Raw genomic sequence first — 57,671 nt, 5'->3', positions numbered from 1 at the left:
AACTTTTAATTTAGCTAAACAATTAGCTAACTCTCGTAATTTTATATCAGACCTTTACTGTCTATGATGATATTTAATACATATTCTTCAATGTTATTAAAATAATCTCAATCCCGATAAGGACTTTCTTATTTAAAAATAGTAACACTAAATAGCTTTTGAAATCATAAATTAAAGAAATAGGTTTTATTGATTTTATTTCTTTTATAACTCTTTTTTGATGGATTTTTTAGCTAAGAGAATTCAAATTTCATAATATAATAACTACTAAAAAGTAATTATATGATGAATTAAAAAATTAATAATAGATTAAACTAATTAGAAAATTATTTTACATGATAGTTTGTAGTAAATATTTATACCAATTAGTTTAAAAAATCCATAAAAATATATACCTTTATATTTATTGTTAGTAATAATAGCTTAAAATTATTTCATTATTAAGTAAAAAAAAATTTAGATAATAAAATAAATATGCTTTATTTTTTATTCATAAATTATATTATTTTTGAGATTATTGCTTATACTTCTATTTGATTTTAGGAATTTTTAGTATTTTTGATAGTAAAAAATCAATTAAAAAAATTAAATAATTGATTTTTAAGCATTTATGAATTTAAAACGATTAATACTACTAACAGTGATAATAATATGAATGACAATATCCAAAAAAATAAAGAACTTACTCTAGAAGAAATTCATAATTTTCGCGGAAAATATCCAAAACAGCTAATATATCTATTTTTGATTGAAATGTGGGAACGTTTCTGCTTCTATGGTATGAGAGGAGTTCTTACAATTTTTATGGTGGGTCAATTAGGAGTTACTGATAAAGATTCTAACCTTAAATATGGAGCGATACAAGCATTTATTTACGCTTTTACTTTTATTGGGGGGATTTTGGCAGATAAAATATTAGGATTTAAAAAATCTCTTTTCATTGGAGGTTTAACCATGGTTTTAGGTAATTTAATTATCGCTTATTCTCCACATGATTTTTTTTATTTTGGAATAACATTATCAATAATTGGAACAGGATTTTTTAAGCCTAACATTTCCACTATGGTTGGAGATTTATACAGTGAAAAAGATCCACGAAGAGATGCAGGATTTGGATTGTTTTATTCAGGTATAAATTTAGGAGCCTTATTTGGTGGTGTTTTATGTGTTTATTTGGGAAAATATCATTCCTGGAATTTATGCTTTTTAGCCGCAGCTATAGTAATGCTAATAGGTATTTTAATCTTCTTAGCAACCAAAAAATATTTAGGACCTATTGGTGACTCACCATTGATAGATATGAAACCTTCAACCAGGAGAACACGTGAGATGTTTGTGTACTTAGGAGTATTATTATGCATACCTGTTATTTATGCCATGATACATAATACTCGATACACGGATTATTTTATGTATACCATTGGTCCGTTGGCAATAGCTTTGTTTATTATAGAACTTATTAAAATAAAAAGCGCACAAATAAGAAAAAAACTTGTTGCTGCGATGATTTTAATTATTTTTTCAATACTATTTTTTGCATTTTTTGAACAAAGTGGAGGAGCTTTGGCCATTTTTGCCGAAGGAAACCTAAGTCATAAATTACTGTTTTTTAATATTGATCCCAATATTGTAAATAATAGCTCCAATGCTTTATTTGTAATAATCTTAAGTCCTTTATTTGGATTATTATGGCTATGGTTGGCAAAAATAAAATTAGAGCCCAATACGGTAATAAAATTTGGATTGGGATTTTTATTTCTTTCCGGCTCTTTTTATATTTTATATAGTACAAGATATTTTGCCGATTCCAACGGAATGACATCTTTAAATATCTTTACAATAGCCTATTTGGTTATGACGTTCGCAGAACTTTGTTTATCTCCGGTAGGCTTATCTATAGTTACCAAATTATCTCCCAAAAATTTGTCAGGAATGATGATGGGAATGTGGTTCTTAGCCAGTTCTTATGCACAATATGTAGCAGGTCTTTTAGGGGCAGAAATGTCTTCTCCGGATGAAAATGCATCTTTAGTAACTAAATTATATTCATATACTACAGGATTCGGACAATTGGCCAATTATGCATTAATTACAGGTATTGCTTTAATTCTATTTTCTCCTTTGATAAGGAAATTAATGCAAGAAGTTAAATAATAATAAGTAAAACTAAGTATAAATTATATTATGACAGAAACTCAAGTTAAAAAAGGGCATCCTAAAGGGTTATACCTACTGTTTTTAACAGAAATGTGGGAACGATTTTCGTATTATGGGATGAGAGGAATTTTAATACTATATCTTACAAAATCTTATTTAGAAGGAGGTTTAGGTATAGATGCTCAAACAGCCAGCTTAATATATGGTTTCTTTACAGGGTTTGTTTATTTTACTCCATTAATTGGAGGTTGGTTGGCGGATAAATATTTAGGACAAAGACATTCCATTACAATAGGGGGAATTATAATGATGTGTGGGCAACTGGCATTATTTTCATTAAATACCCAAAGTGGACTGTATGTGGGGTTATTCCTTCTAATTATAGGAAATGGATTTTTTAAACCCAATATATCAACTTTGGTAGGTGGTTTATATGCAGATGGCGATCCTAAAAGAGACTCAGCATTCTCTATTTTTTATATGGGCATAAATTTAGGAGCATTGATTGCTCCCATTATTGTGGGAATATTGACCGATGATATTTTCTCTACAAGAGATGCCGCAGGAAAAATAATATCATATGGGTATAAATATGGTTTCCTCGCCGCTGCAGTCGGAATGTTTTTTGGGCAAATTACCTATAATACGTTGGCGAAAAAATATTTAGGAGATCTAGGGTTAAAACCTCAAGGAAAAGTCACCAAAAACGATACAAATAGTGATGTTGATCCAAACGTTCCACTAACTAAAAATGAAAAACAAAGAGTTGCTGTTATATTTATTTATTTCTTTTTTGCCATTTTCTTTTTTGCAGGATTTGAGCAAGCCGGTTCATCTTTATCATTGTATACAGATAAATTTATTGACAGAAATGTAAATTTGCCTTTTATTGGAGAATACAATATACCCACTTCATTATTCCAATCGGTAAATCCATTTTTTATAGTAGTTTTAGCTCCGATCTTTGCGTATTTTTGGAATAGTAAATTAGGACAAAAACTAACGACTCCGTTAAAAATGGGATTAGGAATGATAATTTTAGGGGTTGGATTTTTCTTTATGTTAGGAGCAGTTGCGGAACGAGGGGGCGATATAGCCGATGTTACCATTAAAGCGAGTATATGGTGGTTAATTTTAACGTATCTTGTTCATACCATAGGGGAATTATGTTTATCGCCTGTCGGACTTTCCGTAGTAACAAAATTGGCACCTCCTAAATTAGCTTCTCTATTAATGGGAGTATGGTTAATGGCATCCTTTATTGCGAATATAGTAGGAGGCTTTTTAGCTTCTACAGTCGAAACCTTAGGAGCAGGTAAAATATTTTTATATATTTCATTATTTGTAATCATTTGTGGAGTATTAATGATCGCATTAAATAAAGTACTAGTAAAAATGATGCATGGAGTAAGATAAGATTAAAAATAATTAAAAAGTTATATCGCTAAAGCATATTCTTTATTTAAATTAGTATAAATGAATATGCTTTAGTTTTTTATGGAATGTTTATTAAAACATTACATATAATTCATATAAAAATAATTTCATGAAAATAAAATGAATGTACCTATACAAACTTTTCAATTACCGGGATTACAAACAGATCAAGTTCTTCATATAAAAAGAGAAGATCTGATTCATCCCGTCATTTCAGGAAATAAATTTTGGAAATTAAAATATAATATTCAAAAAGCTAAAGAATTAGGAAAGAAAATATTGGTAACTTTTGGCGGAGCAATGTCTAACCATATTGTAGCCTGTGCGGCAGCAGCTAATGAGAATGGTTTCCAATCTATAGGTATAATTCGAGGAGAAGAAATTGTTGATAAATGGAAAGATAATTTAACATTAACAGAAGCTTCCGCTTATGACATGGAATTTATTTTTGTACCCAGGCATGAATATAGATTAAAAGAACAGTCGAGTTATATACAAAATATACTTAATACCATTCCTAATCATTATTTAGTACCTGAGGGCGGAACAAATTCATTGGCTGTAAAAGGAGCAGCAGAAATACTATCAGAAAAAACCTCTTCTTATGACATAATTACTTCTGCAATGGGTACCGGAGGAACTGTTTCGGGATTATCTGTAGGAGCACTTCCTCACCAACAAGTAATCGGATTTCCGGTATTAAAAAACGCTCATTTTTTAGTTAAAGAATTATTAAAACATACTAACAAAGAAAATTTTATAGTAAATTTGGAGTACCACTTTGGAGGATACGCTAAAATTACGAATGAATTAATCGATTTTATTAACGAATTTTATTATCTCAATCATATTCCCCTTGATCCCATATATACAGGAAAAATGATGTTCGGATTAAGAGACATGATAAAAAAGGGGCAAATCCATAAGGACAAAAAAATTTTAGCAATACACACAGGAGGTTTACAAGGGATTAAAGAAATGAATAAGTACTTAAAGAAGAAAAATAAACCTATAATTGTAACATGAAAAAATTTGGAATATTTCTAATAGCGATAGTTTTAGGAAATTTCATTCTGGCTCAAGAATCTGTAAAAAAAGATGAATTATACATTCAAACCTATGCTAAAATTGCGGTAGAAGAAATGGAAATGTATCAAATTCCTGCAAGTATTACCTTAGCACAAGGAATTTTAGAAACAGGTAACGGGCAGAGTATTTTAGCACAGGTAGGAAATAATCATTTTGGCATTAAATGTAAAAATGATTGGACCGGAGGGAGAATGTATCATGATGATGATGCCAGAGGAGAATGTTTTAGAAAATATACCTCTGCAAAAGAATCTTACAGAGACCATTCTTTATTTTTAGCAGAAAGACCCTATTATAAAAAACTGTTTCAATTAGATAGAAAAGATTATAAAGCATGGGCACATGGTTTAAGAAAAGCAGGGTATGCTACTAATCCTAAGTACGCATATATGTTAATCAATTTAATTGAAAGATATAAATTATACCAGTTTGATTCTTTAACCTCTGATAATGTAGATAAAAAGTTAGCAGAGTTATATCCGGATACATATAAATCCAATAATAGTATTGAAAAGGTAGATGAATCATCAATTTTGTTGGCAGATGCTAATACAAAAACAGTAAAAATTGATATTCCCAAAAAAACAACTCCGGTTAAAGTAACGGCTAAAAAAGTAGAAAATGTAAAGAAAATTGCTGTCGTTAAGACCAATAATTTTGAATTCCCCAGCTCTAGAATTAGAATTCATCCCAATGGGAAAGTAAGATATATTATATTAAGGAAAGGAGATACGTTGGAAGATATTTCAAAAGCCTATCACATCTCATTAAATCAATTAAAATCTTATAATGATTTACTCTTTCAAGATAGTTTAGTAATTAACCAAAAAATCTTTTTAGATCCAAAAAAGAAAAAAGGAATCAACAAAGAACATATTGTAAAGGAAGGTGAGAAGATGTACGATATAGCCCAAGAAAATGGTATTTCCTTAATTGAATTATACAAAAGAAATTTAATGTTTCCGGGAGATGAGCCTAAACAAGGAGATAGAATTTTACTAAAAGGGAGAAAAAGTTAAAATAGGGTTGTTAGATGTTATTTAAAAGAAGTAAGGCTTTATTTCAAGAGGCACAACAATATATACCCGGAGGGGTAAATTCGCCCGTTAGAGCATTTAAATCTGTCGGAGGAGTTCCGGTTTTTATGAAATCGGCAAAAGGTGCATATCTTACAGATGAAGACGGAAACACATATATAGATTATATAAACTCTTGGGGTCCCATGATTCTAGGTCATAATCATCCCCAAGTAGTAGAAGCAGTAAAAGAGCAAATGCAAAATGGGTTTTCATTTGGAACTCCTACGGAATTAGAAACAGAAATTGCTAAATTGATTACCTCTTCTGTTCCTTCTATTGATAAAATAAGAATGGTTAATTCAGGTACAGAAGCCTGTATGTCTGCGATTCGATTAGCAAGAGGTTTTACATCAAAAAATAAATTTATTAAGTTTGAAGGGTGCTATCATGGACATTCCGACTCCTTTCTTATAAAAGCCGGAAGTGGTGCTGTTACCTTTAGAAATCCTAATAGTCCGGGGGTAACGGAAGGAACGGCAAAGGATACTTTGTTGGCTAAATATAACGATATCGAATCTGTAAAATCTGTTTTCGAAAAGAATAAGGGCGAAATTGCAGCAGTTATACTAGAACCTATAGCAGGTAATATGGGATGTATATCTCCTAAAGGAGATTTTCTTGTTAAGTTAAAGCAACTATGTGAAGAAAATCAGTCATTACTGATTTTTGACGAAGTCATGACAGGTTTTCGAGCAAAGATGGGTGGAGCTCAAGAGTTTTTTAACATTCAGGCAGATATAGTAACTTATGGTAAAATTATTGGAGGTGGAATGCCCGTCGGAGCATTTGCCGCTCGAAAGGAAATAATGGATTGTTTATCTCCGGTTGGTAAGGTTTATCAAGCGGGAACTTTATCCGGAAATCCAATTGCTATGAGGGCCGGATATACAACCTTATCCATACTGAAAGATGATTTAGATATTTTCCATAGAATTACACAAACTACAAAAATCCTATCCGATGAATTAAGAACTATTTTTAAAAACGCCGGTATACCCGTGTGTATTAATCAATGTTCATCGATGATGACCGTATTTTTTGGTATATCAGAAGTTTCAAACTTTGATGATGCAACAAAAGCTGATCATGAAATGTTTAATAAATATTTTCATTATCTACTTAACCACGGAATATATTTGCCGCCCTCAGGTTATGAAACATGGTTTATTTCTGATTGTATTAAAGAAATTGAAATTGAAAAAACATTAGATTATACAAAAAAATTTATATCCTCTCTTTGATTGGAAGATAATAAATTACTTAGTTTAGTATAGTATATTTTCTTTTTATATAGAAGAAATAGCAAATTAAAATTCGAAACTTTCAAGTAGCTCTAATTCAGTTTTAAAAGGCAAGACTCGGGTTCCAAACTTATGAAATAATAATTGAGCAAATCGATCGGAATGGTTTTTATAATAGTCTTCTAAATCTTTTTTGTTAGCGGTATAATATTGGAGGGAATAGGTACATCCTGATTCATCCGGATGAGAAATAACTTTTGAAAATATAACCTTAGTGAATATTTGAATTTCATACATTTCAGGGATTAAAGTATTTTTAACCCAATCGATCCATTCCTTTTCTAAAGGATATTCAACGTGAAAACTTTCTGAATATATAATCATTTCATTAAAATATTAATTAATAGCATAATCCACTGAGTACCCGAACATACCCTTTTCTTTAATCATATCGGCAACTTCATTGGGCATATTAATTTCCCAACCGTTTTTACCAGAAGCAATCTGAGTAAGAATTTGCTTTCCATAAATTCTGAGATAGGATTCATTATAATCTTTAATATCTACAATCCTCTTATTTTTTTTAAAATATTTGTATAAATCTTTAAGGCTTTCATTAACTTTTAAATTTTCAGAATTGAGAAATTCTCCTGTTTCTTGATCAACATATGGATAAAGATAAATTCGCATATGCTGCTTAAACAGCTTTCCAAAAGCTTCCATAATACCACCGCTTAAGTGGTTATAATATCCTTCTTTAAAAATGTCCAATAAATTATTAACACCCATTGAAATACCGATTCGTTCCGTAGTAAATCTGCTGAAATAATCTACTAAACGATAATATTCGGAAAAATTAGAAATTAAAACAGTATATCCTAATTTTCCTAAAACATCCGCCCGATCTAGAAAATCTTGTTCATTGATCTCACCGGAAGCAAGCAGGTTAGATAAAGTAATCTCAAATAGTACCTTAGTATTTTCTTTAGTAACCTTTTTTTCATTCATAAACATTTTCAAACCTTGATTACACATATCAATGTTTACATGGGTAACCGGACGGAAACTTCCTCTTAATGCGAAAATATTTTTATTATATAATTCATCCGCGGGAAGAACATTTTTTCCGTTTGGCTCAAAAACAGCTGCATCTGCCATTCCGTTTTTAACTAATTGTAAGCTCATTAAACGATTGTCCACAGCAGCATAATCCGGTCCGCTGAAATTAATCATATCAATTTCAATCTGATCAGTACTTAGTTCATCATAAAGAGATGAAATTATTTTTTTTGGATTATCGCTGTAAAAAAAAGAACCATAAATTAAATTTACTCCTAAAATACCTAAGGTTTCCTGTTGTAATTTAGTGTCGTTTTCATGGAAACGAACATGTAAAATAATTTCATTATACGGTTCTAATTCATGTAATTGAAATCGGATTCCAACCCAACCATGCCCTTTAAAAGTTTTATTAAAATTGATGGTAGTAACCGTGTTGGCATATGAAAAAAATTTTCTGCCTGAACAATTGCTTCTATCGATTCGTTTCTCAATTAATTCAATTTCATGGTCAAGCATTTTATGCAATCGTGCTTGAGAAACATATCTATTATCCGGTTCTTTTCCATAAATAGAATCACTTACCTCTTTATCATAGGCAGAAATTGCTTTGGCAATAGTTTTAGAAGCTGCGCCCGCTCTAAAAAAATAGCGTACGGTTTCCTGACCTGCTCCTATTTCAGAAAAAGTCCCATAAATATCTTTATTTAAATTAATCTGAAGAGCTTTTTGCCTAGGGGTTAGTACTTGTTTATGAGAGAGCATATTTTCAACTTTTGTTCGTAAATTTACAAAAATTATGGTACTACAAAAAAGTAATATAACATTCTTAGGGACAGGAACTTCTCAAGGAATTCCGGTTATAGGTTCAAATGATCCGGTATGTAAGTCTCAAGATGAAAAAGATAAAAGATTACGAACTTCTGCATTGGTTCAATATAAAGGTTTGGATTTATTAATTGACTGCGGTCCTGATTTCAGACAGCAAATGTTGCGAGAAAATAAATCCAATGTAGATGCCGTATTAATAACGCATGAACACACAGACCATATTGGAGGATTAGATGATTTGCGTCCCATCAATTTTTTAAAAGGACAAGATATTCCTATTTTTGGAAAGGAAAGGGTATTAGAAGATATAAAAAGAAGATTTTCTTATGCTTTTGCAGAAGTAAAATATCCGGGTGCTCCCGGTTTTGAATTACATTCAGTGAATGGTGATATCTCTTTTCAAAATGTTTCTATTCAACCCATACATATTTTACACGGTAAGTTGCCCATTTTAGGATATAAAATAGGGGGATTATCATATATCACTGATGCTTCCTCTATTTCTGAAGAAGAAATAGAAAAAATTAAATTTTCAGAAGTATTAGTTATCAATGCTTTAAGAAAGGAAGCTCATGCTTCCCATTTTACTTTGTTTGAGGCATTGGAAATCATTGAGAAAGTTAAACCTAAAAAGGCTTATTTAACACACATCAGCTATCAACTAGGGTTTCATGAAGAGGTAGAAAAAACATTGCCTAATCATGTTTTTTTAGCTTATGACGGATTGAAAGTTGAATTTTAATAAGAATGCATATTTTTTTACTAAAAATCATATTTTATAATAAATAAAAGGCATTATTTAGATATATTTTAATTTATAAATTTAATTAAATGTATATTCCTCAATTTTGTACTTTTGCAATACTTACAATTATAATATTAAATGAACAATAGATCAGTATATGTAGCGGCTACATGTCCTTATAGCGGAAAATCTTTGATTAGCTTGGGGATATTGCAAATGGTAATGAGAAGAACACCGAATATTGGTTATTTTCGTCCTATTATTGATGATTTAGATGATGGGATAAAAGACAACCATATTGAAACTATGATTTCTTATTTTAATCTTAATCAGAGTTATGAAGATGCATACGCTTTTACTAAAAGTGAAATTATTGATCTTCAAAATAGTGGCAGATTAAATGAGGCATACGATAGTATTATTCAAAAGTATAAAGCATTAGAAGATAGATTTGACTTTGTACTAATCGATGGTACTGATATATCAGCAGGTAGTACTTCGTTAGAATATGATTTGAATGTTATCATTGCTAAATCATTAAATATTCCGGTCGTTCTTGTTGTAAAAGATTCATTTAAAAATTCGCACGATTTAGCTAAAAATATAAGTCTGGAATTAAACAATTTTTTAAAGAAGGATAATAAAGTTATTGCGGTAATTGTTAATAAATGTGATAAAGATATAGAAGAAGTTATTACTAAAAGTAAGAAACGCATTGGTGATTCCGTTTTATTATCTATAATTCCTAACGATAAACCTTTAAGCTTTCCTACACTAAAAGAAGTGGCTGATGTTTTAGGAGCTAAAGTACTTCATGGAAGTGAAAATTTAAATCGATCCATCACTAAGTTTATGATTGGAGGAATGTTACTATCTCAATTCATTAACTATGTTGAAGAAGATTGCGTTGTAATACTTCCCGGTGATCGATCCGATTTAATCGTTGGAACTTTACTTTCCAACTTATCTAATTTTAAAAGAATTTCAGGAATAATACTAACTGCCGGAATAGGTCCTGATGCTTCAATCATGAAAATGATTGACGGATCGAGTGTAAACATGCCTATTATGCTTGTTGATATGGGAACATTTGAAGCAGCAACAGCTATTGACAATATAAAATCAACAATTTATCCTGAAAACACGGCAAAAATTAAACGTAATATTGACCTGTTTGAACAATATGTGGATGTGCCGGAGCTTGATAAGAGAATTTCTTCATTTAAAATTGAAGGAATTACCCCTAGAATGTTCCAGTATAATTTGTTGAAAGAAGCTAAAGCAGCCCACAAACATATAGTTTTACCGGAAGGTGGAGATGAGAGAATTTTACGCGCCGCTTCCATGTTAGCGGATGATGAAATTGTAAAGATCACAATTTTAGGTAAACCGGATGAAATTATACAAAAAGTTAACCAACTGGGACTAAGTTGGAATACGGATCTGATTTCTGTTTTAGATAATACAGAAAACGATAAGTTAAATGATTATGTTGATACCTTATATGAACTTAGAAAAGATAAGGGTATGGAACATGCTCAGGCTAAAGATTTAATGTTGGATGCCTCCTATTTTGGGACAATGATGGTGTATAAAGGAGATGCAGATGGAATGGTGTCGGGAGCTCAAAATACTACGGCTCACACGATACGTCCGGCTTTACAATTTGTTAAAACAAAACCGGGAATTAAAACCGTTTCTTCCGTATTTTTCATGCTCTTACAAGATAGGGTACTAGTTTACGGTGATTGTGCTATTGTTCCTAATCCTACTTACGAACAGTTGGCAGATATAGCAATTTCTGCTGCAGGAACAGCAAAAGAATTTGGAATTGAGCCGAAAATAGCCATGCTTTCTTATTCATCCGGATATTCAGGAGCGGGAGTAGATGTGGATAAAGTTAGAAAAGCAACAGAGCTGGTAAAATCTTTGCGTCCTGACTTATTAATTGAAGGACCGATTCAATATGATGCGGCGGTGGTTCCAAGTGTTGGTAGCAGTAAAATGCCGGGGTCTTTAGTTGCAGGAAAGGCAAATGTATTGATTTTCCCGGATTTAAATACCGGTAATAATACATATAAAGCGGTGCAAAGGGAATCCGGAGGATTAGCGCTGGGACCTGTACTTCAAGGATTGAGAAAACCAATCAATGACTTAAGTAGAGGCGCAAAAATAGAAGATATTTACAATACGGTTGTTATTACAGCTATACAAGCAGCCAACGACAATTAAAAAAATAGTATTTAAAGAAGTAAAAAAACTCTATCATTGATTACGATTGATAGAGTTTTTTATTTTCCAAAAATATCCAAAAAGCTAAACGTTTGATCGAGCCTGATTCCTTTTTCTGTTTTTTTAACTGTACACAGTTCATGAACGGTATCATGTTCAAAAAAGAAAAAATAATTTTGAGATTCGGCAAGATTTAAAATTTGTTCCTTTTCGGGTATAGTGAGTAGGGGGCGGGTGTCATATCCGGCAATATAAGGAATTGGAATATGTCCGGTAGTAGGTAACAAATCAGCAGCATAGATTATTGTTTTTCCCTCATAAATTATTACGGGTAACATTTGTTTATCTGTATGTCCATTAACAAAATATATATCAAAGCCTAAAGGTGAATCTTTAAGAAAATTATCTTTAGGAATGGATATAAATTGTAATTGACCACTTTCTTTAATGGGAAGAATGTTTTCTTTTAAAAAAGAAGCTTTTTCTCTTAAATTAGGTTGGACGGCCCAATTCCAATGATCTTCATTGCTCCAATAAATAGCATTTTTGAATGTTGGTTTATAACCCGATTTGCTTTTATTCCATTTAATGGCTCCCCCGCAATGATCTAAATGTAAATGAGTAAGAAAAACATCAGTAATATCATCACAGGTAAAGCCATATCGTGCTAAGGATTTTTCTAAAGAAAAATCGCCCCATAAATAATAATATCCAAAAAATTTTTTATTTTGTTTGTTTCCAATACCCGTATCAATTAATATTAGTCTTTTGCCATCTTCAATAAGAAGACATCTCATAGCTAAATCGACCAAATTATTAGAATCTGCAGGATGTGTTTTTTGCCAGATAGATTTAGGTACAATGCCGAACATAGCGCCTCCATCGAGTTTAAAATTTCCGGTTTCAATCGGATATAATTTCATAAAGTATTGTATTTGATACTTTAAATATAAAGTTTATTTATCAATTAACGTTAAAATAAGTAAAGGTAAGATGGATAATAAAAATGGTCATCATGATTCCGCATATAATTATATTAACTCCCATACAAAGAAAATAACTTAGCAAAGCACCCAAAGAGGCTTTTAAAGCCCCTCTTTTATTCATAAAATCATAAATCAATTCTCCAACAAAGGCTCCTAAAAAAGGTCCGTACAGAAAACCATAGGGTACGATAAAACCTATTAATGTTCCAATAGTAGCTCCGATAGCACCGTATTTGGAACCTCCGAATTTTTTTACTGTTAGAATGGGCATAAAATAGTTAATGACCATTCCTAGTATGGTTAAAATCGCACAAAAAGAAATCCACCACCAACTTAGATTTTCGCCAAGAGGGCATAACTTATAAACTAATAAACCTATAAATGCTATAGGTGTTCCCGGTAATGCAGGTAAAACAGAGCCTATAATTCCAATAAGTATGAGAATAAATATTAAAATTATCCAAATTAAGTCAGGCATAAAATATGATACATTAAAAGTAACTATAAAGATACTTAATAAATTATAAACTTTTCTCTTTATCTCTAATAAATTGATATAAACTTAGCGGATTAATGAATGAGGCAACTACATTAAGGCAAAAAAACCAAAATACAATAATCGATCAGTTGGATCGCTATATTTCGAATCATTTTCCCGATGAAGTGGTTTTAATTACTCAAATTGCAAGTAAAGTTTTAATAATACTGGTTATTTTTTTGATTTTAGATTTTTTACAGCGTAAAGTATTATTAAAAATCGTATTGAAAATTGTTCCCAATACAAAAAATATATGGATGAATACTTTTATTGAGAAAAATGTATTTACCAGTTTCTTTCGTCTCTTACCTTTGGGAATATGTTATTTATTAGTGCCTGTTATTTTTTACCCTCATCCTCAGAGTTTCCATATTTTAGATTTAGCATTCAGTATATTTTTAATAACGTTTATTGCTAAATTTCTAATTAGTGTTATCAATTCTTATGCTCAAGTAAAAAATAGAGACAGAAGCTATGTTACCGTTGGATTAAATACGTTTTTGGAACTTCTTAAAATGTTAATAATAGTATTATCCAGCTTTATAATTATCTCAATTGTATTTGATTTAACAAGCTCTAATATTTTTACCTTTATAGGGGCTACCATGGCTGTAATAATTCTGGTATTCAAAGATCCTATATTAGGATTTGTGGCAGGAATTAATATTTCAAACTCCAAACAATTAAAATCGGGCGACTACATTTCTATCTCCAAATATAATTTAGAAGGAAACATTGTGGACATTAATTTAATTACCACTAAAATTTTAAATAAAGACAAAACCGTATCTACCATCCCCACTTATGATTTGATATCCACAGAAGTTAGAAACTATGACCCTATGAAAACTTCACATACTCGAAGAATAAAAAGGTCAATTGTTTTCAATAGCCAATCCATTGAGTTTTTAGGAAAAAAAGAGTTTGAAGAGCTGAAAAATAGTAGCCTTCTCAAAGAATATTTTACCACTATTACATTGGATGAAGGCATAAATCATACGAATATGGGAATATTTAGAAAGTATGTACAAGTTTATCTTAAAAAAAACTTGCGCATATCTCAAATGGATATAATTTTGATACGGCTGTTAGATCCGACGATTTATGGAATTCCTTTAGAGATTTATTGTTTTACCGATACTTCGGATTTGAATGAATATGAAGAAATTCAAGCAGAGGTCTTTGAGCATATCATTTCCATTTCATCTTTTTTTGGACTTAAAACTGTTTCGGTAATTCCTTCTTAATTTTTAGAAATATATTTTTCAAGTTCTTTACAACCTTTTTTAGTGGCAATTGAACGTATTAATAACTCTATAAAATATTTTTTCACCATTTTATCATTTACGTTAACTTCTGAAAGTTTATCATCAATAGCTATAATCTTTTCAATCAGGTAAAAATATTCTACCGTTAATTTTTTATTGATTTTAGATCTGTATAATCCATCCTCAATACCTAAAATAATATTTGTTTTAATTAACGTTTTTAAGGAATCGTTTTGTAAAGAAATCATTTCGGTATATATATCCGGATAAAAACTCTTTAGTTGAAATAAGGTTTGGTTTTCTTTAAAAAAAATAAAATGGCTGCTGTCTTCAAGAATAATAAATTTTTGTTGAATGATATTCGGGCAATTTTTAATTTTATTTTCAAGTTCTTGAATAGCAGCGGTGATGCATTTACTGAATGTGTTTTTTATTAAATCTTCTTTGCTGGAAAAATGTTCATAGATAGTTTTTTTGGACATGCATAAATCTTTACTGATCATGTCCATGGTGACCACTTTAACTCCTATTTGAGTAAACAGCTCAATTGATTTATTAATAATTTGATCTTTAATTACATCCATAATGTTAATGCTATTCAAACAAATATAATAAAAATAGAGTAAAATAATTACTATTTTACTCTACTATTTATTGTAATTATCAAGTAATTACAAAAGTATTTTAGAATTTAATCATGTATGAATTTGATCCAAATAATCTAACTTAACATCTTATGAGTATGTAGGATTATTTATCGTTAACTTATCAATTAAAAATTGTAGGTAACACCGAAATTCCAAGTTCTTCCGTTTCCAAAATAGACCTGATTAGCGGTATCAATTCCTTTAAATTTCACGTTTTCTGCTCCTTTATCGCCGGATTTTATATTGGTTTTAGAATAGGTCATAAATACATCATTTAATGCATTGTTGACATTGGCTCTAAAACGTAATGAGGCTTTGTCGAAATATAAAGTATATGAAGCTCCCATATCTAACGTAAAATAATCGGGTAGCTCAATTAAATCGATTTTTGTATTTGGAGCCGCCCGGGTTACATCAAAATCCGAATATAATTTTTCATATCGGTTTAAATCAGCATCAAAAGTGAAATTTTTAAACGCTTTATACACTAAACCAACTCCATAACTGAATTGGGGAGCGTTTGAAGTTTTTACATCATCCAATAAAATATCCTTTTCACTTAAGATATTGGACAAATTATTGGAATCGTACGTTGTAGAATGCGCATTACCATTATATTTCCAATTGCCTAAAGATAAATGCCCTTTAAAATGTAATTTTCTGATAGGCTTGGCAAGAAATTCAACTTCAATTCCCTGATGGAGTTCATCGATGCCTGATCGATTTTCTATTTGATTGATGCTTTCGTTTGAAATAGTTTCTACTCTGTTATTCCAACTGGTTCTGTATAAATTTATACTTAAATCCAAAAAGTTATAGTGAAGTTCATATCCGATTTCAAAGCCAATGATTTCTTCATTATCAGCCAGCGGATTCACATCATTTTTCCAATTTAAAAATAAATTATTCTGAAAAGGCTGTCTGGAATAATATCCGGCATTACCGAAAATATTGTGATTTTCATTAATTTTAAAATTAACTCCACCTTTGATATTGTAACCAGTATTATTTAGCGTTTTAGATTTTTGATGGTTGGGTGTGTAATTAAATCGATCTTTTCTTGAATTATATTGTTCGGAAATTACTCCTTGTATAAAGGCGCTCATAAATGGATTAACATATTCAAATTGTCCGAATGCTCCAATATATTGAATGGTTTCATCGTAATCAAAACTCAGTCTTTGACCCCTACTTACATTTCTAAATAAGGAACTCCAAGGATTAATATTATAGTTTTTAGTTGCAGTATGGGTACCGTTTACATTGGTTGAGATATTGTCGGTTATTCCGGATAATCCTAAAAAGTTATTGGCTTGTTGAAAATGAGTACCCGTATAAGCTCTCCCATCAATTCCGACATTAAATTCAAAATGTTTTTTAAATTTATGATTAAAGTTGGATACCAGCCCGTACCATTGATGATTGTTTACCGAAGATCGTATGATGAAATTATCACTACCTGTTCCTATTCCATCGGTATTATGTGTAGAATTATAATCGAAAATTGCATCCCAACTGATGGTTCCATTTTCCTGATTTCTGCTTCCGGATATGGTGTTGGGACTTTGAGGAGTCGAAATGTTTTGAGTTTCAATGTATTTAGAGCCATATCCTCCGGTTCCTCCACCTCTTCCTAAAGAGCCGTAGAACACGGTAGACAAAGTACTTTTTTCATTGATTTTCCAGTCCCAATTTAAATTGGCTACTGATTTATGATAGTAATTGGTTCGTAATAAAAGTTCTTTTCCGTGTAACCATCCTTGATTTACATTATATCGGTAACCATATCTTTTAAAATCAGATATTTTTGTATAATAATTTTGATCATGATTTTGAGGTGCTCCAAAAATTATAAAATTGAAATTATGCTTTTCATTGGGTTGAAAGCCAATTGATAAAAAGTAATTTTGACCATACCCTTTAGTTCCTCTATTGTACCCGTCGCCTCTCCACGTTGAGGTTGAAAAAGATACTCCCCATTTTCCCTGTAAACCGCTGTTGTATTCATAGGTAGTTCTCCAAAAACCGTCATTGCCCGTTAAAAATCGAGCCGTTGAGCCGGCTTTTTTTTCGGTGGCTTTAGTTACAATATTTATGGTGCCGCCAACGGAAGATATAGCAAGTTTAGAAGACCCAAGACCTCTTTGTACTTGGATGGTGTTGGCAATGTCTATTAATCCGGTCCAATTAGTCCAATACACACTTCCGCTTTCCATACCATTAACAGGCTGACCATTTATCAAAACAGCAGTATTGGATTGATTAAATCCTCTTGTAATCATTTTTGAATCCCCATATCCGGTGGCATCATTAACATAAATGGAAGGTGCATTTTTCATAAGTGCAGGAAATTCCTGATTTCCTCCTTTGTCCCTGATTTCTTGTTTTTTAATAATAGAGACAGCAATAGGGGTTTCTCTTTCTTTTACAACATCAATAACTCCTTTTCCAATGACTACAACATCGTCAATTTCTTTTTCTGAAATTTGAGTTGAATCCGGAGATATGTTTTGTGCAAAACCAATAGCCGTAGGAGCCATAATGCTTAAAAAGCAAAATAGATCTAATGCTTTATACTTTAGATTCATAAATATTAATTTAATTAGTTTGTTTTTGTATTCTTTTACAGTAGTAAATATAATAGTATTAAATAAAATACTAAAATCTATATTGAAAAAAAATGTAATAAAATGCAGAATTTTATATACTTTCAACTTTAAATTTTTTATTTTTAGCTAAATAAACTTCTATGAATTTTTCAAAAAATCCTTATGTATATTATTTTTTGGCTTTGATAATGGGGATTTTTTTATGTGATCTCATTTTCATTCCGATTCCTTATATATTAATTTTATTGGGGTTACTTATAGTGCTCTTAGGGTTTATTGTAAATAAAGCTGATTACAAAGGCATATTTTCAATTTTAACTTTAGTAAGCTGGAGTTTACTTGGAATGGTTGTGGTTGAATTAAATAACAGTTTATTAGATGATCATTATATAAATTATAAGGAAAATGGAAAATCTCAAGTACTAACAGTTATATTAAAAGAGCAAAACAATTCAACTAAAAATTTTCGAAAATATACTGCAGAGGTTACAAGAATTATATATAAAAACAAACAGTTTGCAACCAACGGATCTATTATGCTCTTTGTTGATAAACAAAAATATAATTCGGTTTTAACTCTAGGCAATGAATATATTTTGAAGCTTACAATTACTGATCCGACAGGAGCTTTGAATCCCCATCAATTTGATTATTCGAATTATCTAAAAAGAAATTATATTTTGCAGACGAGCAGAGTAGATGTGATTATTTCAGAATCGCCGCATGCATCACTAATTTATTCGATTAAAAATTTTAATCAGTATTTAGTTAAAAAAATTGAAAGTTCAACATTAGGAGAAGAATCAAAAGAATTTTTAAAAGCATATTTATTGGGTGATCGGTCGGAAATGAAAAAAGAATCTATTGATGTTTATTCTAAATCCGGAATTATGCATTTAATAGCCATATCAGGAATGCATATTGCTCTGTTATTTGGTATTATTTTCAACCTATTAACCCTAATGATGAAAAGTGGAAACAGAAAAACTATCATTATCATTTCATTACTATTTGTATGGTTTTTTGGCTGTTTGGTCGGACTTACCTCTTCTGTTTTTCGATCATGCTTAATGATAACGATTTATTATTGTTTTGAATTGTTGAAACGTACCGGTTCTATCTATCACAGTATGGCCTTATCTGCTTTTATTATTCTTTTATGCGATCCGAATGAAATATATTCCGTGGGTTTTCAATTAAGTTATATAGCCGTATTTTTTATTGTCTGGTTGTCCCCCATCTTGATTTATCATATGAAAAGTAAGAATAAAAAAATTAATAAATGGATCGTAAATCCATTAGCGGTTACTTTAGCAGCACAGATAGGAACGCTTCCTTTTGTATTATTTTATTTTCATCAATTTTCATTGTTATCGATTCCTATCAATATTTTGATAATACCTTATACATTTATAATTACTTATTCATCAATAGTAGAGTTATTTTTGGTTTTCTTACCGTGGGAGTATCAGGAATATTTTTCATCTATTTATGATTTTTTAGTTAAGATTTTGGTGGATTCTACTTACTATATATCTTCGGTTGAACCACTAATGCTAAAAAATATTCCATTGAGTTTATGGGAATTGTTTTTTACCTCATTTTCTTTGATTTTTTTAAAAAATTATCTTTCAGGATTAAAATTGAACCATCTAATTCCGCCTTTATTATGCATAATTCTCTTTCAGTTGAGTATTTTATATAATGATTATCATTTATCCGGAAAGAAAAATTTTATAGTATTCAATCATAAAAATTCTTTACTGGGATTCAGGGATGGCAAGAAATTGCTAGTCGTAGGAGATTCAACTGAAAATTGGGAACTAGTAAAGCGATATATTATAGATCCTTACAGCATAGGAGAAAGAATCAATGAGATACAAATAAGACCTTATAAGGAAGATAAAATTTATAAATGGGAAGGTAAAAAAATTCAAATATTAAATAAATCTTCAAAAAATTGTAAGGATTCCGTTGATTATCTGATTGTAAATAATCCATTAATTGAATGTGAAATAGTTTCAGACGGTACAAATATAATTACAGGAAACAATAATAAGCATAGGCGTTACAACAATAATTCTTCAAAATGTTGGTATACGTCAAGGCAAGGAGCTTTTATTAGTTGTCTTTGACTAAATTTTGGTCTAATTGAGATTTTACATTTTTTATAGTATTCAAAAACTCTTCGGGCTGCATAAATCCTGAAATTACTGAAACTGTTTCTCCTCTATCATTTATTAATACCATAGAAGGATATCTTAAATTACCCCCTAATGCATAATAAGCCCAAGATTGTATTCCGGCTTGTCCGTTTGTAATGTAATCGAACGTATTTCCTTTAAAAGTTATGGATTCTTTAGATTCTGCATTAAATTTAACCGGGATAAAATTCTCATTAATATAAGAGGCTACTTCTTGATTTTGGAATGTATACTTATCTAAAAATTTACAAGGACCGCACCAGTCAGTAAAAATATCAACAAATAATAACCTATTATCTCCATGCACTTGAAGACTGTCACCTTCTGATAAATTTTTCCACTGGATTAATTTTTTATCTTGAGCAGATAAGTTTATAATCGATAAGGCAAAAAATAAAATAAACAGATTTTTCATATTAAATCTTTAATACAAAAATATATATTTAAATAGAATCAGTCAACTAAAATAAATGTTTTATCCGAGGTTTTCACAAAAGCATATAGTTAGAATTTAAAGCTGATGCCTGTTAAAAAATTAAATCCGGCTTGAGGATAATAAAAAGGAGTATTATCATAATAATATCCGTTGTTTTCATATTTAGTATTGAAAATATTATTTAAGGCAAGTTTCAAATTAAAAGATTTCATTGAAAAAAGTGATGGAGAAAATTCAAATATCATGTCAGAAATAAAATAACTGCCCAATTTTCCATTTTTAGGCTCTTCGTTGGTAAGATATTGACTGCTAACGTATTGGTTCATCCATTTGCAATTTAAATTTTTTATAGGCTTCCATTCTGCTATAACATTTCCAATATAAGCGGGAGAGAAAGCGATCGTAGTATTTCCTAGTTTTTTTATATCTGAATCAGTTTCCTTTTTAAAATTTATATTTTTATTAATGCTTAAGGTTGAATTAGCAGAAAGTGAAAATTGAGATGAAAATTGATAGGCTGCCGAAAGTTCAATTCCGGTTCGATAACTTTTACCGCTGTTTTCTCGTATAAAACTTCCTACATCATTTATTTTACCGCTTAATACTAATTGGTTAATATAATACATTCCGTACCAGTTTGCAGAATATGAAAATTCACGGAAATTTTGTTGGATTCCAAACTCCACATTATGAAGAAGTTCTGCTTTTACATTTTTGTTTTCCAATATGTCGTTTCGGCTGGGTTCTCGTTGAGCTAATCCATAGGTGACATAGATAGAACCTTTATCAATTTTATACGATGTTCCGATTTTGGGATTAATAAAATTATAGTTTTTATCAAATTTTATAGGTCCACCATTCTTATAAACACTTTCTCCACCCGGGAGGTCATGACCTTTATATTGTATGGATCGATATTGAATATCTCCAAATAAGTCCAAGTTGGGTGTTAGAGTTACTATTGCTTTAAAAAAGCCTGAAAACTCGTCTTTATTGGCTTTATTTCTGTAATATTCATGATCTTTCAGACCATTTGAAAAATATTGAGCCCAAATAACATTTCCGTAATGATATCCTTTATATGTATTTGCACCCATTCCAATTTCAAGATTCCAATTATTAATCGTTCCGGTTACACGATTTAATATTCCGTAAAAATTATTATCCAGCCATTGTCTTCGAATCAAATCTGAACGCGAAATGGTTTCATTGCCTATAATAAGATTCTTTAATTTATAATTGGATAATTTGGAATCTTGTTTATACTCTTCATAATATCCTTTACCACGAGTATAAAAAAGCGTGGAATTTAATACCCAAGAATTAGTAAACCTTTGTTTAAAATATAAATGATAATGATCTTGATTATAATTATCGGTTTCATTACTATAATATCGGATAATATTTCCATCTTGATCATAAATGGCTCCGCATGAATTAAAAGTTCTTCTTTTCTTCATCATTTCTTCATTAACACCATTCCAAGCTTGATAGGTTTTTTCTTGTCCGCCAAATGTCATTAACCCGATAGATGTCTTATTTTTTTCGTACAGACCATGGACATAATAAGAGAAAAGATCAGAAAACGCACGGTCTATATATCCATCAGACTTTATAAGAGATACTTTGGCATCTAAAGTAAGTGCGTCATTAAAAAATTTACCCGTCCCCAATCCAAAGGTGTGCTTATGTGTTTTAAACGAACCTACAGATTGATCTGATTGAAAATATGGTGTTTTGGACGGTGTTTGAGTTTTAGCATTAATACTAGCACCGAAAGATCCCGTTCCTTCCGTTGACGTACCTACACCCCTTTGTATGGTAAGGTTAGATAATGAAGAGGCAATATCAGGCATATTTACCCAAAAAGGACCTTGAGATTCTGCATTGTTGATAGGGACTCCATTTAAAGTAACATTTATTCGTGTCTGGTCACTGCCTCTTATTCTTAAACCGGTATAACCCACCCCCGCTCCGGCATCTGAAGTAGAAACTATCGAAAGATTATTTTTTAACAAGTAGGGGATATCTTGACCTAAATTTTTGCCTTCAAGTTGTTTTGAGGTAATACGTTCTTTAGTTATGGGAGCATTGCCTGAAACAATAATTTCTTTCAATTCAATTAAAGAATCTTTCTTAATCTGTCCTTGTAGGCTTAAACTAAAAAGAGCGATAACTAATAAATAAAACCAATCCCTTTTTTTCATAATAAATAAATTTCAGGGATATGTTACAGGACTAAAAAAAATAAGATTTCAATAATTTGAAATCTTTATCTAAGATTTCCCTTGACAACATTACTTGTCCAGGTTCTTAGGGTATAATCTCAGCCGTTATATACAGCACCCCTTCGTAGTGTTAAAATTAATTTTTATACAGAAGCTTTAGCTAGGCTAGTATCATTTTGAGCTTCTTCATGTATTTTTTGAATATCTATATCAGAATCTAAAATTCTTTTACCTGTTCTAAATTTCGCGCTCCAATAAGCAGTATCCAGAGAAGAAATAGTAACCCCTTTGGATGAAGACGCGTGAATAAAAAATATTTCCCCGGTTGGACTTACGCTTTCAACAATACCTACATGAGAAATTCTGCTTTTAGGAGTATGAGCAAAGAAAATAAGGTCTCCTTTTTTTAGATTATGTTTAGAAACGAAAGTTCCTCTATGGGATTGTTCAATTGATGTTCGAGGCAAAGAAATGTTTAATGCAGCAAACACATGCTGAACAAAAGAAGAGCAATCTATACCTCTTCTTGTTGTTCCTCCGTATTTATAAGGAGTTCCTAAATAAGTTCTGGCTTCACTTAGCAAATTATAAGCTCTAGTTGAAAATCTGCTTTCGGCATAGATATTGCTGTTTTCTAGTAAAGCAGCATCTTTTCTTAATGTTGTAGAATAATTTTCATCACTAACCGATGCCGTACTGTAAAGTTTAACAGTTTTAGGATGATAAACCAGCATTTCGTTAGTGGTAGGATATTTATAGGTATCGTTATTACTTGCTACGTAATTAGATACACACGAGGTAGCAGAAGTTGAAATTACTATAATTACAGAGAGTATTTTTATTAAAGACTTCATATATTCAAAGATGATACAACTAATTTATGTTGATCAAAAATAAGAATCATATAGATATTTATACGATCAATTTAACTTTTTTTATATATATTTAACACAATGTTTAGAATATGTTAAATAAAAGTTAATGAAATAGGTGCAATAAAAAACAGATATTTTCAAGATAAATATCTGTTTTTTTATATGGTATAAATTTATATTTTTAAAAAATGTTATCTAAATGTCATCGAATTCAACGTTAGTATAATTTGATATATTTGCTGAATTTGCATTGTCTTTATTTTCTTCGGATTGAAGATGAAAATCGTCTCTATGTCTTTCGGAAATAACTTTTTCTCCGGTTTCTTTAATAATGAAAGCGGTAGTTTCTTCAAAGATGTCTTTGAAATTTTTAAAATCTTCTTTATATAAATAGATTTTAAATTTCTTGAAACCTAAAGCGCCTTCTTCGGAAATATTCTTTTTGCTCTCAGTAATTGTTAAATAATAATCACCTGCTTTAGTTTCTCTTACATCGAAAAAATAAGTTCTTTTTCCTGCTCTTAATACTTTAGAGAAAATTTCATTTTCTTTCTTCTCTACATTTTCAAAATCATTCATCATATATGTGTTTTGTTTTTTATTGCCTTAAATAATATCTTTTAAGGGATAATAAAATTTAATTTTTTTTGTTTAAACAGAGCAAAAATATAAAAAATACTCTTAATATTACAATTGTTTTTATGATAGTTTTTGCGTAATTTGTTTTTTATATAATTCAGAATAAAAACCTTGATTTAAAATAAGATCTGCATGAGTTCCTATCTCATTTATTTGCCCTTGATCCAGTACAATGATTTTATCTGAATGTTTAGCGGATGAAACGCGGTGAGTAATAATTACTGTTGTTTTAATATCAATGTCATTTTCAATATTAGATAATATTTTTTCTTCTGTTTCAGTATCGACAGCGGATAAACTGTCATCAAATAAAAATATGGTAGGATCTTTAATCAATGCTCTTGAAATCGATATACGCTGTTTTTGACCTCCCGATAGGGTTACCCCTCGTTCACCTACTTCCGTTTGATATTTATCTTTAAATTCGATAATATTGGAATGAATTTCTGCTTTTTTAGCATATTTTTCAACTTGTTCCAATGTCGCATTTTCAACCCCGTAAGAAATGTTATTGAAAATGGTATCCGAAAAAAGAAAACTTTCCTGAGGTACATATCCGATTTTATCTCGTATTACATTTAAATTATGTTGGGATAAAGGTTCATCATCAATATAAATTGCTCCTGAATCCGGCTCAATAAGACGTTCCAATAACAGAGCAATAGTTGTTTTTCCCGATCCGGTCTTTCCCATAAACACAATCGTTTCTCCGGGTTGTATTTCAAAAGATACACGGTTAAGAGCTTGTATTCCTGTATTCGGATAGGTGTAAGAAACATTTTCAAATCTGATTTTACCTTTTATAGGATATACATTAAAGTTGGTATTTTTAACCTCCTCTTTAACGTTCAAGAAATCATTAATTCTTTCCATGGAGGCTTCAGCTCTTCGGACCATAGATATAACCCATCCTAAAGCTGTAAATGGCCAAATTAAAACATTAAGGTAAAGAAAAAAATCTGTAATAGTCCCGACGTTTATTTTACCATCTATATATCTTTGGCCTCCAATATAGAGTATAAATAAGTTGCTTAATCCGATGATTAAAACCATTAAAGGAGAAAAAATGGCCTCTGTGGTTGAAAGCGAAAGCGATTCATTTCTATATTGATTGGATTGATTTATATATTTTGATATGATATAGTCTTCTTTAGTGAACGATTTGATAACTCTTATCCCGGAAAAAGAGTCTTGAACAAATGAAGAAAGTTCCGATTGTTTGCCTTGTACAATTTTAGTTTTCTTATTAATAATAGTACTTTGGTTGTATATAAAATAAGAAAGGAAGGGTAAGGGAAGGATTGCATAAAAGGTCATCACCGGATCAGAAGCCAGCATATACCCGAGAATCAGTATAAGCATTATAAATAAGTTGGCACTATACATAATTCCTGGGCCTAAATATTGACGGACATTTACCACATCTTCGCTGATGCGATTCATGAGGTCTCCTATTTTAGATTTTTTATAAAAACTGAAAGAAAGTGTTTGATAATGTTTATATATATTATTTTTAAGTTCAAATTCGATTCTTCTGGAAGCAACGATTATGGTTTGCCTCATATAAAACTTCATGATTCCGGAAGTGATTGGAGCCAGCACAATAATTCCTCCATAAAGAAGAAGCTGCTTCATTAATTGCTTTTTATCTAGCGAATCTGAATGGGTAAGAGATTGAGCAATAATGTTAATGGCCTTTCCAATAAATTTTACAGGATAAATAGTTAAAAAATTGGAAAGTATTATAAATACAACTCCATACAGAAGGAGTTTTTTGTGTTTTAAAAAATATGGATTTAAAGTTTTTAAGGCACTCATAAAAGCAAAGTTACAAAACTTGTAGTTTTTATTTCGTATAAACTAAAAAAGTGTATCTGATTGGATTCATTCGGATACACTTTTTCATCTATGGTATAGATTGCGATTTATCTTTTTTTATGTTTAATCAAATATTCTGCAATTTGAACAGCATTTAAAGCAGCACCTTTACGTATTTGATCACTTACACTCCAGAAAGCAATACCTTTAGGATTGGTAAGGTCTTTCCTGATTCTTCCTACAAAAACTTCATCTCTTCCTGATAAGAATAAAGGCATAGGATATTTTTTTTCTGAAGGATTATCTTCAACAATTATCCCATTAAAATTTTCAAAAGCGTTTCTAACTTGTTCAACGGTTAATTCGTCCTCAGTTTCCACCCATATGCTTTCAGAATGTGCTCGCATAACAGGAACACGAACGCAGGTTGCAGATACCTGTATATCGGAATGCATAATTTTACGAGTTTCATTATACATTTTCATTTCTTCTTTAGTATATCCATTTTCTGTAAACACATCAATATGGGGGATTAAATTAAAAGCCAATTGATGAGCAAATTTTTCAACTAGAACCTCCTTTCCGGCAGTTGATTGTTTTGCTTGTTCAATCAATTCTTTCATTGCAGAAGCTCCCGCTCCGGATGCTGATTGATATGAAGAAACATGCACCCTTTTTATATGTGATAATTGTTCAATTGGTTTTAAAGATACCACCATTTGAATGGTTGTACAATTTGGATTTGCAATAATATTTTTTGGAGTATTCAATGCATCTTCCGCATTTACTTCCGGTACTACTAAGGGTACATCATCATCCATTCTAAACGCAGATGAATTATCAATCATGATCGCACCATATTTAGTGATGGTTTCCGCAAAATTCAACGAAGTACCTCCTCCTGCAGAAACTAAAGCAATATCTACCCCTTTAAAATCGTCATTATGTTGAAGTTCCTTGACTGTATATTCCTTGTCCTTGAATTTATAAACTTGTCCTGCACTTCTCTTGGATCCGAAAAGTACTAATTCAGTTAAAGGAAAATTTCTTTGGTCTAAAACTTTGAGAAGCTCTTGCCCAACAGCTCCGCTTACTCCAACAATTGCAATTTTCATAAATATATACTTTAATGATTTTTAATTATTTATCTTTTAGGGTAATAAACTGTTCCAAAATGCTCTAGGTATCATTCCAAGTACTAAAGCAAGTGAGACGACAGACATAAGAAGTGTCCAAACTGAAATTTTAGGTGCTTTTTTAATTTTTGCATTTACAATTGTAATTAAAACTCCAACCAAAACCATAGAGAAAGGATGTTCTATATAATTTCTTCGTATTGCAGCAATTCCCATAATATCTTTCATACCGGCATTTTGAAAGATAGGAGAGCTGAAAAATAATAGTATTCCAAGGAGTATCTGTGTATGTGTGAATATCAAAGTTATAAGAGAAATTCTTTTCACCTGACCACTGACAGGTCTTTCCTGTAAATAATAAATAAACGATACAACAGTAAGTAATAATACAAAAACGAGGGTAATCATACCTACATAATGGTGTATGTTTTTAAAAAGGATATACATAAATTTGATTCTATTTCATTTTAATATGTAACAAAAATAGTAAACCTATAGAAATATAAGGGTATTTTAATCATTTTTATTCAAATTTTAAATACCGTATAACTAGATAAAAATTATAATCTGTTGGCTCTAATTTCTCCGTAGCCTATAAGTGCGTCATAAGTACCACCAAAAGGAGTATAATATAACAAACCTTGATATAGGTTTTCTGTTTGCCAAAATGAACCGGGAATTTCTGAAATGCTAAAATGGTTGTTTTTTTTGTCAACGGTTGCAATAGTGTAATTATAATACCCTTGTTTTAATAGCATTGTTTTTACGTATAAACCTTGATTTTCATCGTAAATCATCCGATTAGAATCGGAAAGTTCATAATTATTGAATAATCCTACAACATACAAATCTTTATTTTCTAAAGGCTGTTTAAGTTCCAAAGAAAATGTTACCGGAGTATAATCGCCTTCTGTTCGTGCATCCCTTTCCTGGTTAAGATCAAATCTCCTGAAATAATAAGCACCGTTGACATCAGGATTATAGGCATAGTCAAGCGGATACGGAGCAATGGAATATAAATAGGTAAGATAAAGTGGGTTATTTTCTTCCGATTTAAAAACTCCGTAACCCGGGATGGAAATATTTTTGGTATCGAATGTATAAAATTCATTACCTCCTTCAAAAGCATTGGTAAGTTGTCCGAACGTGAAAGAATTACCGTTTACAAACTGTGGTTCTATATTAAAGATCGCAGTTTGCCAATTGTTATTTTGAAGTAAACATAAAGAAAGTTGTCGGGTGGAGATTGAATTTATTCCCGAAACGACAGCTTGTGCTTTTACTCGCTGTGTTATGTTCGGGTTTTTAGATGTAGAATACCTCTCATATCCGACATTAATATGAGCAAAATCGTCGTAAAACGCAATTCTCTTACTGAATAAAGGTTTGTGGTTATTAGTAAAAACAGTTAGGAGATAATTTCCGGATACCTTAGGTTGCATGTCTTTATTTGGGAATTCTAAGGTATAATGAGTGTAATTTTGTCTCGTATTAAAGGAAGGTTGATAATCGTATATTTGAGGTAAGGTATATCCGTCGATATATTCTGATTCAAAAAGATGATCTTCATTCCAATTTCTATCGTAATGCTTAATAGTATAGTAAATTTTTTCGTAGCCTCTATCTAACAGGTCAAAAGTAAGCACAAACATACCTTTGTTCATGGAGATAAAAGGAGTTTCATCATTCGTATCGGGATTGAATAATTGTATACCATTGACGGATGAGCTATATACTTTTTCTAAAGCCTGCTGAGAAAAACATAGCTGAGAAAGTAAGCAGAAGAAGAGAATCTTTTTAAGCATTTTTAGTTTTTTTTAAGTTATGTATACTACAGAAATTTTACAGAGCCTTGTAAATTAGACATTTGTCGCATGATCCATAGTTTTCTTTTTTGAATGAACTTTCCATTAATTTTTTTTCCATATTCACGAGGATTGGGTAAAAGAGCAGCTAAAGTTGCAGCCTCGCTTTTTGTGAGCTGAGAAGCCGATTTGTGAAAATAATGTTGAGAAGCGGCTTCAATCCCATAAATTCCATTACCGAATTCTATTACATTTAAATAGACTTCCAATATTCTTTTTTTACCCCAAATCCACTCAATGAGGCAAGTGAAATATACTTCCAGACCCTTTCTAACATAATTTCTACCCTCCCATAAAAAAACATTTTTTGCGGTTTGTTGTGAAATGGTGCTTCCTCCTCTTTTGGGAGATCCTTGTTTTTCAATTATTTTTTGAATCTCTTTAAAATCAAATCCGCCGTGTTTAAAATAATTTTGATCTTCACTGGAAATTACCGCAAGTTTTATGGAATTATTCATACGTTCTATCGGAATCCATTTTTTTTCAATGCTTGAGCCATTCACAAAAAATCTTTTTAACATAAGTTCTGTGTATGGAACAGGCAACCATTTGTATACAAAAACCATTACAATAGAAAGTACCAATAAACCAATAAAAATCCATTTAATCCATCTAAAAATCTTCATTAAAATTTGATTGATTAAAAACGGATAAATTACCAACCTTTAACAGCTCCTCCCTTAAATTCTCGATCGGTAGTTTCTGCAACTTCATCCGATTGATAAGCTTTAACAAATGTTTTTACATTTTTAGCATCTTTATTATCTTCTCTTGAAACGATTATATTCATATAAGGGGAATCTTTGTCTTCAACAAAAAGACCATCTTTTAATGTAAAACCGTCTTTGGCTGCAAATGTATTATTAATAATGGCAACAGCTACTTTATCATCATTTAGAATTTCAGTTAAAATAGCAGGATCCATATCGACTATCTTTAAATTTTTAGGATTTTCAATTATATCAGAAGCGCTGGAAATAAGGCTTTTAGGGTCTTTTAATTTGATTAATCCTTCTTTTTGAAGAAGCAATAATGCTCTTCCTCTGTTAGTGGCATCATTTGGAATTCCTATCGTACTGCCGGGTTGTAATTGATCAAGCGATTTTATTTTTTTAGAATATCCGGCCAATGGATAAATAAAAGTATTACCTACTATGGCAAGTTTATATCCTCTTTGTTTGATGATATTATTCAAAAATGGTTTATGTTGAATAATATTAATATCAATATCCCCATCATTAAGTGCTGTATTCGGTAAAATATAATCATTGAATTCTACCAATTCAACATCTAGCCCGTATTTTTCTTTAGCAACTTTTTGAGCGGTTTGAGCAACCACAAACTCCGGCCCCGATTCAACTCCAACCTTAATATAATTAGGATTATTTGCCCGGTCATTCTTGCAAGAACTTAGAAAAAAAACAGAAGCAAGTAAGGTAAATACTATTAGTTTTCTCATTATCATATTATTTTAGACTTTTTTTAATTTTTAACGATGATCCACTTTTTTTGAAAGATAATCTCCGACAAATTGGATCGCAAAAACAAGTAAAACTAATAATAATAAAACAAAATTCATAATTTCCATATTCTTATTTACGTATCCTTCTTGATATCCAATTTTTCCCAATCCTCCGGCTCCAACAGTTCCTCCCATAGCCGAATAACCGACTAAAGTAATTAAAGAAATGGTTGCGCAATTAATTAATGAAGGCAAAGCTTCCGGTAACAATACTTTTTTAATAATTTGAAAAGGAGTTGCTCCCATAGCTTTCGAAGCTTCAACTAAACCATTCGGTACTTCCAACAGGCTGTTTTCAACCATTCTGGCGATAAACGGGGCAATTCCCAAACTTAGAGGAACTAAAGCTGCAGGTACTCCTATGGAAGTTCCTACAATCATCCGCGTAAAAGGAATCATCCAAACAATTAAAATAATAAAAGGAATGGCGCGGAATATATTTACTAGGGTAGAGACCGTTTGATTGAAAACAAGACTTTCTTTAAATTGGCCTTTGCGGGTAATAAATAGAAGGATTCCGACAGGCAATCCTATCAAATAACCGAAAAAGCCGGAGACAAAAGTCATGACTATGGTTTCCCAAGTTCCTTTTGCTAAGAGATCAATAATTGAATTAGACATATCCTAATAAAGTTACTTTAATGTTTTTACTTTTTAAATACTCAATGGCAGCCATTTCTTTAGAAATCGTACCGATAATTTCCGTTAGCATGACCCCGAATTTAACGCCCCCCGCATAATCCATTTGAGCACTTATAATATTGTTGTTAATATCAAATAATCTGGAAATTTCGGATAATACCGGTTCATCTACCGTATTACCAGATATCTGTAGTTTTAGTAAAGGATGTTTTCCTTCTTCCGGCATATGGGTAATGCGTTTTTGATAATCTACCGGTATCTCTAAATGTAAGGATGAAGATATAAAACGCTGAGCTAATTCCGTTTTAGGATTTGAAAAAATTTCAGAAACACTTCCTTGCTCAATTAGTTTTCCACCGTTCATGACAGCTATATCATCACAAATTTGTTTTACCACATCCATTTCATGGGTAATCAATAAAATAGTGATTCCCAACTCTTTATTTAAATCTTTGAGTAGAGATAAAATGGAGCGAGTAGTGGAGGGGTCTAAAGCACTGGTTGCTTCATCGGATAATAAAACTTTAGGGTTGTTGGCCAACGTTCTGGCAATAGCAACTCTCTGTTTTTGTCCTCCGGAAAGGTTCGTCGGATAACTGTCTAATTTATCCGTAAGTCCTACCAGTTCAACCAATTCATAAACTCTATTTTTTATTTTAGTCTTGGGAGTATGATTTAATTCCAAGGGAAAAGCAATGTTATCAAATACAGTTCGGGAGGAAAGCAGATTGAAATGCTGAAAAATCATTCCTATATTTCTACGGGCAGAGGTTAATTTGGAAGGAGATAATTCCATCAAATTTTGACCATCAATCCAAACCTCTCCGGAATTAGGTCTTTCCAGTAAATTAACACATCTTATCAGTGTGCTTTTTCCTGCACCGGATTCACCAATAACACCAACTATTTTTCCTTCGGAAACCGACAGAGAAATATTGGAAAGGGCTATGTTTTTTTTGCCTTTATGTTCGAATGTTTTAGTAATATTTTTTAACTCAATCATTTAATTGATTAAATTTTTTAAGTCTTTATACGATTAGGATTTGTGCAAAGGTACAAATAGTATATAGAAACTCATATTAAATTACAACATTTACTGCATGGAGAACATTTTAAATCATCCGAACCATTATAAGTTTATAATAAATTAGTTTTTTGGGAGGTGTAAATTCTATAAAATGAAATAGTATATAATTAAACCAAGTAAGAACTCTTGAAAATAAATTTATTAATAAAATAAACTAAAAAACTTGCATATTAATTGTGTGCAATTTAATTTTACTCAATCTAAAAACAATATGGAAAGTTTACAATTAAAAGATCAATTATGTTTTCCCATCTATGCGTTGTCCCGATTGATTACAACGCTTTATAGGCCACATTTAGAAAAATTAGGGGTAACTTATCCTCAGTATTTAGTGATGTTAGTTTTATGGGAAAATGAAGAAATGTGCGTGAGAGATATAGGAGAAATGTTGTGGCTAGATAGTGGAACCTTAACTCCACTGCTTAAAAGAATGGAGGAAAACGGACTTATAAAGAGATGTCGGTCTACTAGAGATGAAAGACATATGTTGATTCATCTTTCAGATCAAGGGAGGAAAATGAAAGATGAAGCATGGATAATTCCTCATACCCTTAAGGCAGAATTGGAAATGGAGCAAAATGAATTATCAGAACTTCAGAAAGAATTTTATAAGTTATTATCTATTGTTACGACAAAATGTAAGAATAAATGCAAGAATAAATCAGAATCAAAATAATATTATTTAAAATTAATTATATGGAATTAATAGACTCACTTAAATGGAGGTATGCAACAAAAAAATTCGATGCCTCAAAAAAAGTTGAACAATCGTTGGTAGATCAAATCATTGAAGCAGCTTGGTTAGCTCCCACTTCTTCCGGATTACAACCGTTTAAGGTTATAGAAATTACTAATCAGAAATTAAAGCAAAAGATGGTTTCCTTGTCTAAGGACCAAAAACAAGTGGAAGATTGTTCACATATTTTAGTTTTTGCTGCTTGGGATAATTATACAGAAGAAAGAATCGATACCATTTACGGACATATAACAAGAGAACGCAATCAGCCATCTGATGCTTATCAAAGCTATACGGATCGTATTAAAGGAGTATATCTGAATTCAGCCGCTGAAAATAATTTTGAGCATGCAGCACGTCAAGCGTACATAGCTTTTGGTTTATCGATTGCTGCTGCTGCAGAATTAAAAGTTGATACTACTCCGATGGAGGGATTCGATAATCAAGCTATAGATGAACTTTTACAATTACGCGAACTTGGTTTAAGAAGTGTTGTCATGCTTCCTTTGGGTTACCGAGATGAAGAGAATGACTGGTTAGTTAATTATCCAAAAGTTAGACACCCTAAAAAAGATTTTTTAATTAAAATAGTTTAGAGAAAAACTTAGTTTACACAAAATTTTAATCATTAAAAACAATAAGAGGCTTTATTATTAAAGTTCTCTTATTTTTTTAGATGAGTATGAGAATTTAAAAATTATAGTTAAGCAGTTAAAAAGTAATAAAATAGCCATTGGAAACTAATTAGGGGTAAGAGGGTATGCCCGGAGGATAAGTTATACCTATTGTTTCCGAGGTATACCTTCGTTGTTACTAAGTATAGAATGTATAGGAACTTAACGGATATACGATTTACGATATATGTATATAATCCTTAAAAAATTAATCGAAACATTAAGTAAAACGTCTCTGTTTATAGATATAAAAAAGTTTTAAGGTGTTTAGAATGTAAAATATATGTTAGACAAATAAAAAAATAAAGATTTAAAAAATTTATTTCAATCAAGACAAATTTTTATCTTTATTATCTGAAAAAACTAATATATTATGATTTCTAAAATACATATCCCTAAAAGGACCTTGCCTTATATTTTCGGCTCAGATCATGAGGCGTTAACACTAAATCTGGTTAATGAGGCGATGGATACAGATTTAAATTATATTGAAAATAAAAATTCATTCGGTTCAAAAAAAGAGCCTAAGTACATTTCAAATTTTTGGGGAGAAAATATTCAATCGGTATCCGCTATTGTAGGAAATAACGGTGCGGGTAAATCCACTTTGCTAAAAGCCATAAGAGATGGTAACTGCCAATTTATAGGAACGGATGGTAAAAAAATACCCCATAATTCCAAATTAATATTTTATTATAATTCAATTCTTGGATATGATGATACTCCGAATACCAGCTCACCCCTCCAAAATGTTCTAACACTTTCAAAATATTCAATATTAAAAAAAGATAGTGAGTATGCTGACCCGGAATTTTCAAGGTTCTTGAAAATTCATAATAATGCAATGTTAGAAAGAATTTTTAGGTTAATTAAAAACAAAAAAGTATATACTAAATTATTAGAACTGGGACTGCCTACGATAAATAATATAAAAATAAAATTAAATCATTCCAATAAAGATTATTATAATATACCGGATACATTTAAGCCTTTTTTTCAATATTTTAAAGACGATAGAGAAAGAAAACGAAAAGAAGAAGAAAGAATATTTGAGAGAAAATATAATTCAATTAATAGTGAAAAAGAGTTTTATAAAAAAAAGCTTTATTATGTAAGAAAGTCATTTGAAAAACATTTATTAAAAGAAAATATTATAAAGGCTGTAATAAAGAGAATACATTTAATTTTTGAGGAAACGGGTAACATATACATACGTGAAGGTTTTATAAGAGGAGGTAAAACCGTGGAATATTTAAAAACTAAAAAAATTTATGGTCTTAAAGATGCTTTTTTTTGGTATTTAGATAATGCCTATATCAAAGTTAATAATATAGAATTTCAATTACCTGTACAAGAAATAAAAAAATTAATTGATGTTTTGTTATCAACATTTGAAAAATCAAATGAATTTGATATTCGTCACGATTACTATTTCAACGCTAGTAATTTAAATACATTAGAAATTATAGATGCATATCAGGATTTTACAAAAGAATTTAAAAAACATTTTAAAGTTACTGATGAGCCTTTATTTAATTTTTCTACAGATAGAGAGTTAAGCAGTGGTGAAAAATTGATGTATGAACAATTTTCAATTTTCAATGAACAAGTTTCTCGTATTGAAAAAAAGAGGGACAAATTGAATAATACAGATGAATATTTAATTTTACTGGATGAAGCTGATGTATGCTTTCACCCTTTGTGGAAGAAGAAATACATTAACATGCTTTTAGAAGTTCTACCATTAATTTTTGTTAATAAAAAGCTTCAAATCATTTTCACCACCCATGACCCTCTAACTCTTTCAGATATACCTCATCAAAATATTCTTTTTTTGGGAAAAGGTGAAAATTATACAAAAGTATTAACAAACAAAAGAAAAACTTTTGGCGCTAATATTTCAAATTTATTGGCAGATTCTTTTTTTTTAGAAGATGGATTAGTGGGAGATTTTGCTAAAAAGAAAATTGAAGAAGTGATCCATGTTTTGAATAAGATGATTGAAAATAAAAACAATAATCAACACATTGACATTTCAGAAGAAGAACAACTAAGGATTAGAAATTTAATCAGTATGGTTGACGAACATATAATCCAAAGTAAGCTCATTAAAATGTATAATGAGGTTTTTGGGCCATCCATAGAAAATGAAATACAAGAATTGGAAGAAAGACTAAATTATCTTAAAAATCTTAAAAACAAAACTCATGATTAGTATACGAGAATGTATTTCAGAATCTGATTTGTTAACTGCCAGAGATCAACACATTGCATTTATTTCTGAAGAAGTTAAAAAAAGAGTGGATTTTTATAAAAATTTATTTGAAACGATACATTTAATCCATCAAGGAAAAATAAAAGACGATGATATTGAGAATAATATAAAAAAAATTAAGTTGCATCATTCACAATATGATTCTTTTATTAAAGTAATCTTTAAAGACAATAAAAGTGTTGATAAAAAATATAAAAAATTAAAAAATAAATCCTTATTCCGTGAAGAACTTAAAGATTTCAAAAAGGTTTTAAAGATACTTAATGATTTACATACTAATTGTCGTCGAATTTTAGGTTTGGATTTAAGTTCAAATGAAGAAGACATCGTTCTATATAAAGATTATGAAGAAAAATATAGGAATTATAAAATCTTGCTAAATAAGATTTTTGATTATGAAAACTGGTTTCAGAAAATTACACCGGAAAAAGAATGGGGATCCTATCAATTGACAAAAAAACTAGGAATACAAGTATGTTGCTATTGCAATCGCCAATATACATTTACCTTATCTAAAGGGGTAAAAAAAATAACCAGGCCCGAACTTGATCATTTCTTGCCCAAAAGTAAACATCCTTTATTAGCACTAAATTTTTTTAATTTGATTCCTTCATGCAGTGTTTGCAATAGAGACTGTAAAGGAACTGTTGATTTTTCTTATGAAAAATATTTGTCACCCTATGAATCCAATCCTAAGCACCAATTAATAAAATATGATTACAAACCGGAAACCTATTTGGGTGCTATTGGCAAAACTGATGAAATAAAGGTTTTCACTAAGATAAATGAGGAAAATGAAGATCAACGTTTACAAGAAAAAGTAAAGGGAAATATCAAAGTTTTTGAATATAATAAAATAGCAAATGAACACAGAGATATTGTACAAGAGATTATAAAGAAAAGATTTTTATTTAATGATAAATATATAGAAACTTTACAGCAAGCATTTCCCGATATTCATCTGACCTTAGAAGAGGCCTATCAATTAGCTTACGGCAACTTTTATGATGAAAAAGAATTTACTAAAAGACCCTTAGCAAAATTAACCAAAGATATTGCTGTTGCAACGGGTGTCATAAAAAATAAAATTAGCTAATTTTTACAAAAATTCGATAAAAATCAGAGAGATCGAAAAGATAGTAAAAACCAGGCGGTAAAGCTAGGGGGTGCTAAAAAGGTTTAGGTAAAAGTTAAAGAAATCAAATAGGTATATTATATAAAAAAATCACAACTGTTTATAAATAAACAAGTTGCGATTTACATGTACCCAGGGCGGGAATCGAACCCGCACGATATTGCTACCACTGGATTTTGAGTCCAGCGCGTCTACCAATTCCGCCACCTGGGCATGTTTTTCAGGTGTGCAAATATACTTAAATATTCTTTTTCGCCAAAATTTATGTTTTTATTTCATTCATTCTTCCTTATATTCGTAAAAAAAGATTATGAAAATATTAATTATAAACGGTCCTAATTTAAACCTGCTTGGACAAAGAGAAACAGATATTTACGGTCATTATTCTTTTGAAGATTATTTTAAACATTTGCAAAAAAAATTTATTGATGTGGAATTAGAATACTATCAAACCAACCATGAGGGCTCGATTATTGATAAGATTCATGAAAAAGGTTTTAAATGTGAAGGTATTGTAATTAATCCGGGAGCATATACTCATTATTCCTATGCAATACACGATGCTATAAAATCAGTAACCGCACCGGCTATTGAAGTTCATATTTCCGATATTGAAAAAAGAGAAGAATTTAGAAAAATTTCAGTCATTAAAGATGCTTGTGTACATCAGATTAAAGGCAAAGGATTACCCGGTTATGAAGAAGCTATTGAATATTTAATAAAAATGAAACAACCTTAACTAGCGAGTATAAATAATAAGAAATTGATAGTATAAATGAATGAAAAAATAAGTGGAAAAGTAATACATCAGATATTGTTTTTGATTATAATAATATCTCTTTTTATCCTTATTATAAGTCAGTTGGCTATATTTCTTCCCAGCTTTTTAGGAGCAATTACATTATATGCCTTATCCAAAGATTTTTTCTTATATCTGACAGAAAAAAAGGGATTGAAAAAATGGATATCAATTAGTATAGTTTTTCTTCTTGCCTTATTGATCATTTCGATTCCGGTTTATTTTATTATTGAATTGACCTATTCTCAGGTACATACGGCTATAACTTATTTTGATAAAATAAATAATTCCCTGGTCAGTATTGTAAATGATTTACAAACAAAATACGGACTAAATATACTTAGCAAAGACAATATCATTCAAGCGACCACCTGGGTAGGCAGGGTCGTGCCTAAAATATTAAATTCAACGGTAAATTCTGTAGTTGTTTTTTTCTTTTCCTTTGTTTTATTCTATTTTATGATTATGAATATCAGGAAAATTGAAAGCACCTTTTTAAAATGGTCTCCTTTAAAAAAACAAAATACCGAAAGGCTAGGGCAAAGGTTGAAAAAAATGATCCAATCCAATGCCATCGGCATCCCATTAGTTGCTGTTGTTCAAGGAATGGTAGGAGCTGTCGGCTATGCCATTGTAGGATTGGATAATTTATGGTTTTGGTTTGCGGTTACAACATTTACATCCATGTTGCCTATTGTAGGTTCTGCATTGGCCTATGTTCCGGTTGCCATTTTATTGTTCACCTCCGGAGAAACCTGGCAATCTATATTTATTTTATTGTACGGCATTATAATTATTGGAACATCGGACAATATCGTGAGATTTACATTACTTAAAAAACTGGACGATGTTCATCCGTTAATTACCATCTTTGGGGTAATATTAGGAATGAATATTTTTGGATTTATCGGATTAATTTTCGGTCCTATATTATTATCCGGCTTTTTCCTGCTTTTAGATGTTTACAATAACGAATTTAGCGATAATCCTTAAGAAAATGTAGTTCTACTATTGGAATGAATTTTGTTTTTTTACCATGAATAAATTCAATAAACTGTTTCAGTCGGCAGGTAGTATAGGTTTGGGATTACTCATACTATCTTGCATTTCTAAAGACAGATTAGAAGTAACAAAAAAAGAAACAAAAATGAAGGTAACAAAATCAGAAGAAGAGTGGAAAAAGCAGCTTTCTCCCGAAGAATATTACATTTTGAGAGAAAAAGGAACAGAGGCTCCTTACAGTGGAAAATTCAATATGCATTTTGAAAAAGGAGTGTATACATGTAAAGCTTGTGGTGCGGTTCTGTTTGATAGTGATTCAAAATTTGATTCGCATTGCGGATGGCCCAGCTTTGATCATGAAATAGCCAAAGGCCGAATTATCGAAAAATTAGATACTTCTCATGGAATGACCCGAATGGAAATCCTTTGTGCTAATTGCGGGAGTCATTTAGGACATGTGTTCAATGATGGCCCTACAAAAACCGGATTGAGATATTGTGTTAATTCTGCTTCACTGGATTTTGTAAAAGAATAATACATTGTTTACTAATTGTAAGAATTAACATTATGGCCAAAATCCTAAGAATTTATCCGGAAAATCCTTCAGAAAAAGCAATTAATGAAATAGTTGAGGTGTTAAAAAAGGGAGGAATAATTGTTTATCCTACCGATACGGTTTATGGATTGGGTTGTGATATCTTTAATCACAAAGCCATGGAAAAGCTTTCCAGAATTAAAAATGTTAAACTGGAAAAAACAAACTTTTCCTTTGTTTGTAATGATTTAAGAAATTTATCTCAGTACACTAAGCCCATTGAAACGAATCTATTTAAACTTCTGAAAAGAACTTTGCCGGGGCCTTTTACTTATATTCTTGCGGCTTCCAATACGCTGCCCTCTTATTATAAGAATAAAAAAACAGTAGGAATTAGAATTCCCGATCATAATATTCCAAGAATTATCGTTGAAAAATTAGGCAATCCCATAGCATCCACTTCAACGCATGATGATGACGAGATTTTAGAATATATTACAGATCCCGAATTAATAGCCGAGAAATATGATAAATTAGTAGATATTGTTATTGATAGCGGTGCGGGAGGTTATACTCCTTCTACGGTTGTTGATTTAACTTCCGGGAGTCCGGAAATACTCCGCCGGGGAAAAGGAGATTTAGATCTGTATATTTAATCTCTATTTACATTTACCATTTCTGATCGAAAAAATTAGTTTATATAAAAAGTAAAAAAGAACCGAATATAATTATTCGGTTCTTTTCTTATAAAATTTGAAAATTTTCTTTTTTAATAGGATATTAATTTAAACAATTCATGTAGAATAAGATGTATTAATAATTAAATAATTCATCAATAGACAATTCATGAACAGTTCCTAATTTTTTAACCGAATTCCAATTAAGATTTTCCTTTTTTCCAATTAAAGATACATTATAGGTTTTTCCCTTGATTTCACGATTAAAAAAATCTTTAAGATCCTTAAGTTGCAATGTTTGTATTTGAGAATACATATCTTTTCTTAAATCGTAATCAATTCCTCTTTTTTTGGCGGAAAGATAGGACCAATAAATTGCTGATTTAGTGATACGGTCTGAAGCAATTTGTTTCAAAGCACTTTTTTTAGCATTTTCAAATTGTTTAGTAATTTCAGGCATATTGTTCATTAAATCTTTCATTGCGTCAACAGCTTGTGGTAATTTATTGGATTGAGTTCCAATATAGGAAGAAACATAATCGTATTTATCCTTATCAGAGGCGATGGTATAACTGGCATAAGCAGAATAAGCTAATGATTTACTTTCACGAATTTCTTGAAAAACAATGGAAGATAGACCTCTGCCGAAATACTCACCAAATACTTTTGCATAAGGCATTTTAGCTATATCAAATTTATTTCCTCTTGATTGGAAAAGTATTTCGGCTTGTACCATATCGTAAGGAGCAAAAAACAAGCTGCCGTCAGAAGCAAGTTCCTTATAAGTTATAGGGGAATTATACTCTTTTCCGCTTCCGAAATTATGATATTTTTGAACCGCTTTTTTAATAACAGATTCATTCGGTCCATAGTAAAATATTTCATGTTTGTAATCGAATAAACTTTTACATATCTTAACTAAGTCCGCAGGTTTTTTGTTTAATAAATCCGCTTCAGAAATAGCATTTCTTAACCTGTTATTTTCTCCATAACGGGCATACAAAGCTAAAGCATTCAGTATTGCCTGTTTATTTAATTTAGAATTTTTTCTGGCTTTAAGTATAGTTTGTACATATTTTTGATATGTTTCTGAATCAGGATTAGCATTTTGCAAAAAATGTTCAAATAATTCTATACCTTTTGGAATATTTTTTTCTAAACCTTGCAGGTTTAGGAATATTTGTTCATTTTGAACCTGAATAGAATAACTGATTCCTATTTTATAGAACTCTTTTTCAAGATTGGATTTTGTATACTTATCAGTGCCCAGAAGGGAAAGATAATTTAAGGCCAGATCCAATTCTTCATTGTTATCTGATCCAAAGTCAAATATGTAATATAGATTTCCTAATTCGTTATTTGAATTTTTAATATAAGAAAGAGGAATATTTTTTACATGATCAAAAGTTATTAATTTTTTATAGTCTATAAATTGAGGTTGAATTTCTTTTTCGGGAAGTTGCGAGAATTTTTTATAAAAATCTGATTGTTCCGTACGATTTAAAGTTATAGGAGTTATTCCCGGATTTTCAACGCGGACCAGTTTATCATTGGTTCCTTTTTCTTTATAAACCACAACATAATTATCCTTATAAAATTCATTGGCAAATTTTACAATACTCTCTTTATTCATTTTATCCAACTCATTAAATTCATCTAAAATTTGTTGCCAAGATAAATTTTGGATAAAAGCATTATACATTTGAGTTGCTACCCCGTTGGCTGTGTCCCAGCTGCTGATGCGTTGCGTTTTTAAATCGTTGACAATAGCTTTAATCAACCAATCATCAAAATTTCCTTTTTTTATGATTTCTAACTGATCTAGTAAAAGTTTTTGTACTTGTTCCAAAGATTGTCCTTCTCTTGGAGCTCCATATAAGGAATGAAGACCATAGTCTTTAAAAATAGATATATACGATCCTGCCCCTTGAGCTAATTGTTTTTGATTGATATTTATATCGATTAACCCCGCACCGGAATTATTCAAAATCATATTAACCATTTTAACGTAAAGAGCCTCTTTGCTTCCGGCTCCACTACACCTGAAAGCTAATTGGATTCTTTCTGAAGATGGACTTTTTACTACTCTTTTAACAACAGAGGTCAACGGCTGTTCAATGGGTTTTTTCAAAACGGGCAATTCTTTATATTTGAAACTGCCGAAATAGGTATCGACTAATTGTATGGTTTCATCAAAATTTAAGTCGCCCACCAATACAATTGCCATATTATTTGGAACATAATAAGTCTCATAATATTCATGAATTGCTTTCATGGATGGATTTTTCAAATGCTCGGATGTTCCTATAGTGGTTTGTTGTCCATAAGGATGGGTAGGAAATAGAGCATCCATTAATTCATAATTAACTAAACGCATATCGTTATCTTGAGCGCGATTAAATTCTTCATAAACAGCTTCCAATTCTGTGTGAAAGAGACGTAAAACTAATTCGGAAAATCGTTCTTTTTCAACAAATAACCATCTTTCTAATTCGTTGGATGGAATGTTGTTTTTATAAACCGTTTCATCTAGCCAAGTATGCGCATTGGTTCCGGTAGCGCCCAATTCTGAAATTAATTTGTCGTATTCGTTAGCAATGGCGTATTTAGATGCTTCTTGGGATACTTCATCTATTTTTTTATAAATTTCCTTTTTCTTTTTTGGATTTTTTTCGGCTTTATGTTGTTCGTATAAATCTGAAATACGGTTTAATAATATAGATTCTTTGTCCCAATCAGAAGTTCCGAGTTTATTGGTTCCCTTAAACATCATATGCTCTAGATAATGAGCAAGACCGGTATTCTCGGACGGATCATTAGCAGATCCGGTACGTACCGGAATGTATGTTTGAATTCTTGGTTCATCATTATTTCGGGATAAATATACTTTTAAACCATTTTTCAGTGTATAAATTCTTGAATTGGAGGGATCGTTCGTTACCGTTTCATAAGTATATCCCTTTGAATCTGTTACTGTTTTAGTTTTATAGATTTGTGCGTTCGTGGTCATTATAAAAAATGTTAATACAAGTAATAAAAATATTTTTTTCATATTATTATTAGGTTTAAAGGTGTGAAAATACAAAAGATTTTTGTTAGATTTTATTTTTTCGGAATATAAAATATAAGTATATATATCCAATTAAAGCAGAACATAGGGAGGAAAATAGAATCATAATTTTAGCATGAGTTATATAGTCGGCATGTATAGCCGGATTAAAAGCCAGTAAGGTAATAAAAATAGACATAGTAAATCCAATTCCACCTAAAAAACCGATTCCTATCATTTGCTTCCAATCTGTTTCCGAAGGAAGCCTACAAAATTTCAAAGCACAAGCCAGATAAGTAAATAAAATAATTCCTAAAGGTTTTCCAACGATTAAGCCAAAAAATATTCCAAGAGTGTACGATTGAGAGAAAAGCTCTTGAATATTTAATTGAATAGATAAGGCTGTGTTGGCAAGTGCAAAAAGAGGAAGTATTATAAAATTGACAGGTAATTGGAGTATAGATAGTAATTTCATGGCTTGACCATGGGGATTACCTCCTTCAAAGGGTATGGCAAATGCCAGTAGTATACCCGCAAGAGTTGCATGTACACCGGAATTAAGTAAGCAATACCAAATTCCTATACCGCCGATTATATATAAATATAAATGATTGATCTTTAGTTTTTTAAAAAGTAATAGTATCGTCCATATGAATAAGGCAAAAAATAAAAAGATCCAAGAAAGTTTTTTAGTGTAAAAAAAGGCTATAACTAAAATAGCCCCTAAATCGTCAATTACAGCTAAGGCAGTAAGAAAAACACGGAGAGACAAGGGAATTTTTTTTCCTAATAAACTCAATACCCCCAAAGCAAATGCTATATCGGTTGCCATAGGAATTCCGGCTCCTGAAATGGTATCTTTTCCGAAATTTAAATATGCATATATTCCTGCAGGAATAATCATTCCGCCTATAGCTCCCAAAACAGGTAAAAGGGCTTGCGAACGATTGGAAAGTTTTCCAATATGTATTTCACGGATAAGTTCCAATCCCACCATTAAAAAAAATATACTCATTAACCCATCATTTATTAGCTCAGATACAGTTAATGGATTCCCCTGGGTGCTAAAAAGATATTCATTTCCTAATTTGAAAGATACCGATGTTTCCCAAAAATTATGATAAAAAGTGTGAAAAGTTGAATTTGACAATATTATGGAAAGGATCGTACACAAGATAAGAAGTATCCCGACGGACTTCTCATTATTCATAAAATCTTTAATCGTTTTTCGCATTATACTCATTTATTGCTAATTACTGTATTGAATTATTAAGATTTGAATTATTGAGGATAATATATATAGCTAAAATATAATTTTTAAATTTATGTTCACTTATAAATCAAACGGTATACTATTAATTATTTAATTATAAAAATTGAAAAAAGATAAAACGAACCTTTTCATGGGAATTAACGCTCTATATGTCCAATATATGTCGCAATCTAATGGTATAAGTATTTTAACTACATTTGCATCATATCAGTATAATAAAAAGTAAAATCTAAATGCAATCAGTTTTAAGAACATTATTCGGTTATTTAGCCAGACCACAATTATATCCGGAATTAGTAAGAAAAATTTATAAAAATATTTTCGACAGAGGGAGCGCGGTTCAAGGAAAAAAAGAATCCGAAATATGGTGTGCAGAAAGAGCAATCAGTCAGCATGATGCAATTTACCAGATTACAAAAAATGAATACTCTTTATATAAAGATTTTGCAGGACAAATGAAGGAGTCCAAAAAAATTGAGGCGGCTTGTCCGGTTAAAATGGGCGGAGCTGGAGCACTAGATCTTATCTACGCATTATGTGAATATACTCAGGCTAAAAATGTTATAGAAACCGGAGTAGCTTACGGATGGAGTTCTCTGGCGGCTCTACTGTCTTTACAAAAAAGAGGTGGAAATTTGTATAGTTCAGATATGCCTTATTTGGACAGGAATAATGATAAATTTGTTGGATGTGTAGTTCCTGATAATCTTAGAAACTATTGGAAATTATTTAGACAAGCAGATAAAGAATCCCTGCCTAAAATATTCAAAGAACAACAGACTTTTGAGATAGCTCATTATGACAGTGATAAAAGTTATAAAGGTAGAATGTGGGCCTATCCTTTACTATGGGAAAGAATAGAAAAAAACGGCTTTTTTATCAGTGATGATATCGGAGATAATTCCGCTTTTATGGATTGGGTAAATCAAAATCATTTACAAACGATAATTGTTGAATTTGAAGGAAAATATGTGGGAATTGTAAAAAAGGTATAGAAAAATAATTTCTTTATTAAAAAATGGTTATTTAAAATTTTACGGATTACTTTAAGTGTATTTTAATTTTTAATAATATAAATCGTATTATTTTTAGTCATGCAGACATATGAAGAAATTTTAGAGTGGTTGTATACCCAAGTTTCAAATTATCAAAATGTCGGGAATTCTGCATATAAGCCCGGATTTGAAAATATATTAAAACTGAGTGAGATTTTAGGAAATCCTCACAGAAAATTTAAATCTATACATATTGCGGGAACTAATGGAAAAGGAAGTGTTTCTAATATGACCGCCTCCATTTTAAAAGAAGCCGGGTATAAAGTGGGATTATTTACTTCTCCTCATCTTAAAAATTTCACTGAACGGATAAGGGTTGACGGAAAAGAATGCCCCGCAGAGTTTGTATATAATTTTTTAATTACTATTAGAGATCATTTTACTAAGGATTTTAATCCTTCCTTCTTTGAATTAACAACCGCTATGGCTTTTAGCTATTTTGCTAAAGAAAAAGTTGATATAGCTGTAATAGAGGTTGGAATAGGCGGAAGGTTGGATTCAACAAATATCATTACTCCCGAAGTATGTGCAATAACCAGTATATCGATGGATCATGTGGATTTATTGGGAGATACACTTGAAAAAATAGCCACAGAAAAAGCGGGGATTATTAAACCCGGAATTCCTGTAGTTATTGGAGAAGATAAGGAAGAAGTTAAAAAATTACTAGTACATATTGCTCAAGAGCGTAATGCCGAATATATAGATGCGACAAAAAATAAGGTAAACTATCCATCAGATTTAAAAGGTATATATCAAGAAAAAAATAAAAAAACGGTAGTAAGTATCATCGATGTTTTAAATGATAAAGGATTTACAATATCTGTTGATCAGGTTAAAAAGGGCCTTTTGCATGTAAAAGATTCAATGAACTTTAGAGGAAGATGGGAGATTTTGCAATGGGAAAATCCAATAATTATCTGCGATACAGCCCATAATGAGGATGGCTTTAAACAATTGGCCGAACAATTTAAACGGGTAACCTATAAAAAACTGAGAATTGTAATCGGCTTTGTAAAAGGTAAAGATTTAGATAAAATATTTCCACTGTTGCCGATTGATGCCATCTATTATTTTGTAAAACCGGCTATTCAAAGAGGGCTACATCCCAATGAATATACCGAAAAAATAGATTTATACTTCAAAAATTATCAAAAATTCGATAGTGTTGCAAAAGGATTTGATGCCGCTAAAACCCAGTCTGACAAAGAAGATTTGATTTTTATAGGAGGAAGTAATTTTGTAGTAGCAGAAATTTTTTAAAAAAATATTTGCAAGTATAAAAAATGAGCGTATATTTGCAATCCAATTACGGAACAAAGTAATAAAGAAAAGCTCTTAAATATCTTTGTTTTAAAGGGGCGATTAGCTCAGCTGGTTCAGAGCACCTGCCTTACAAGCAGGGGGTCGCAGGTTCGAATCCTGCATCGCCCACAACAAGAAAAACCTTGATTTTTTTCAGTTAAGGTTTTTTTGTTGGTACAGACCCATGGTGTAACGGTAGCACACCGGTTTTTGGTACCGTTTGTCGGGGTTCGAATCCCTGTGGGTCTACAACAAATTAAATGAAAAAGTATATTTGTAGGATTGTAAAAAATAATTACATTTGCACCGCAAATAGATAATGAAAAGAAAGAATTAAAATGGCAAATCATAAGTCAGCAATAAAAAGAATAAGACAGAATCACGTAAGAAGATTACGTAATAAGTATTATCATAAATCAGCTCGTACAGCTATTAAAGAATTAAGAGCTGAAACAGATAAAACTGTAGCGGTAGGTAAATTACCGGCTGTTTTTTCTCAGATTGATAAGTTAGCAAAAAGAAATATTATTCATAAGAATAAAGCATCTAACTTGAAATCTAAATTAAACAAGCACGTTAACGCATTAGCGTAAATAAAAATAATAGTAGGCCCGTTCGTCTATCGGTTAGGACTTCAGATTTTCATTCTGGCAAGAGGGGTTCGACTCCCCTACGGGCTACTAATCTAAGGCTTAAGTTACTTTTGGTAATTTAAGCCTTTTTTTATGTAAATTAATTGTCATTTCAGAAAGTAAGAAAAAATTATGAATAAATTAATTGTAAAATTTTATAATGTTTATTTGCTATTTGATTTAATGACCTCTTATAATTCTCCAATGCTCAAATCTATTTAATATAGAGACCTTTTGTTATTTAAAAGGTTTAGAATAACAATAAATGAAGCAAAATATCATTTTTTAATATTATATAGTTATTGGTAAAATCAATTGTATTATAATAGCACCCCACTTTCAATAGCTAATTCTAATTCTTTTATACTAAGATCCTTTAATTCTTTTTCATAAATTAATCGTTGATAAAGAAAGATATTTACGATTTTATTAAATATACTTTTTAATATATCTAAAGCAGAATAGGTTTCAGGATAAAACCTTTCGTTAAATTTAAATTCATTGCTAATCGTTACATTAAATTCTTTCGTAAAATATGTAAGAAAATCATTTGCATCATGTCCAATTAATCCAAAATCTTCATATAATTTCATTTCAGGTTTAAATTGTATTCTATTCTCCCATTGGGATAATAAAACTTTCTCTAAAAATAATTGTAATTTATGATCAACCATGTTTATTAAATTTATGATACCTCTAATTTTAACTACATCATTAATAAAATGATTATTTTTATTCAAAGACACAGAATGTCATTTGAAATTCGTAACTAGTTGTTTTCGTGTCTAATCCAATCAATACCATAGTCAATTCATATCAATCACTAAGAAAGTACACAGATCAATGCAGTACTTATAAATTTCAACTATGATAAGGAGGTGAATTAAATGGTTATAAGATAGGACTTTCGTTTTTTACTAAGTAATTGTTGGAGACACCTAATTAGACAATATTAGGTTATTCAAAAGTATGTGATCTAATGTAGTATGATAAAGTTTTTATATTTTGTAAATGTATAAAAAGATATAGTAAATTGCAAATATATATCGAATAAAAATACAAGTATATTAATACAACTCATAACAACATAAAAATTGGTATATAATATAGTTTTTTTAATATGCGAAAACTTGCCATTTTTTATTAAAAATACGTATATAAAAGCTTTTAATTTGAATAGTTTGTTGATGAAATTTTTATTAAAAATTAAAACTCATAAGGAATAAAAGAATAAAATAAAAGTCCTGATTTCAATTGAAATCAGGACCATATGTTTAGTTAAATATTTGAGAAAAGCTATTCGAAGAGAATAACTTACTATGAAAAGAACTTTTTTTAATATTTTTATTTTAAGCTAGCTTAAAAAATATAATTTTGTTAATTTCATAAGAAGTTAACACATATTAGAGATTTTTAACCTTTAAAACGTGTAAATTGGAATCTAATTCATAGAGTCTGGGTACTCCTGTAGCTAATTCAAATTTTATAATTTCGTCGGGAGTCATTTTTTCTAAATACATAACTAAAGCACGTAAACTATTTCCATGTGCAGCTATGATTATATTTTTTCCATCCTTAATTTTTGGAACTATCTCACTTTCAAAATAAGGAATTACTCTTTCTGCAGTATCTTTAAGGCTCTCTCCATTAGGTGGAGCAACATCGTAACTTCTTCGCCAAATATGAACTTGTTCATCACCAAATTTCTTAGCTGTTTCAGCCTTATTTAAACCCTGTAGATCTCCATACATTCTTTCATTTAATGCCTTATCAAATTTCGTGGGTACATTTTTTATTCCGGCTTCATTCAACGCGATTTGTAATGTTTCTTGAGCTCTTTTCAAAGCAGATGAATAGGCATAATCAAAATGTAAACCTTTAAGCTGATCGCCGGCTTTTTTAGCCTCTTCTTTTCCTTTGTCGGATAATTCTACATCAACCCAACCGGTAAATTTATTTTCCAGATTCCAAACACTCTGACCGTGTCTCAGTAATACTAAAATTGCCATGATTACAAAATATTTATATTAACTATATTATCTTGAAATAATTGTGCCAATATAAAAATAATGACTATTAATTTACCCATAAATCTGATTAAAGTTAAGAAGTAATGAAATAAGTGTTTAAGAAAATGTTAATTTTGAAATTATTTCAAAAAACGGAAAGAGTTAGTAATGAGAAAAAGTAGTTTACTTGTATCAATTCTAATTGGGATTTTTACTATGGCACAAAAACAAAATTTGACTCCTGAATTACTTTGGAGTTTAGGTAGGGTATCTATAGACGCTGTAAATGATACCGGAGACATTATTTATGGAGTTCAATATTATAATGTTGATGAAAACAGCAGTACCAGAGATTTATATCATCTAAATCTAGATGGGCAAATTATCAGACTTAATGAAAGTAAAGACAAGGAAAAAGCGTTGTCTTTTCATTCACAAAATGAATTTATATATTCGGTGGGAGATGATATTTATTCTTATAATCTAAAAACTAAGAAAACAGAAAAAATAAATAAAGAAAACGAAATTCATTCCGGGTTACTTTATGCGAATAATTCCAACCATTTTGCCATATCAAAATCGGTGAAATTAGAAAAAGTTTTAGGCACAGATATATATCCAACAATGGAAAAATCAGATGTGAAAGTGTATGATCATTTAATGTATAGACATTGGGATACCTGGAAAGACGGAAAATTTAAACATATATTCATTGGTAGTACAAACGGAAGTTTGGTGGATATCAATAAGGATGAAAAATATAATTCCGAAGGTTATTCATTTTCTCCGGATAGTAAATATTTAGTTTACCAATCCAAAAAACTTTTCGGAACTCAAGATGCAATTTCAACCAACACGAATATATACCTTTATGATATATTTTCACAACAAACGCAAAATTTAACTGTTGAAAATAAAGGATATGATACTAACCCTAAGTTTAGTCCACAAGGTGGAGTGTTGGCGTGGTTGTCAATGAAAACAGACGGATATGAGGCAGATAAGAATGATCTGAAAATTTATGATTTGGCTACTCAAAAAACAATAAATTTAACTTCAACTTGGGATAATACGGTAATCGACTATGTTTGGGCTAAAAATGGAAAGAAAATTTATTTTTTGGCCGGTATCAATGCTACTAAACAATTTTTTGAGTTAGATATCAAAACAAAAAAAATTAGACAAATTACTAACGGTCAGCATGATTATATTAGTATACGTATCACCGGAGATTATTTGGTTGGAGAGCGTCAAGACATGAATCATGCGTCTGAAATTTATAAAGTAAATATTAAAACCGGAGTAGAAACTAAGTTAACTTCAGTAAATGATGAACTCTATCAAAAGATAAAAAGTTGTATAGTTGAAGAAAGGTGGATTAATACCACCGACGAAAAAAAAATGTTGGTTTGGGTAATATTTCCTCCTGATTTTGATAAAAATAAAAAATACCCTACTTTATTATACTGTCAGGGAGGGCCTCAAAGTACGGTATCTCAATTTTACAGTTTCCGTTGGAACTTTCAGATTATGGCATCCAATGGTTATATTGTTGTAGCCCCCAATCGAAGAGGATTGCCTTCTTTCGGCGTGAAATGGAACGAAGAGATATCAGGTGACTGGGGAGGACAACCTATGAAAGACTATTTATCTGCTATTGATGAAGTTTCAAAAGAACCCTATGTGGACAAAAATCGTTTAGGTGCTGTAGGAGCCAGTTATGGCGGTTATTCGGTTTATTATTTAGCAGGTATTCATAAGAAAAGATTTAAAACTTTTATTTCACATTGTGGGGTATTTGACTTAGAATCCATGTATGGATCAACCGAAGAAATATTCTTTCCCAATTATGATATTGGAGGATCTTATTGGGAAAATCCTCAACCCAAAGCTTACAAAGAATTTAATCCTATTAAATTAGTTTCTAATTGGGATACTCCTATATTGATTATTCACGGGGGAAGAGATTATCGAGTTCCTTATACTCAAGGGCTGGAAGCTTTTCAAGCAGCGCAATTGAAGGGTATAAAAAGTCGACTTTTGTATTTTCCGGAAGAAAGCCATTGGGTTCAACAACCCCAAAATGGTATAATCTGGCAAAAAGAATTTTTTAAATGGTTAAACGAGACACTTTAGTTTTTAATAATTTATTCAATATAATAATATTTTATTACACCTATTACAAAAGTTAAATTATATAAATAATGGTCTAAAAAAAGGTTGGAAGATTTTTTCAACCTTTTTTTATAAGTATAAAAAAACTTTTTATCAAGCATGGTTTAAAAAATAAAAAAAAATCAAAATTATTTTCAATTTATGGTAAAATTTTATTCCATTAAAAATGTGATTGTTACGAGTATTTTTTAAGATATATAAATTTAAATGTGTCAAATAAATTAATTAACACAACATAATAAATGCATTTATTTATTACATTTGAATATAATTTTTAAACAAATCACTATGAGAATTTTTTTATTTTTATTATTATTTATATTTAATTGTCTGCCGGCATGGTCTAAACAAATAGATCAGGAGGAAGCAAAACAAATTGCTGAAAATTTTATAAATAATCAATTTACCAACCTAAAGAGAAGTCAAGGATTCCAATTACAATTAGTTTATACGGCAGAGAATAATGAAGTCAATAAATTTAAGAAAAATCATTCCGAAAAGTATTATTATGTTTATAATATTGGAGCAAATCAAGGCTTTATAATCATTTCAGCTGACGATGTAAATTATCCGATCATAGGATATTCCAATTCCGGATATTATGATGCAGCAAATCTTCCGGAAAATTTCCAATCTTGGATGAAAACCGTAGAATTGGGTATGCAACAAGCTTTTGATAATTCAACCAAACCTACCAAAGATATTCAAAAGGAATGGGAATTGTATAGAAATTCAAAAAAAAGTATCCAAACCAGACTTACCGCACTAGAACCGCTTATTAAAACAAAATGGAATCAAGATAAGCCTTATAATAGTCAAATTCCTTATGAAGTTCTTACCGGTTGTGTAGCAACGGCTACAGCACAGATTATGAAATATCATCAATACCCTAAAAAAGGAATTGATGTCATTCCGGCCTATCAGACCAAAGATCCAAGTAACAATGCAATCTATAATATTCCCCAGATAAATTTACAACAATACGTATATGATTGGTCGAATATGTTAGATGAATATAATAATTCACCTACTCCTAATTATACCAATGAACAAGCAAAGGCTGTAGGGCTCTTAATGTATCATATTGGAGCAAGTGTAAAAATGAAGTATGGAGTAAATGAAAGTGGGGCTATTAGCAAAGATGCGCTTGAATCATTGTTTACGTACTTTGATTATGATAAAAGCCTAGATTTAGTCGCAAGAGGAAATTATTATGCTAATCTAAATATAATTATAAGTGATGAAGAATGGGAGGAGATAATAAAAAAAGAATTAAATGAAGGAAGACCCGTTTATTATTCAGGAAGTACGGACAAAAATTCAGGACATGCATTTGTTTGTGATGGGTACGATTCCAACGGACTCTTACATTTTAATTTTGGATGGGGAGGGTATCAAGACGGGTATTACAATTCAAATGCCCCATTAGAATATAAATATGATCAAGGGATAGGTATAAATATAAAACCAAATGAAGGAGGTCAAGGAATAGCTAGATATTTTGTAAAAGAATTATCAATTCCTAAAAATAAAGTATCAAAGAATGAGTTCTTTGAAGTGAAGTATAAAATAGCCAACATTGGATTACATAAATCAAATTTTGATGATATATATATAGCTTTATTTGATTTTAATGAAAATAAAATGAAATCAATTATAGGAAATTATGGTGAAAAATATTTTTCAATTGGAACAGATATTTCTGCCGGAAAATACCGATTGACATTAGTACAAAAAAGAGGAGATGAATATGTTGTTATAAAATCAGATAATAGTATTGGGGATAATAATATAATTGAAGTTAAAGAATTTACAAATTCACATAATATAAATTTATACGATAAGACTCCATTGTCTGCAAATGCCAACATAGTCAGTCCTAAAGATCCTCTGCAAGTTAAATTTTCAATCATTAGTCTATATAAACCTTTTAATGGAATGGTCGCTTTAGCTTTGACTGATGATTTAGACAAATTGCAATATATAATTGGAAAAATGTCTACTAAATTAGATATAGGCAATTATAAATATAATATATCAATTTCAGGTTACATACCGGATGATATTGCTAATGGAGCATATCGAATCAGGATTTTTGCACGTGAAAATGATGGTCAAGAATGGCAATTGTTGGATGGGGCAGCCGTTAATTATCTTCCTCTAACCGTTGTAAATGGAAAGCTGGGAATAGAAGAACTGAAAAATGAAACAAATGAATTTGTGATCTATCCTAATCCGGTTAAAAATATCTTATATATCAAATCTGACTCGGAACAACAAATTAAATCCATTTCAATTTATGATTTTTCAGGTAAAGAAGTATTGCAAAGCAATATAGATCCTTCTAACGGGGTAGATGTGAGTTCATTAAGTTCAGGGGCTTACATAATAAAAATTAAAACGTCTAAAGAAATAAAGAAATATAAATTTATTAAAATATAAATTTTACTTAAATTATCAGTAAAACATATAAAATTTAAAAAAGGGTGAAGAATTTTCTTCACCCTTTTTTTATGGTTTAAAAAAATTATATTTTATAAAATAAAATTGATTAAAAATATGACATATTGTTGTCTAATTACTTAGTATGTTAATATAATATATATATTTTTTAAAAATAATAAAATAAATAATTATTTATTTTATTAAATTTGAGGATAACTGAAAAATTTTATTATGAGAAAACTTTTATTATCTATCTTACTATTATTTATATTTAGTAATTTATATTTATGGTCTAAGCAAATAGATCAAGAGGAAGCAAAACATATTGCAGAAAATTTTGTTAATAACCAATTTTCTAACCTAAAAAAAAGTCAAAGATTCCAATTACAATTAGTTTATACGGCAGAGAATGAAATAAATAACTTAAAGAAAAATCATTCTCAAAAATATTACTATGTTTACAACATTGGAGTAAAGCAAGGCTTTATAATCATTTCAGCAGACGATATAAATTATCCGATCATAGGATATTCCAATTCCGGATATTACGATGCAGCCAATCTTCCGGAAAATTTCCAATCTTGGATGAAAACCGTAGAATTGGGTATGCAACAAGCTTTTGATAATTCAATCAAACCTACCAAAGAAATTGAAAAGGAATGGGAATTGTATAGAAATTCAAATAAGGGCATAAATACCAGGATTACCCCGCTCCAGCCTTTACTTAAAACAAAATGGAATCAAGATGAGCCTTATAATAGTCAAATACCTTATAAAGTTTATACCGGTTGTGTAGCAACGGCTACAGCACAGATTATGAAATTTCATCAACATCCCAACAAAGGAACTGGTTTCATTCCGGCCTATCAGACCAAAGATCCAAGTAACAATGCAATCTATAATATTCCCCAGATAGATTTAAATCAATACGAGTATGATTGGGCAAATATGTTAAATGAATATTATAATTCACCTACTCCCAATTATACTAATGAACAAGCAAAGGCTGTAGGACTCTTAATGTATCATATAGGAGCAAGTGCTCAAATGAAATATGGAGTAAAAGCAAGCGGGACTTCTAGCCGGAAAGCACTAAAAGCGTTGTATACTTATTATGATTATGACAAAAGTGTAGATTATATAATTCGAGGCCAATATTATTTAGGTGATTTTAATGAAATACCTATCAGTGATGAAGAATGGAATTCTATCATAATAAAAGAATTAAATGAAGGTAGACCTATTTATTATTCAGGAAGTACGGAAAATAGATCGGGGCATGCATTTGTTTGTGATGGATACGATTCCAACGAACTCTTACATTTTAATTTTGGATGGGGAGGATATCAAGACGGATATTACAATTCAAATGCCCCATTACAATATAAATATGGTCAAAGTATAGGTATTAATATAAAACCCAATGAAGGAGGCGAAAAAGTCAATAGATATTTTGTAAATAAGCTTACGATTTCTAAAAATAAAGTATATAAAGATGAATGTTTTGTAGAAAAACATGATTTATACAACATAAGTATAGAAGATACGATTATATATAAAGATCAATACATGGCTTTATATGATCTTAATAATACAATGGTAGCTCTACTTAATGAAAGTAATCATCCTTCTAATTTTAACAATAATTATTACACGCTAAACAGTACTATTAAAGCGGGGAAGTATCGTTTAAAAGTAGTGGAAAAGAAAGGAGAAACGTATATTCCTGTTAAAACGGCTCAAAATGTAGATGATACAAGTATAATTGAATTACTGGATGGTGTTAAATCGCATAATCTTAATTTATTAAATAATAAAGTTCTTACGGCTAACATAAGGCAAGCTAAACCTAAAGATTACCTGCAAGCAGAATTTTCATTTGGAAATAATCGATGTAAACCTTTTAATGGAACGATAGCTTTAGCTTTGACTAATGAGGAGGATAAATTGATCTATATACTTGGAAAAGATTTAATAAATAATTTAAGAGAGGGTTATTTCTATGGATCATATATAATTTCAGGTTACATACCGGATGATATAGCTAATGGAGCGTATCGAATCAGGGTTTTTGCACGTGAAAATGATGGGCAAGAATGGCAATACTTGGAAGGAGCAGCCGTTAATTATCTTCCCCTAACTATTGTAAATGGCAAACTGGGAATAGAAGATTTAAAGAATGAAAAAAATGAATTTGTAATCTATCCTAATCCGGTTAAAAATATTTTATATATTAAATCTGATTCAGAACAACAAAATAAATCCATTTCAATTTTTGATTTATCAGGTAAAGAAGTATTGCGTGGCAATATAGATTCTTCTAATGGGGTAAATGTGAGTTCATTAAGTTCGGGAGCTTACATTATAAATATTCAAATGTCTAAAGAAATAATGAAATATAAGTTTATTAAAAAATAACTTTTACTTAAATTATCAGTAAAACATATAAAATTAAAAAAAGGGTGGAGAGTTTTCTTCGCCCTTTTTTGTAAAAAGATTAATAAGAACATGAATATTTAAAAAAAATAAAAAATTGATAATTATAATTTTGTGTATTAATTTTAAAGTTATAAAATATTTAATTTAATTTTTATAATGAGGTAATAATTATTTAATTTATTATATTTGAATATAATTAAAAAATTTTATTATGAGAAAACTTATATCTTTTTTACTACTATTTACATTAGGTAATCTACTGCTTTGGTCTAAACAAATAGATCAGATAGAAGCAAAACATGTTGCCGAAAATTTTTTAAACAATAATGTTTACATCATGAAAAAGAATTCTAAATTGGAAATTAATTTAGTTTATACAAGCTTAAATAATGATGTTAAAAATAAGAAAGGTTTAACAGACAAGTATTACTATGTATATAACATAGGAAATAATCAAGGCTTTATAATTATTTCTGCAGACGACATTAATTATCCCATTATCGGGTATTCAAAAACCGGATCTTATGATGTAAACCATCTTCCGGAGAATTTCAAATCTTGGATGAAATCTATAGAAATGGGTATGCAACAAGCGTTTAATAAGTCAACGGAAGCAGCAAAAGAAATAAAATTGAAATGGGAAGAATACAGAAGTGGCAAAAAAACTTTTAAAATCAATAAATCTACGGAATTACAACCTCTCATCAAAACCAATTGGAATCAAGATGCGCCTTATAATAACCTAATTCCTTATGAAGTTTATACCGGTTGTGTAGCAACAGCTACGGCTCAGATCATGAAATTTCACCAACATCCTAAATCAGGAATAGGTAAAATTCCTGCTTATCAAACCACAGATTCTTACAATAAACAGGTATATAATATTCCTGAAATTGACCTTTCAAAATATACCTACCAATGGGCAAATATGCTAAATAATTATGACATTTCTTATACCAACCAACAAGCAAATGCTGTTGCACTTTTAATGTATCATGTGGGAGCAAGTGCTAAAATGCAGTATGGTATTATGGAAAGTGGAGCATATGCTGAAGATGCATTAAAAGCTTTATACACCTATTTTGA

46 protein-coding genes, 4 tRNA genes and 1 riboswitch (1 of these 51 cut by a window edge) are annotated in these 57,671 nt (G+C 30.4%); of the genes, 27 read left to right on the top strand and 23 right to left on the bottom strand.

Annotation, left to right across the window (positions count from 1 at the left end; translation table 11 throughout):
* Positions 1-651: 651 nt before the first annotated feature.
* From G8C43_RS06245 to hemL, 5 genes are all read left to right on the top strand, one after another.
* Complete coding sequence (locus G8C43_RS06245) at positions 652-2,154, top strand: peptide MFS transporter (protein ID WP_185152349.1); 1,503 nt, start codon at positions 652-654, stop codon at positions 2,152-2,154.
* A 30-nt stretch (positions 2,155-2,184) separates the two neighbouring features.
* A complete protein-coding gene (locus tag G8C43_RS06240) occupies positions 2,185-3,573 on the top strand; it encodes a peptide MFS transporter (protein ID WP_160564768.1) in 1,389 nt (462 codons plus the stop codon).
* Positions 3,574-3,714: 141 nt separating this feature from the next.
* A complete protein-coding gene (locus G8C43_RS06235) occupies positions 3,715-4,620 on the top strand; it encodes a 1-aminocyclopropane-1-carboxylate deaminase/D-cysteine desulfhydrase (protein WP_166004851.1) in 906 nt (301 codons plus the stop codon).
* Positions 4,617-5,702 carry a glucosaminidase domain-containing protein gene (locus G8C43_RS06230; protein WP_166004849.1) on the top strand — a complete coding sequence of 362 codons (1,086 nt, stop codon included), beginning with the start codon at positions 4,617-4,619 and terminating at the stop codon, positions 5,700-5,702. The genes G8C43_RS06235 and G8C43_RS06230 overlap by 4 nt, the downstream gene beginning before the upstream one ends.
* 14 nt (positions 5,703-5,716) lie before the next feature.
* On the top strand, positions 5,717-7,003 hold the full coding sequence (gene hemL, locus G8C43_RS06225; protein WP_166004847.1) for a glutamate-1-semialdehyde 2,1-aminomutase: 1,287 nt from the start codon (positions 5,717-5,719) through the stop codon (positions 7,001-7,003).
* Positions 7,004-7,069: 66 nt separating this feature from the next.
* Here the strand turns inward: hemL and G8C43_RS06220 are convergent, their stop codons facing one another.
* Together G8C43_RS06220 and G8C43_RS06215 are read right to left on the bottom strand one after the other, a co-directional pair.
* The gene (locus G8C43_RS06220; RefSeq protein WP_166004845.1) at positions 7,070-7,387 is read right to left on the bottom strand and encodes a DUF4286 family protein; all 318 of its coding nucleotides are present in this window, start codon (positions 7,385-7,387) and stop codon (positions 7,070-7,072) included.
* A gap of 12 nt (positions 7,388-7,399) precedes the next feature.
* On the bottom strand, positions 7,400-8,827 hold the full coding sequence (locus G8C43_RS06215; protein WP_166004843.1) for a TonB-dependent receptor: 1,428 nt from the start codon (positions 8,825-8,827) through the stop codon (positions 7,400-7,402).
* A gap of 34 nt (positions 8,828-8,861) precedes the next feature.
* On the opposite strand from G8C43_RS06215, the gene G8C43_RS06210 reads away from it, so the two are divergent.
* On the top strand, positions 8,862-9,635 hold the full coding sequence (locus G8C43_RS06210) for an MBL fold metallo-hydrolase (protein WP_160564756.1): 774 nt from the start codon (positions 8,862-8,864) through the stop codon (positions 9,633-9,635).
* A gap of 141 nt (positions 9,636-9,776) precedes the next feature.
* Entirely contained in the window at positions 9,777-11,870 is a 2,094-nt protein-coding gene (gene pta, locus G8C43_RS06205) for a phosphate acetyltransferase (protein ID WP_105296874.1), read from the top strand.
* A gap of 59 nt (positions 11,871-11,929) precedes the next feature.
* Here pta and G8C43_RS06200 read toward each other — a convergent pair whose 3' ends face one another.
* Both G8C43_RS06200 and G8C43_RS06195 read right to left on the bottom strand, forming a co-directional pair.
* A complete protein-coding gene (locus G8C43_RS06200; protein WP_166004841.1) occupies positions 11,930-12,793 on the bottom strand; it encodes an MBL fold metallo-hydrolase in 864 nt (287 codons plus the stop codon).
* A gap of 40 nt (positions 12,794-12,833) precedes the next feature.
* Positions 12,834-13,334: a DUF456 domain-containing protein gene (locus tag G8C43_RS06195; RefSeq protein WP_166004839.1), complete on the bottom strand. Its 501-nt coding sequence runs from the start codon at positions 13,332-13,334 to the stop codon at positions 12,834-12,836.
* A gap of 95 nt (positions 13,335-13,429) precedes the next feature.
* Between G8C43_RS06195 and G8C43_RS06190 the strand changes: the two genes are divergently transcribed.
* Positions 13,430-14,641 (top strand): mechanosensitive ion channel family protein, encoded by a 1,212-nt coding sequence (locus G8C43_RS06190; RefSeq protein ID WP_166004837.1) that lies wholly within the window; start codon positions 13,430-13,432, stop codon positions 14,639-14,641.
* Here the strand turns inward: G8C43_RS06190 and G8C43_RS06185 are convergent.
* Both G8C43_RS06185 and G8C43_RS06180 read right to left on the bottom strand, forming a co-directional pair.
* On the bottom strand, positions 14,638-15,246 hold the full coding sequence (locus G8C43_RS06185; RefSeq protein ID WP_166004835.1) for a TetR/AcrR family transcriptional regulator: 609 nt from the start codon (positions 15,244-15,246) through the stop codon (positions 14,638-14,640). The two genes, G8C43_RS06190 and G8C43_RS06185, sit on opposite strands and share 4 nt — an antisense overlap.
* A 188-nt stretch (positions 15,247-15,434) precedes the next feature.
* Complete coding sequence (locus G8C43_RS06180) at positions 15,435-17,897, bottom strand: TonB-dependent receptor (protein ID WP_166004833.1); 2,463 nt, start codon at positions 17,895-17,897, stop codon at positions 15,435-15,437.
* A gap of 161 nt (positions 17,898-18,058) precedes the next feature.
* On the opposite strand from G8C43_RS06180, the gene G8C43_RS06175 reads away from it, so the two are divergent.
* Complete coding sequence (locus G8C43_RS06175; protein WP_166004831.1) at positions 18,059-20,053, top strand: ComEC/Rec2 family competence protein; 1,995 nt, start codon at positions 18,059-18,061, stop codon at positions 20,051-20,053.
* Here the strand turns inward: G8C43_RS06175 and G8C43_RS06170 are convergent.
* From G8C43_RS06170 to metN, 12 genes are all read right to left on the bottom strand, one after another.
* Positions 20,040-20,537, bottom strand: a complete 498-nt coding sequence (locus G8C43_RS06170) for a thioredoxin family protein (RefSeq protein ID WP_166004829.1) — start codon at positions 20,535-20,537, stop codon at positions 20,040-20,042. The two genes, G8C43_RS06175 and G8C43_RS06170, sit on opposite strands and share 14 nt — an antisense overlap.
* Positions 20,538-20,626: 89 nt before the next feature.
* Entirely contained in the window at positions 20,627-22,765 is a 2,139-nt protein-coding gene (locus G8C43_RS06165) for a TonB-dependent receptor (RefSeq protein ID WP_166004826.1), read from the bottom strand.
* A gap of 58 nt (positions 22,766-22,823) precedes the next feature.
* A riboswitch (TPP riboswitch) is annotated at positions 22,824-22,918 on the bottom strand.
* 11 nt (positions 22,919-22,929) lie between these two features.
* The gene (locus G8C43_RS06160) at positions 22,930-23,640 is read right to left on the bottom strand and encodes a C40 family peptidase (RefSeq protein ID WP_160568781.1); all 711 of its coding nucleotides are present in this window, start codon (positions 23,638-23,640) and stop codon (positions 22,930-22,932) included.
* A 216-nt stretch (positions 23,641-23,856) separates the two neighbouring features.
* Positions 23,857-24,240, bottom strand: a complete 384-nt coding sequence (locus tag G8C43_RS06155) for a DUF3276 family protein (RefSeq protein WP_105296864.1) — start codon at positions 24,238-24,240, stop codon at positions 23,857-23,859.
* A gap of 120 nt (positions 24,241-24,360) precedes the next feature.
* The gene (locus tag G8C43_RS06150) at positions 24,361-26,118 is read right to left on the bottom strand and encodes an ABC transporter ATP-binding protein (protein ID WP_160541633.1); all 1,758 of its coding nucleotides are present in this window, start codon (positions 26,116-26,118) and stop codon (positions 24,361-24,363) included.
* Positions 26,119-26,225: 107 nt separating this feature from the next.
* Positions 26,226-27,233: an aspartate-semialdehyde dehydrogenase gene (locus G8C43_RS06145; RefSeq protein WP_166004823.1), complete on the bottom strand. Its 1,008-nt coding sequence runs from the start codon at positions 27,231-27,233 to the stop codon at positions 26,226-26,228.
* A 36-nt stretch (positions 27,234-27,269) separates the two neighbouring features.
* Positions 27,270-27,701 (bottom strand): hypothetical protein, encoded by a 432-nt coding sequence (locus tag G8C43_RS06140; protein WP_105296861.1) that lies wholly within the window; start codon positions 27,699-27,701, stop codon positions 27,270-27,272.
* Between the two features lie 113 nt (positions 27,702-27,814).
* Positions 27,815-29,059, bottom strand: a complete 1,245-nt coding sequence (locus G8C43_RS06135; RefSeq protein WP_166004821.1) for a type IX secretion system plug protein domain-containing protein — start codon at positions 29,057-29,059, stop codon at positions 27,815-27,817.
* Positions 29,060-29,085: 26 nt separating this feature from the next.
* Positions 29,086-29,745 (bottom strand): monofunctional biosynthetic peptidoglycan transglycosylase, encoded by a 660-nt coding sequence (gene mtgA, locus G8C43_RS06130; protein WP_166004819.1) that lies wholly within the window; start codon positions 29,743-29,745, stop codon positions 29,086-29,088.
* Positions 29,746-29,774: 29 nt separating this feature from the next.
* On the bottom strand, positions 29,775-30,578 hold the full coding sequence (gene metQ, locus G8C43_RS06125; protein WP_221411563.1) for a MetQ/NlpA family lipoprotein: 804 nt from the start codon (positions 30,576-30,578) through the stop codon (positions 29,775-29,777).
* A gap of 30 nt (positions 30,579-30,608) precedes the next feature.
* Positions 30,609-31,262, bottom strand: coding sequence for a methionine ABC transporter permease MetI (gene metI / locus G8C43_RS06120; protein ID WP_105296857.1), 654 nt, complete (start codon positions 31,260-31,262; stop codon positions 30,609-30,611).
* A complete protein-coding gene (gene metN, locus G8C43_RS06115) occupies positions 31,255-32,286 on the bottom strand; it encodes a methionine ABC transporter ATP-binding protein MetN (protein WP_166004814.1) in 1,032 nt (343 codons plus the stop codon). The genes metI and metN overlap by 8 nt, the downstream gene beginning before the upstream one ends.
* 295 nt (positions 32,287-32,581) lie before the next feature.
* On the opposite strand from metN, the gene G8C43_RS06110 reads away from it, so the two are divergent.
* The 4 genes from G8C43_RS06110 (at position 32,582) to G8C43_RS06095 (ending at position 37,151) form a co-directional block, all read left to right on the top strand.
* Positions 32,582-33,046, top strand: a complete 465-nt coding sequence (locus tag G8C43_RS06110; RefSeq protein ID WP_166004812.1) for a MarR family winged helix-turn-helix transcriptional regulator — start codon at positions 32,582-32,584, stop codon at positions 33,044-33,046.
* A 20-nt stretch (positions 33,047-33,066) separates the two neighbouring features.
* Entirely contained in the window at positions 33,067-33,702 is a 636-nt protein-coding gene (locus G8C43_RS06105; protein ID WP_160541640.1) for an NAD(P)H-dependent oxidoreductase, read from the top strand.
* A gap of 451 nt (positions 33,703-34,153) precedes the next feature.
* Complete coding sequence (locus G8C43_RS06100) at positions 34,154-35,995, top strand: AAA family ATPase (RefSeq protein ID WP_166004810.1); 1,842 nt, start codon at positions 34,154-34,156, stop codon at positions 35,993-35,995.
* Complete coding sequence (locus tag G8C43_RS06095) at positions 35,988-37,151, top strand: HNH endonuclease (protein WP_166004808.1); 1,164 nt, start codon at positions 35,988-35,990, stop codon at positions 37,149-37,151. Before G8C43_RS06100 ends, G8C43_RS06095 begins: the two co-directional genes overlap by 8 nt.
* A 168-nt stretch (positions 37,152-37,319) precedes the next feature.
* Here the strand turns inward: G8C43_RS06095 and G8C43_RS06090 are convergent.
* Positions 37,320-37,403, bottom strand: a tRNA-Leu gene (locus G8C43_RS06090).
* Positions 37,404-37,500: 97 nt separating this feature from the next.
* Here G8C43_RS06090 and aroQ point away from each other — a divergent pair.
* The 4 genes from aroQ to G8C43_RS06070 are packed head-to-tail and all read left to right on the top strand — an operon-like array spanning position 37,501 to position 40,182.
* The gene (aroQ, locus tag G8C43_RS06085; protein ID WP_105296851.1) at positions 37,501-37,929 is read left to right on the top strand and encodes a type II 3-dehydroquinate dehydratase; all 429 of its coding nucleotides are present in this window, start codon (positions 37,501-37,503) and stop codon (positions 37,927-37,929) included.
* A 36-nt stretch (positions 37,930-37,965) separates the two neighbouring features.
* Complete coding sequence (locus G8C43_RS06080; RefSeq protein WP_166004806.1) at positions 37,966-38,982, top strand: AI-2E family transporter; 1,017 nt, start codon at positions 37,966-37,968, stop codon at positions 38,980-38,982.
* A gap of 43 nt (positions 38,983-39,025) precedes the next feature.
* Positions 39,026-39,526, top strand: coding sequence for a peptide-methionine (R)-S-oxide reductase MsrB (gene msrB / locus G8C43_RS06075; RefSeq protein ID WP_166004804.1), 501 nt, complete (start codon positions 39,026-39,028; stop codon positions 39,524-39,526).
* Positions 39,527-39,558: 32 nt separating this feature from the next.
* Entirely contained in the window at positions 39,559-40,182 is a 624-nt protein-coding gene (locus G8C43_RS06070; RefSeq protein WP_105296848.1) for an L-threonylcarbamoyladenylate synthase, read from the top strand.
* A gap of 157 nt (positions 40,183-40,339) precedes the next feature.
* Here G8C43_RS06070 and G8C43_RS06065 read toward each other — a convergent pair whose 3' ends face one another.
* Both G8C43_RS06065 and nhaA read right to left on the bottom strand, forming a co-directional pair.
* The gene (locus G8C43_RS06065; RefSeq protein ID WP_166004802.1) at positions 40,340-43,255 is read right to left on the bottom strand and encodes a M16 family metallopeptidase; all 2,916 of its coding nucleotides are present in this window, start codon (positions 43,253-43,255) and stop codon (positions 40,340-40,342) included.
* Between the two features lie 43 nt (positions 43,256-43,298).
* On the bottom strand, positions 43,299-44,462 hold the full coding sequence (nhaA, locus tag G8C43_RS06060; RefSeq protein WP_255490337.1) for a Na+/H+ antiporter NhaA: 1,164 nt from the start codon (positions 44,460-44,462) through the stop codon (positions 43,299-43,301).
* A gap of 296 nt (positions 44,463-44,758) precedes the next feature.
* On the opposite strand from nhaA, the gene G8C43_RS06055 reads away from it, so the two are divergent.
* The 6 genes from G8C43_RS06055 (at position 44,759) to G8C43_RS06030 (ending at position 47,565) form a co-directional block, all read left to right on the top strand.
* Entirely contained in the window at positions 44,759-45,520 is a 762-nt protein-coding gene (locus G8C43_RS06055; protein ID WP_166004798.1) for a class I SAM-dependent methyltransferase, read from the top strand.
* 99 nt (positions 45,521-45,619) lie between these two features.
* Positions 45,620-46,843: a bifunctional folylpolyglutamate synthase/dihydrofolate synthase gene (locus G8C43_RS06050; RefSeq protein WP_166004796.1), complete on the top strand. Its 1,224-nt coding sequence runs from the start codon at positions 45,620-45,622 to the stop codon at positions 46,841-46,843.
* A gap of 96 nt (positions 46,844-46,939) precedes the next feature.
* Positions 46,940-47,014: transfer RNA gene (locus G8C43_RS06045), tRNA-Val, on the top strand.
* A 49-nt stretch (positions 47,015-47,063) separates the two neighbouring features.
* Positions 47,064-47,134 (top strand) — tRNA-Gln (locus G8C43_RS06040).
* 89 nt (positions 47,135-47,223) lie between these two features.
* Positions 47,224-47,478: a 30S ribosomal protein S20 gene (rpsT, locus tag G8C43_RS06035; RefSeq protein WP_105296844.1), complete on the top strand. Its 255-nt coding sequence runs from the start codon at positions 47,224-47,226 to the stop codon at positions 47,476-47,478.
* Between the two features lie 15 nt (positions 47,479-47,493).
* A tRNA-Glu gene (locus G8C43_RS06030) sits at positions 47,494-47,565 on the top strand.
* 272 nt (positions 47,566-47,837) lie between these two features.
* Here the strand turns inward: G8C43_RS06030 and G8C43_RS06025 are convergent.
* Positions 47,838-48,263 carry a DUF1493 family protein gene (locus G8C43_RS06025; RefSeq protein WP_166004794.1) on the bottom strand — a complete coding sequence of 142 codons (426 nt, stop codon included), beginning with the start codon at positions 48,261-48,263 and terminating at the stop codon, positions 47,838-47,840.
* Between the two features lie 657 nt (positions 48,264-48,920).
* The gene (locus G8C43_RS06020; protein WP_166004792.1) at positions 48,921-49,526 is read right to left on the bottom strand and encodes a 2,3-bisphosphoglycerate-dependent phosphoglycerate mutase; all 606 of its coding nucleotides are present in this window, start codon (positions 49,524-49,526) and stop codon (positions 48,921-48,923) included.
* Between the two features lie 168 nt (positions 49,527-49,694).
* On the opposite strand from G8C43_RS06020, the gene G8C43_RS06015 reads away from it, so the two are divergent.
* The 4 genes from G8C43_RS06015 to G8C43_RS06000 all read left to right on the top strand — a co-directional run.
* Entirely contained in the window at positions 49,695-51,662 is a 1,968-nt protein-coding gene (locus tag G8C43_RS06015; RefSeq protein WP_166004790.1) for a S9 family peptidase, read from the top strand.
* Positions 51,663-51,989: 327 nt separating this feature from the next.
* The gene (locus G8C43_RS06010) at positions 51,990-54,143 is read left to right on the top strand and encodes a thiol protease/hemagglutinin PrtT (RefSeq protein WP_166004788.1); all 2,154 of its coding nucleotides are present in this window, start codon (positions 51,990-51,992) and stop codon (positions 54,141-54,143) included.
* A gap of 234 nt (positions 54,144-54,377) precedes the next feature.
* Positions 54,378-56,564: a thiol protease/hemagglutinin PrtT gene (locus G8C43_RS06005; protein WP_166004786.1), complete on the top strand. Its 2,187-nt coding sequence runs from the start codon at positions 54,378-54,380 to the stop codon at positions 56,562-56,564.
* A 232-nt stretch (positions 56,565-56,796) separates the two neighbouring features.
* Positions 56,797-57,671 carry the 5' portion of a thiol protease/hemagglutinin PrtT gene (locus G8C43_RS06000; RefSeq protein WP_166004783.1) on the top strand. 1,294 nt of this gene lie beyond the right edge of the window, so 875 of the gene's 2,169 nt are visible here — the first part of the coding sequence; its start codon is at positions 56,797-56,799; its stop codon lies off the right edge, out of view.

Origin of the sequence: Apibacter sp. B2966, assembly GCF_011082485.1 — a bacterium.
GTDB lineage: Bacteria > Bacteroidota > Bacteroidia > Flavobacteriales > Weeksellaceae > Apibacter.
Note: the sequence above shows the minus strand (reverse complement) of the source record. Positions and strands in the feature narration are given on the sequence as shown.

Excerpts from the sequence above, each read along its gene's own strand:
- G8C43_RS06245 (WP_185152349.1), top strand. The coding sequence starts at position 652 with ATGAATGACAATATCCAAAAAAATAAAGAACTTACTCTAGAAGAAATT.
- G8C43_RS06240 (WP_160564768.1), top strand. The coding sequence starts at position 2,185 with ATGACAGAAACTCAAGTTAAAAAAGGGCATCCTAAAGGGTTATACCTA.
- G8C43_RS06235 (WP_166004851.1), top strand. The coding sequence starts at position 3,715 with ATGAATGTACCTATACAAACTTTTCAATTACCGGGATTACAAACAGAT.
- G8C43_RS06230 (WP_166004849.1), top strand. The coding sequence starts at position 4,617 with ATGAAAAAATTTGGAATATTTCTAATAGCGATAGTTTTAGGAAATTTC.
- hemL (WP_166004847.1), top strand. The coding sequence starts at position 5,717 with ATGTTATTTAAAAGAAGTAAGGCTTTATTTCAAGAGGCACAACAATAT.
- G8C43_RS06220 (WP_166004845.1), bottom strand. The coding sequence starts at position 7,387 with ATGATTATATATTCAGAAAGTTTTCACGTTGAATATCCTTTAGAAAAG.
- G8C43_RS06215 (WP_166004843.1), bottom strand. The coding sequence starts at position 8,827 with ATGCTCTCTCATAAACAAGTACTAACCCCTAGGCAAAAAGCTCTTCAG.
- G8C43_RS06210 (WP_160564756.1), top strand. The coding sequence starts at position 8,862 with ATGGTACTACAAAAAAGTAATATAACATTCTTAGGGACAGGAACTTCT.
- pta (WP_105296874.1), top strand. The coding sequence starts at position 9,777 with ATGAACAATAGATCAGTATATGTAGCGGCTACATGTCCTTATAGCGGA.
- G8C43_RS06200 (WP_166004841.1), bottom strand. The coding sequence starts at position 12,793 with ATGAAATTATATCCGATTGAAACCGGAAATTTTAAACTCGATGGAGGC.
- G8C43_RS06195 (WP_166004839.1), bottom strand. The coding sequence starts at position 13,334 with ATGCCTGACTTAATTTGGATAATTTTAATATTTATTCTCATACTTATT.
- G8C43_RS06190 (WP_166004837.1), top strand. The coding sequence starts at position 13,430 with ATGAATGAGGCAACTACATTAAGGCAAAAAAACCAAAATACAATAATC.
- G8C43_RS06185 (WP_166004835.1), bottom strand. The coding sequence starts at position 15,246 with ATGGATGTAATTAAAGATCAAATTATTAATAAATCAATTGAGCTGTTT.
- G8C43_RS06180 (WP_166004833.1), bottom strand. The coding sequence starts at position 17,897 with ATGAATCTAAAGTATAAAGCATTAGATCTATTTTGCTTTTTAAGCATT.
- G8C43_RS06175 (WP_166004831.1), top strand. The coding sequence starts at position 18,059 with ATGAATTTTTCAAAAAATCCTTATGTATATTATTTTTTGGCTTTGATA.
- G8C43_RS06170 (WP_166004829.1), bottom strand. The coding sequence starts at position 20,537 with ATGAAAAATCTGTTTATTTTATTTTTTGCCTTATCGATTATAAACTTA.
- G8C43_RS06165 (WP_166004826.1), bottom strand. The coding sequence starts at position 22,765 with ATGAAAAAAAGGGATTGGTTTTATTTATTAGTTATCGCTCTTTTTAGT.
- G8C43_RS06160 (WP_160568781.1), bottom strand. The coding sequence starts at position 23,640 with ATGAAGTCTTTAATAAAAATACTCTCTGTAATTATAGTAATTTCAACT.
- G8C43_RS06155 (WP_105296864.1), bottom strand. The coding sequence starts at position 24,240 with ATGAATGATTTTGAAAATGTAGAGAAGAAAGAAAATGAAATTTTCTCT.
- G8C43_RS06150 (WP_160541633.1), bottom strand. The coding sequence starts at position 26,118 with ATGAGTGCCTTAAAAACTTTAAATCCATATTTTTTAAAACACAAAAAA.
- G8C43_RS06145 (WP_166004823.1), bottom strand. The coding sequence starts at position 27,233 with ATGAAAATTGCAATTGTTGGAGTAAGCGGAGCTGTTGGGCAAGAGCTT.
- G8C43_RS06140 (WP_105296861.1), bottom strand. The coding sequence starts at position 27,701 with ATGTATATCCTTTTTAAAAACATACACCATTATGTAGGTATGATTACC.
- G8C43_RS06135 (WP_166004821.1), bottom strand. The coding sequence starts at position 29,059 with ATGCTTAAAAAGATTCTCTTCTTCTGCTTACTTTCTCAGCTATGTTTT.
- mtgA (WP_166004819.1), bottom strand. The coding sequence starts at position 29,745 with ATGAAGATTTTTAGATGGATTAAATGGATTTTTATTGGTTTATTGGTA.
- metQ (WP_221411563.1), bottom strand. The coding sequence starts at position 30,578 with ATGAGAAAACTAATAGTATTTACCTTACTTGCTTCTGTTTTTTTTCTA.
- metI (WP_105296857.1), bottom strand. The coding sequence starts at position 31,262 with ATGTCTAATTCAATTATTGATCTCTTAGCAAAAGGAACTTGGGAAACC.
- metN (WP_166004814.1), bottom strand. The coding sequence starts at position 32,286 with ATGATTGAGTTAAAAAATATTACTAAAACATTCGAACATAAAGGCAAA.
- G8C43_RS06110 (WP_166004812.1), top strand. The coding sequence starts at position 32,582 with ATGGAAAGTTTACAATTAAAAGATCAATTATGTTTTCCCATCTATGCG.
- G8C43_RS06105 (WP_160541640.1), top strand. The coding sequence starts at position 33,067 with ATGGAATTAATAGACTCACTTAAATGGAGGTATGCAACAAAAAAATTC.
- G8C43_RS06100 (WP_166004810.1), top strand. The coding sequence starts at position 34,154 with ATGATTTCTAAAATACATATCCCTAAAAGGACCTTGCCTTATATTTTC.
- G8C43_RS06095 (WP_166004808.1), top strand. The coding sequence starts at position 35,988 with ATGATTAGTATACGAGAATGTATTTCAGAATCTGATTTGTTAACTGCC.
- aroQ (WP_105296851.1), top strand. The coding sequence starts at position 37,501 with ATGAAAATATTAATTATAAACGGTCCTAATTTAAACCTGCTTGGACAA.
- G8C43_RS06080 (WP_166004806.1), top strand. The coding sequence starts at position 37,966 with ATGAATGAAAAAATAAGTGGAAAAGTAATACATCAGATATTGTTTTTG.
- msrB (WP_166004804.1), top strand. The coding sequence starts at position 39,026 with ATGAATAAATTCAATAAACTGTTTCAGTCGGCAGGTAGTATAGGTTTG.
- G8C43_RS06070 (WP_105296848.1), top strand. The coding sequence starts at position 39,559 with ATGGCCAAAATCCTAAGAATTTATCCGGAAAATCCTTCAGAAAAAGCA.
- G8C43_RS06065 (WP_166004802.1), bottom strand. The coding sequence starts at position 43,255 with ATGAAAAAAATATTTTTATTACTTGTATTAACATTTTTTATAATGACC.
- nhaA (WP_255490337.1), bottom strand. The coding sequence starts at position 44,462 with ATGAATAATGAGAAGTCCGTCGGGATACTTCTTATCTTGTGTACGATC.
- G8C43_RS06055 (WP_166004798.1), top strand. The coding sequence starts at position 44,759 with ATGCAATCAGTTTTAAGAACATTATTCGGTTATTTAGCCAGACCACAA.
- G8C43_RS06050 (WP_166004796.1), top strand. The coding sequence starts at position 45,620 with ATGCAGACATATGAAGAAATTTTAGAGTGGTTGTATACCCAAGTTTCA.
- rpsT (WP_105296844.1), top strand. The coding sequence starts at position 47,224 with ATGGCAAATCATAAGTCAGCAATAAAAAGAATAAGACAGAATCACGTA.
- G8C43_RS06020 (WP_166004792.1), bottom strand. The coding sequence starts at position 49,526 with ATGGCAATTTTAGTATTACTGAGACACGGTCAGAGTGTTTGGAATCTG.
- G8C43_RS06015 (WP_166004790.1), top strand. The coding sequence starts at position 49,695 with ATGAGAAAAAGTAGTTTACTTGTATCAATTCTAATTGGGATTTTTACT.
- G8C43_RS06010 (WP_166004788.1), top strand. The coding sequence starts at position 51,990 with ATGAGAATTTTTTTATTTTTATTATTATTTATATTTAATTGTCTGCCG.
- G8C43_RS06005 (WP_166004786.1), top strand. The coding sequence starts at position 54,378 with ATGAGAAAACTTTTATTATCTATCTTACTATTATTTATATTTAGTAAT.